The organism is Myxococcus sp. CA033 (genome assembly GCF_013336625.1).
Taxonomy (GTDB): domain Bacteria; phylum Myxococcota; class Myxococcia; order Myxococcales; family Myxococcaceae; genus Myxococcus; species Myxococcus llanfairpwllgwyngyllgogerychwyrndrobwllllantysiliogogogochensis.
The window spans coordinates 1-57,671 of sequence record NZ_JABUMU010000013.1 but is presented as its reverse complement, the minus strand read 5'-3'; the positions used below and the strand labels follow the sequence as shown (position 1 = coordinate 57,671).

The window sequence follows — 57,671 nt, the reverse complement described above, 5'->3', positions numbered from 1 at the left end:
CGGCCGCGCCTCCTGCTGGTAGCTGTAGGGCTTGATGTCGCCCCTGGCGCGCTTGCGCGAGAACGCATCGTTCTCGATGCGCTTCTTCACCGCCTCGATGTCCACCCCGGCGTAGCGCGCGTAGTTGTCGCAGAGAATCATCCGCTTCACCTCTGGCGTCACCTGCATGCCCGCCATCTGCACCAGTTCCTCGGGCAGTTGGAAGTCGTGCCAGAACTTGTGCAGCGCCGGCTGCGGGTGGCTGAACACCGTCCCGGAGCCCCACATGATTTTCGACGGGCCCGCCCACTTGAGCAGCGCGGCCAGCGACTCCGCGAACCAGCGCTCCCGCTTCACCAGCAACGCGCCCGTCACCTCCAGATTGACGTACACGTTGGGGAACAGCGACAGCTGCATGCCCGTCTCGTCCAGGAACGCCATGCCGCCGTGGACGATTTCGAAGTTCAGGTCCGGGAACGCATCCGCCGCGCCGCCGATGTCGTCGACCTTGTACGGCTCCAGCGGCACCGCCCCCATCGGCAGGCCCTTGTGCACCGCGATGTTCTTGATGCCCAGCTTGCGCGCCCGCTCGAACAGGGGGAACGCGATGCTCGGGTCATCCATCCGCCAGCCGGTGTGCTTGAACGAGTCTCCCAGCCACGCGGCCGGATAGAGCTTCAGGCCCGTGGGCTTGAGCTCCTCCGCCTGCCGCTCCAGGTCCTCCAGCGCCGCCGTGCCCCGCAGCGGGTCCACGCCCGCGTAGACGAGGAATCGGTCCGGGAAGCGCCGCTTGATGTCCACCGTCTTCTCGTACGAACACAGCCCATCCGTGTAGAGCGTCTGGAGCGGCAGCACGTGGTGCACCGCCAGGTCGATGTCGCTCTCCACGAAGAGGATGTGCGCCAGCTCGTCCACGGACCAGTCCTTCATGAACTGGTCGGCCTGCGGGACGCGGTGCGAGTCGTTGGACAACCCGCTGTGCAGTCCGAAGATGAGCTGTGCCAGGGACTCGGCGTACTTCCCCGCGCGCCAGTTGGACGGGTGCAGGTTGTACGCATGCGTAACCGCATCGATGACGAAACCGCCGCCAATCACCAGGAACTCCCTTCGGATGCGCACCGGGAAATCCGGCGCGGTGAAGTCTCACTCATTCGTGGCAAGCCCGGCGACGTCAGGCGTCGACCGCCAGCACTTCTCCGACGATTTGTTGAATCATCTGCGCATCGAAGGGCTTCTCGATGCGCGGGTTCGGAATGCGCTCCAGGAACTGGCGCGCCCGGGTGGTGTACGAGCCACCGGTGATGAAGATGAAGCGCAGGCTCAGCCCGGGCTCCCGCTCCCGCACCCGCTCGTAGACATCCATGCCGGTGATGCCCGGCATCATCAGGTCACAGAAGATGGCGTCGAACGGGCCGCCGGAGGTCAGCTTCGTCAGCGCCTCCTCGCCACTTCCCACCACCGTCACCTGGTGCCGCTTTCCGATGATGCGCGCCAGTGAGCGGCCCACCGCGGGCTCGTCGTCAATCACCAGCAGCCGGCCGCTGCGCTCCGAGGACGGCGCGGCCACGGAAGGCACCTCGCGAGGCGTCGCGTCCGCGGGCGCGGGTGGCAGCTGCACCGTGAACGTGGTTCCCCGCCCCGGCTCGCTGCGCACGGTGATTTCACCGCCCAGCCCCTGGATGATGCCGTGGCAGATGGACAGCCCCAGCCCCGTGCCCGAGCCCACCGCCTTCGTCGTGAAGAACGGGTCGAAGATGCGCGCGAGCACGCTGGGTGGCATGCCGGAGCCGGTGTCGCTCACGTCCACCGCCACGCCGCCATTCACGCCGGGGCGAACCCAGAGCGTCACCTGCTGGTTCGCCGGGTCTCCCTCGGGGATGGCCTGCGCCGCGTTCACGACGAGGTTGAGGAAGACCTGCCCCAGCCGGGACGCATCCGCGTGGACGAGCGGCACGTCCTCGTAGCGCTTGACGATTTGGGCTCGGGGCTTCAGCTCGCTGGAGGCCAGCTTGAGGGAGAACTCCAGCGACTCCCTCACGTCCAGCAGCTCCCGCCGCTCCTCCTCCTGGCGGGAGATGTACTTCAAGTCCCGGACGATGTTGCGCACGCGCGTGGCGCCCTCGAGCGCCTCCTTGAGCAGCTCCCCGGTGTCCTTCAGGGACACGGACCAGCCCGGCGCGAGCGCCCCATCCGGCAGCATCCGCCCCAGCTCCCCACCCAGCCGCACCATGGACTCCATGGCCGACTCCAGATTGGCCATGACGTAGGTGAGCGGGTTGTTGATTTCGTGCCCCACGCCCGCCGCCAGCGTGCCGGCGAGCACCATGCGGTCCGACTGGAGGAGCTGGGCCTGCATGCGCTTGCGCTCGGTGATGTCGCGCGCCATGACGACCACCGCGCCCACGCCGTCGAAGTCGACGGGCAGGCCCGCGCTCTCCGCGTCGAACCAGGTGCCGTCGCGGCGCATGTACCGAATCTCGCGCAGCGGGGCCAGCTCACCCCGGGCCACCACGGCGTGCACGCGCTGGCGCACCACGTCCAGGTCATCCGGGTGGACGATGGTCCAGATGGGCCGGCCCATCAGCTCGCTGGCGTGGTCGTACCTCAGCGCGCGCAGCAGCGTCGGGTTGACGTAGATGAAGCGCTGGTCCCGGTGGACGAAGATGGCCTCGGGCGCCGTCTCGATGAGCTTGCGGAAGCTCTGCTCGGAGCGGTGCAATGCTTCCTCCGTGCGCTTGCGCTCGGTGACGTCCTCGAAGGCGAACAACCGGTAGCGCGACTCGTCGCCGCTGGCGCCCATGGGCGTGGAGAGCCGACGCAGCATCCGACCGTTGGCGAGCACCGCCTCGTCCCCGTGCAGCGGTGGCGGGGCGTCCGACTCCGCGGTGGTGGGGTTGAGGCGCAGGAAGGCCGCGGCCTCACCCGCGCGCAGGCAGTGGCCCAGCACGTCCTCGTGGGAGACCTGGCCCTTGCGCATCGCGCCTTCCAGCGACTCGATGCCCCACAGCTGGCAGAAGCGGTGGTTGGCGTAGAGGACGGTGCCGGAGCGGACCTCCACCACGTACAGACCCAGCGGCAGGCTGTCGCTCATCGCCCACGGTGGCACCGGGCCATTCGCCTCCGCGACGGCGCCGCGCTCCTTGTCGAGCGCGGGAGGCGACTCCAGCCTTCTCACCGTGCAGTACAGCGGCCCACCCGCCGCGGAGCAGGCCGCGCTCCACACGAGCCACGCCCACGTGCCGTCCCGACACCGCCACCGACAGGAGAAGCGCATGGTGCCCGTGGTCCGCGCCAGCGACTCCAGCCGCGCCTCCACCGCCGAGAGGTCCTCCGGGTGGATGAAGCCCCGGGAGCCTTCGAGTCGCAGCTCCGTGGGAGACCAACCCACCGTCACGTTCCAGGCCGGATTGGCTTCCAGAATCCGACCCTGCGCGCCCAGCACCACGAACAACTCGGTGGAGAGCTCGAAGAAGCGGTGAGCCCACTGCTCCATCAACATTGCGTTCCTTCAACGCCCAGGGGCGCGAGACGCCACGGCCCTGGGGGGAGGGGGCCGTACGTCGCTTGGTGCATGACGGGGATAAACGAGTCTTCACGGACATAGACACCATTTCAGGAAAAAATGCATGTCCGTAATTCGTTGGACCGGGCGCGCGGACGTGTGCCCGGGTGCTGGGCAACCACGGAGCCGAGCGGTGACGGCGCGTGCCAATTCCTGTCGCATTGTCGAAGCGCTGTTCAGGTTGCCAAGGGGGGTGCGAATCCACCGCAGGCTGGGTGCGCAGGGCTTCAGTGCGCACCACGTCTGTCTTCCAGGACGGCAACCCATATCCACCACGTCAGGGAAGGGTGGAGGTTTGGGCAGACGTCGTGGGGCGGAGGCGCGCGTCCGGATGGCAGGCTTTGATCTCCCCGCCAGCCCAGAACACACTTCCACACCCGCTTTTTGTCAGCGGTGCTGTAAAAGTGAACCTTCACCCGGGAAATTATGTCCGCTTGTACGCTGAGTGAGGTACCGGGCTTGACGTCGTTGAGAATGATCTTCAACATGCCCGCCACGTTTCCTCCCAAAGAGTGAGACGCAGCGGCGGTAATCGCCTCCCCCAAAAGCGATATCGCCGTATGAAGTCCCAGTTGAGCCCCGCGCGCCGCGTTCCCCCTCTCGGCGCGCGGTGGCCCCTGGGATTCCCGGCAAGCTCCTCGAAATCACCAGGCAGGCACGCCTCGCTCGCACCCCGCGTGGAGCGCATCTCGCTTGCGAGCCCCCAGGGCCGGGCGGAGAGTGGGCGCCTCTTTCGGAGGTCCTCTTGCCCGTCTCCACGTTCATCCTGTCTTCATCCCTCGCGCTGCAACTCGTCTCGGGGGCCGCGCCGGTTGCCACGAAGTCCGCGCCCACGAAGCCCGCCCAGACGGCGAAGGCTTTCACGCCGCCCCTGGCCGTCGCGGAGAAGCTGGTGGGGCCCGCGCTGACGGAAGGTCATTCCTATGCGCGGCTCGCGGAGCTGACGGATGGGATTGGACCGCGCCTGTCGGGCTCCGAGGGCGCGGCGGCCGCGGTGCAGTGGGCGCTGCGGAGCTTCAAGGCGGACGGCGTGAAGGCGTGGACGGAGCCCGTGAAGGTGCCGCGCTGGGTGCGAGGGGAGGAGCGCGGCGAGGTGCTCGCGTCCGAGCGCACGCGTGGCCATCCGCTGTTCCTGCTCGCGCTGGGTGGCAGTCCTCCCACCGCGCCGGAGGGGCTCACGGCGGAGGTGGTGGAGGTGACGTCGCTGGAGGCGCTCGCCGCGCTGGGCGACGGGGTGAAGGGGAAGATTGTCTTCTTCAACCACACGATGTCGGTGGCCGCGGACTACGGCCGCTTCGCCGGGCTGCGTGGCCGAGGCCCCGCGCTGGCGGCGAAGGCGGGCGCGGCCGGCGCGCTGGTGCGCTCGCTGGCGACGGCGTCCCTGCGCACGCCGCACACGGGGTCCACGCGCTTCGAGGACGAGGGCCCGCGCATCCCCGCGGCGTCCATCACGACGGAGGACGCGGATCTGCTGCACCGCCAGCTCGAGAAGGGAGCGGTGCGCGTGAAGCTGGTGCTGGGGTGCTCGGAGCTGCCGGACGCGGACTCGCACAACGTCGTCGCGGAGATTCGGGGCCGGGAGAAGCCGCAGGAAATCGTGCTCATCAGCGCGCACCTGGACTCGTGGGACGTGGGCACGGGGGCGCATGACGATGGCGCGGGGGTGGTGATGGTGATGGAGGCCGCGCGGCTCATCGCGAAGCTGCCGCAGGCGCCTCGGCGCACGGTGCGGGTGGTGCTCTACATGAACGAGGAGAACGGGCTGCGCGGTGGGCGCGCGTACGCGGAGGCTCACGCGGCGGAGCTGTCCCGGCACGTGGCGGCCATGGAGATGGACGCGGGCGGTGGGCGTCCGGTGGGCGTGAGCCTGCGCGCGGGCGCGGGTGGGCAGGAACTGCTCAAGCCCTGGCTGTCGCCGCTGGTGGCGCTGGGCGCGGCCAACTTCTCCGCGCGTGAGGCGGGGGGCGCGGACATCAGCCCTCTCTTGCCGGCGCGGGTGCCGTTCTTCGGCGTGGAGGTGGATTCGAGCCGCTACTTCGACGTGCACCACACGCATGCGGACACGCTGGACAAGGTGGACCCACAGGACCTGGCGCGCAGCACCGCCGCCACCGCGTGGGTGACGTACGCCCTGGCCGAGTCCCCGGACACGCTCGTCCGCCCGGAGGCCCCCGCCGCGCCGCCCGGCTCTGCGCCCGTGGCCGCACCCCAGAAGGCCAGCGCGGGGCACTGAGCAGGGGCCTCGCGGTTCGCTGCGGGTGGAAGCACTCAATTTTGTCGATATCGGGCGGTTTCTGACGAATCGAGTCAGATTCACCGATTGAATCTGACAATATCGACAAAATTGAATGAAGCCTGAGCGACCTCATTTCAGGGAAGAGTTCTGGGAAAACCCGCCCGCGCTTCCACGAGGCGTGGAGCTGGTCCGCCAGGAGGCGTTGGTCGTTCCCCGAACGGGGCCGGGCGGCGAGTCCACCTATGACCTCGCGGAGGTCCGGTTGCCGGAGGCCCGGGTGCCGGTGCTGTTGAGCTACCGGGCACCGCTGTTCCCCGTGGATGTGCTGGCGCAGCGGGAGAAGCTGGCGGATCTGCGCGAGCAGCTCCGGCGAAGAGAATCCGAGACTCACGGACTGCCCGCCTTCCGCTTGCCGATGCTCGTCACGGACTCGGCGTCTCCCCGTGTGCTGGATGCGTGCGCGGAAGCGGAGATGGCGCTGGTCGACTCACGGGGAACCTTCTTCCTGCGCACCGGGAGCACCTTTGTCCGAGTCCAGGGGCGAGGAGTCTCGAGTCGCGTTCCCCGGGAGCCCGTGTTCCACGGCAAGGGGAGTCGCATCGTGCGCGTCCTGCTCCAGTCGCCCGAAGAGACGTGGACGGTGCGCGCTCTCTCCGAGCGGACGCAGACGAGCTACGCGTATGCCCATGGCGTCATCAAGAAGCTCATCCAGTCCGGATATGTGGAGGGAGGCCGAGGCGTCGGCTTCAGGCTGAGAGAGCCGGCGGGATTGCTGAAGGAGTGGAAGAACAGCGGTCGGCCAACGGCCATCTCGAAGGAGGGGTTCAACGCACCGTCCACGACGCCGGACCGGCTCCACGATGGGTACTTCAAGCTGGTGTCCCAGGGCATTCGCGCCGTCTTCACGCTGGCCAGTGCATTGGAGCCGGAGGAGCGGTTCGTCTCGGGCGTACCCCATGCGCTCTATCTCTCCGGCTCACTGGATGCCGCTATCAGCGCCTTCGGCCTGCGCAGGATGACGCCGCACAACTTCTTGATTCATCGCGCGGACCCCGCCGCGGAGACAGAAGAAGGGGGCATCTACTTCGCCCAGCGACACTTGCGGCACGGCCCTGGTGTTGCATTGCCCCAACTGACGGTGGACTTCCAGCACAGTGGTGGAAGGGGACCCGAGCAGGCGGAGGAACTCCTCAAGCGCTTCGCGCGGGCGCTGCCTGTCTCCTGAGGGGAATCGTGACGGACGAAGAGCGCTTCGATGAAATCCTGGAGGAGTTGAGAGAACTGCTGCTCGACCTGGGGGACCTCTCCTTCAGTGTGATGCTCATTGGAGGGCAGGTGCTCGCGATGGAGTCTCGTCTGCGAGGTGGCACGGGAGTCATCTCTGTCGAGACGGACACCGGTACCGTGGTCGAGCGAGGTTTCTCTTTCGAGCCAGACCTGTTGTTCGACCTGGATGGGTCGGAGTTCATGGCGGGGCGGCTTCTGGAGGTCCTCAGGGAGAGGGGCTTCAAGAGGGAAGCGCGAGATTTCCGCTGGTCGAAGACCCTGCCGAGTGGACAAACCATGGACCTGGACCTCTTCGCGCCTGACGGCAGCGAGGTCTCGGAGCGCCTCACGCGGATGACGCCGCTTCCAGACGCACGTATCGCGCTGGGTCGGCGTCGGCTCGTATCGCTCAAGGTGGGTGGCAAGTCCTTGTCGATTCTATTGCCCGATGCCGCGGGCTTCCTCTCGATGAAGGAGCGCGCCAAACGCGAGCTTCGACCCGAAAAGGCCAAGGACAGCTTCGACCTGTTCGTATACGTCAAGCTGGTGGGGACCGATGCTGTCCGTGCTTCGCTCCAGGCTGCTGGAGAGGACGGGCGAGCACTTCGCGACAGGTTGCTGACGCTCTTCTGGAATGCTCACTCGAAGGGTGTCCAGGATGTCCTCACGTATGCCGCCAGCCATGAGGACGAGGAGCGCGCCTTGCTGGCCCAGGCCGTCGTCGACCTGTTCGCGGAGCTCTGACCCTGAGGCTCGTTCGCGCGGGTTCTCTCGAATGCTGTGTCACTTGCTTTTGTATCCAGGTGGCAATCATGGCCTAGGATGCCGCCCCTGCTGACTCATCCCAGAAGGGGCTCATGTCCGAGGCGTTCTACGTTCGAGTGGGGAAGGTCGAGGAGCGGAAGGTCACGTTCCAGTGTCTGACGGGGTTCGCGGGAGGTCTGACGGACTACGCCAACACCCGGTCCTTCGCGCTGATGCTGCTCCTCGACGCGAAGGAGCGCGCGGGCGACACCCTCTATCTCGTGAGGAGCGCGCCACCCGCCGTGGCTGACGCGCACCTCGCGTTGGCGGAGAAGGCCGCCAAGGCGCCCTCGTCGCTCCACAAGGACGCGGGCAACGCCAATGTCTTCGAGGCGAAGTGGCATGCCCGGCACACGCCCCGCTTCGTGGAGCGCACCTCCGTCCTGGAGCGGTACAACGACGTCGGCGAGGAGAAGCTCCGGGAGACCTTCGAGGAAATCTCTCCCCTCCAGGACCAGGGGCGGTGGCTGTTCCTGGAGGCCGCCTGGGCGCGCATGCACCGCTTCGACCTGGCCGTCGAGGTGACGGACGCGAAGTACCTGGAGCACCTCGCGGAAGGTCATCTCTTCGCGACGACCGCCTTCGACGTGTGGCTCGAATCGAGGCCCCTTCCTCCCTGAGTCCGGGATGGGGCGAGGGCGGGCACCTGGCTGCCCGCTCCCCTGGCACGTCGTTGACGCCCTGGTGACGTCATGGTTCCGTGACGCTTCTCCCGGCACGGCCCCGCCGGGGAAGTGGTGAGTGCTTCGTGACTGTGACTGCTGGAGACTCGCGGCCTCGCCGCGATACCCCTGCCGGGGAAGTGATGGACTGGCTCACCTCGGAGGCGAGGCGGCTGGCGAGTCCCGCCCCGCTGCTCGAAGGTCTGTGCGAGCGCCTGTTCGCGCTCGGCGTGCCGCTGTCCCGGGTGTCCATCGTCCTCTTCACGCTGCACCCCCTCCTCCACGCGAAGAGCTTCCGCTGGCGCCCCGGTCAACACGGCACCACGGAGGTCCACCCCCACGGCCTCCAGCACCTGCCCGCCTTCTCGCGCAGCCCCTTCAAGGCCCTGCAAGAAGGGCTGCCCATCATCGACCGTCGGCTGGAGACGCCTCTGGGCGAGGACGACTTCCCCATGTTCGCCGAGCTGCGCGCGGAGGGCCTCACCGAGTACCTCGCGCTGCCCGTCTGCTTCAGCGACGGCTCGCGCCACGCGGTCTCCTGGTCCACGTCCGCGCCCGGAGGCTTCACCGACGCACACCGCGCCATGCTCCAGGCGCTGCATCCGCTGCTCGAACTGGTGCTGGAGGTCATCGCTCGCAGGGACATGACGGGCGTGCTGCTCGACACGTACCTGGGCCGCGACACCGGCCGACGCATCCTCCAGGGACAGATTCGACGCGGTGACGGAGAGACCACGTCCGCCGTCATCTGTCTGAGTGACTTGCGCAGCTTCACCGCGCTGTCGGACGCGCTGCCTCGCGATGCGCTGCTGGAGTTGCTCAACGCCTACTTCGAGACGATGGTCAGCGCCTTCCACTCTCACGGCGCGGAGGTGCTCAAGTTCATGGGCGACGCGGTGCTGGCCATCTACCGCATCGACGAGAACTCGCCGGTGGAGGAGCGGTGCGAGGCCGCCGCGCGCACCATCCATCAGGCGGTGGCCGTCTGCGCGCGCGACAACGCCAACCGTCGCCGCGAGGGCCTGACGCCCTACGAGTTCGGCGCGTCGCTCCACGTGGGCGATGTGATGTACGGGAACATTGGCGCCTCGGACCGGCTCGACTTCACCGTCATTGGCCCCGCGGTGAACCTGGCCAGCCGCATCGCCGGCCTGTGCGCGGGGCACAACGTGCCCGTGCTGCTCTCCGAGTCCTTCGTCGCCCACTACCGCGGCGGCGTGAAGGACCTGGGCCACCACCCCGTCAAGGGCGTGCCCCACCCCGTGCACATCTACACGCTCGAATCGGAGTCCTCCGCGCGCACCTTCGCGTGAGCGCCCTTCACTTCGCCGGTGTCCGCACCCTCCCGCGTTGCAGCGGCTGCTCCGGCAGTCGCAGCGTCACCAGGAAGGCGAGCAACGCGACGAGGATGGCGCAGCGGTACACCGCCTTCACCGCGCGCGTGAAGGACTCCTTCAGCGCCCGGTCCGTCCGGTCCACGGCCTCCAGCGCACGCTTTTCCTGGGCGTCCACACCCGCCACCGCGCTGTCCGACGCCTTCACCCGCTGACGCTCGGCTTCCAGCTCCGCGCGCACCCGCTGCTTCACCTCCTCCGCGTGGAAGGCCGTTCGCGCCGCGCCCCCTTCGCCTCCCGCGCCAGGCACCTCGGACACCAGCTCCGCGCGGAGCTGGGGTGGCAGTCCCTCGGTGGCGCTGGCCACGCGGGTCCCCAGTTCATGGGACAGCGTCGTCGCGAACACCGCGCCCATCAGCGCCACGCCCAGCGTCATCCCGAGCTGTCGGAAGAACGTCGCCGCCGACGTGGCCACGCCAATCTGTTGCGGTGACACCGAGTTCTGGATGGCCAGGGTGTAGAGCGGAATCGACGGCCCCAGGCCCACGCCCACGAGGACCATCTTCACCGTGACTTCCGCCTGCGTGGAGTCCGGCGTCAGCGTGAAGCCCATCACCGTGAAGCCCACCATCAGCAACACGAGCGAGCCGAGCATCAGCCCCTTGTAACGGCCGAGGCGCGACACGAGCTGTCCACTCAGCACGTTGCCCGCCACCACGCCCAACGTCAGCGGCGTCAGCGTCAGCCCCGAGTGTGTCGCCGACAGCCCCACCACGTTCACCATGAACAGCGGAAGGAACACGACGCCCGAGAGGAACACCGCGCCGATGATGAACACCGCCGCGTTCCCCAGGCCGAACGTCCTCTGCCGGAACAGCTTCAAGTCCAACAGGGGTTCCCGCGCGCGTCGCTCCTCGCGGATGAAGAGCGCCGTGCCCGCCGCCGCCAGCGCGAACATCCCCAGCACCTGCCATGAGCCCCACGCCCAGCCGCCCCCATGGGCCACCTGGTCCGAGCCCCGTCCCAGGCTGAGCGCGAGCAGCAGCGGCACCACCGCCAGCGCGAGCAGCACCGCGCCTGTCACGTCGAGCTTCCCCCGGGACACGCCCTCCGGCCGCAGCTTCGGCATGCGCAGCAGCACGAGCGCGAGCGCCACCGTGCCCACCGGCAGGTTGATGAAGAACACCCAGTGCCAGCCCAGCCGGTCCGTGATGAAGCCACCGGCGAGCGGGCCCACCACGCTCGACAGGCCGAACATCGCGCCGAACAGGCCCTGGTACTTGCCGCGCTCGCGGGGCGGGAAGAGGTCGGCGACGACCGACAGTGCGCCGGTGAACAGCGCCGCGCTGCCCAGCCCCTGCACCGCGCGGAACAGGACGAGCGACACCGTGGAGCGCGACACGCCACACAGGAAGCTGCCGAGCAGGAAGACGACGATGCCCGCGGCCAGCACCGCGCGGCGGCCGAGCAGGTCAGACAGCTTCCCCCACACGGGCACCATCATCGTCGAGGCGACGAGGTACGACGTGGTGAGCCACGGGTAGAGCGCCGGAGAAATCCCCAGGTCCGCCTGGATGGCCGGGCCCGCGGTGGCGACAATCGTCTGGTCCAGCGCCGCGAGCAGCAGCCCGAGCAGCGCGCCCAGCATCGTGAAGACCTTCTGTGCGCGGGTGAACGCGGGGAACGCGGCAGGCGCTGCATCCGGAGACGTGGGCGCGGCGGACGGAGCCATGTTCGCGAGAAGGCCCTTCGGTGCGAAGGGTTCGCGCGAACTTGGGCGCTGTCCGCGTGATGTGCCAGCGCTCCCACAGGTCGCGTTGGCGAGATGACAGACGCCTGGCGCGTGGAGAGATGCTGGTCATGGGACAAGCATCTGGCAGCAGTCGCGGGGCCGCGGGAATAGCCTTGGGCCCCTCTACCCCCCGGCGCTCGAGAGGAACGCCCGCGATGCGTCTGCCTTCAATCCTGTTCCTGGTCACAGAGGAGTCGCTCATGCGTGTGTCCTCGAGGTCGCTGGTCGTCGTGTGCCTGCTGTCGTCGCTGGTGGGTTGCAAGGACGAGGAGCCGCCTCCTGTGCCGAAGCCCACGCTCTCCGAGACGCCGCTGTGGCAGGTGAAGGCGGACCCAAGCTTCCCCGACGAGTGCTTCGGCAGCTCCGTGGCCCTCGCGGACTTCGATGGAGATGGTCGCAAGGATCTGGCGGTGAGCTCGCAGGCTTGTCAGGAGCTGCTCGTCAGCTCACGCAACCCGGGACGCCTGTCCATCTTCGTGGGGCAGGAGAAGTTCTTCTCCACGCAGGCCGTGTCCGCCGCGCTGAGCTGGCAGAACACGCACCCGAACGCCTCCGGACAACAGCTCCGCGTGGAGTCCGGCGAAGTGAATGGAGATGCCTACGCGGACCTGCTCGTGTATGGCCGCTACGGCGTCTCCGTCTTCCTGGGCCAGGCGGACCTGGCGGCGATGCTGTCCGCGCCGTCCTTTCGCGTGCCAGGCAATGGCACCTTCCAGAACAGCTTGTTCGTGGACCTGAATGGCGACGGGCTCGACGACCTCGTCGCCAATCACAGCGCCTCGCAGCGCTTCTACCTGTCCACGCCAGGGGCGGGAGGAGAGGGCGGTCTGTTCACTCTCGCTCGCACGCGCACGGGGTACTTGAGGGCCTCGTTCGTGGGAGACCTGAACAAAGACGGGGCCGAGGACGTGTCGCTGGGGTTTGGCGGTGGCAACCTGGGCTACTTCCTGGGCTGCAAGCCCGGGAGCGCCTTCGCGTGCGACGGCCCCATCTCCGCCGAACCCTGGCGAATCGAGACCCTGGTCGGACGCGGCAACCTCCACCCGGACCTGAATGGCGACGGACATCCGGAGACCTTCGCGTTCTCGGAGTCGGGCCCGTTCCAGTTCCACTTCTCCCAGCCGGACGGCACCTTCTCCCCCACGCCCGCCTGGTCCACCCAGGGCGACCCCGCGTTCCCCTACGTCAGCAGCTTCGCCGGTCTGGCCTCCGTGGGGGACATGGATGGGGACGGCGTGCGCAACGACTTCGTGCTGCACTCCTCGGGACGGCTGTACCTCTTCTCACCGAAGGACGGCATCTCCCAGTCGATGCACCCCGTCTGGGCCTGGCCGCGCGCGGACGCGGTCCCCAGCGGCTATGGGACCTACCGGCGCTACTCCATCGCGGTGCCCGGGGACCTGAACGGCGACGGTTACGATGACCTGGTGGTGGCCACCACCGAGTTCGGGGACATCCTCGACGTGCCCATGGGAGAGGTGTCCATCCATGCCGGAGGGCAGGTGCCCGCGACGCCCGCCACGCCACCGCACCTGCCGTCGCCCCAGGCCTGTGGACTCCAGGTGGACGAGGTGAACGGCAAGCCGGACCTCACCGTGGACCAGGACGTGCTCGAGCGCACGGTGCATGTGGTGTGGAGGAACTTCGAGGAGGAGGATTGCGAGGTGAAGGAGCAGTGCGTGCTCGCGCCGGGTCGCCGCAAGCTCCTGCGCTTCAGCACCTCCATCCAGAACCTGGGCAACAAGGCCGCGGTCCTCCCGCCCATCGAGGAGAACCCGGACCTTTACGTCTTCGACGAGTGCCACGGGCATGACCACCTCACCAACTTCGCCGCGTACGAGCTGCGCGACTCGGCGGGCAACGCGGTGATGACGGGGCGCAAGCAGGGTTACTATCTGGTGGACGTCCAGAGCTACTGCTCGGACGCGGCGGCCTCGACCTTCCACGAGCCCATGGGCATCTCCGCGGGCTGGTCGGACATCTACACGCTCGACACCCCGTGCCAGTGGGTGGACATCACCGACGTGGCGGACGGCACGTACTCGTTCCAGGTCAGCGTGGACACCCGGGACATCGTCGAGGAGGGAACGGTCCACCCCAACACCGTGGCCTTCCCGGTGCGGTTGGAGGGAGACACCGTCACGGTGCTGCCGTAATCCTGCGGGGCCATGAGCCCCGAGCGCCCGCTGTACCTGGACCACAACGCCACCACCCCCGTGGACCCGGAGGTGGTGGACGCCATGCTGCCGTACCTCCGCGAGCACTTCGGCAACCCGTCCAGCGCGCACCCGTACGGACGCCGCGCCCATGAGGCACTGGAGATGGCGCGCGCGCAGGTGGCCGCGCTCATCGGCGCGAAGCCCTCCGAAATCCTCTTCACCTCCGGCGGCACGGAGGCCAACAACCTGGCCATCCGGGGCACCGCCGAGGCTCGCGCGGAGCGGCGCCACCTGCTCACCTCCACCATCGAACACCCCGCCACGACGCTGCCCTGCGACGCGCTGGAGTGGCGCGGCTGGCGCGTGACGTGGCTGCCGGTGGACGCCGAGGGCCGCGTGCGCGTGGAGGACGCCGAGCGCGCGCTGGACGCGGAGGGCGCGGAAACCGCACTCGTGTCACTGATGCATGCCAATAACGAAACGGGTGTGTTGCAGCCGGTGGCGGAGCTCGCCGCGCGGGCCCACCGTCACGGCGCCACCGTACACACGGACGCGGCGCAGTCGGTGGGGAAGGTGCTGGTGGACGTGAATGTGCTCGGCGTGGACCTGCTCACGCTGGTGGGGCACAAGCTGCGAGCCCCCAAGGGCGTGGGCGCGCTGTACGTGCGCGAGGGCACGCCGCTGCGCGCGGTGACGCTCGGCGGAGGCCAGGAGCGCGGGCTGCGGCCGGGGACCCAGAATGTGCCGTACGCGGTGGGGCTGGGCGTCGCATGTGAGCTGGCGGGCAGGCGGCTGGCGCGGGGTGGGAGCGCGGCGCTCGGGGCCCTGAGGGAGCGGTTGTGGGCGGGGCTTCGCGAGGCGGTGCCGGGCGTCACCTTGAGCGGGCAGGGGGCCGAGCGGCTGCCCAACACGCTCCATGTGCGCTTCCCAGGGGTGCGGGGTGGAGCGGTGCTGGCGGCGACGCCGGAGGTGGCCGCGTCGACGGGGTCGGCGTGTCACGATGGGGGTGAGTCCGCCTCGCCCGTCCTGCGGGCGATGGGAATCCCGGAAGCGGACGCCCTGGGCGCGGTGCGCCTTTCCCTGGGGCCCGACACTTCCCCGGAAGAAGTGGATCAGGCGGTGGTTGTACTGGCGCGCGGGTGGAGACAGGTGGCGGGCTGAAATCTCCGTGCAATCATCGCCCCGCTTCCGGCGTAGGGCGTGGTACCGGAGCGTGCCGCCGGTGCGGCGCCACCGCCGACGCGAGAGGGTGTTTCACGTGAGCATCAGGGTCGACGTGTGGGAGGGCGGGCGCATCGCGCTGTTTTCGCTGCGAGCCAACCGCCTGCGAACGGTGCTGACGACGGTGGGGATTGGCGTGGGTGTCTGCACGCTGCTGGCCATCGTCGGCATCATCCAGGGCATCAACCAGTCCTTCGCGGACCAGCTCGCGCAAATCGGCGCCAACACCATCCAGGTGTCCAAGTTCCCCTGGGCCATGGGCGGTGACTGGTGGGAGTACCGCAACCGGAAGAACCTGACCGTGGACATGATACCCGCCATCCTCCAGTCCTCGGAGCACGTGGTGGCGGCGGCGCCCATCTTCTACGACAGGGCGGAGGTGCGCTTCCTGGACCGGCGCATGACGGGCGTGCTGGCCGCGGGCACCACGGCGGACTACTCCATCATCTCCTCCTACACCGTGGACAAGGGGCGCTTCCTCACCGACGCGGATGTGAACACGCGCTCGCCGGTGGTCGTCATCGGCGCGGAGCTGACGCGCACGCTGTTCCCCGGGCTGGACCCCGTGGGCCACCGCATCCTCCTGGCGGGCAGGCCCTACCGCGTGGTGGGCACGCTGGAGCCCAAGGGCACCGTGCTCGGTGAGAATCAGGACATGACGGTGCTGATTCCGTACCGCACCTTCCAGGAGCACTTCGGCAAGCGCAACTCGCCCAACATCATGGTGTCGGTGGACTCGCCCGAAAACACGCTCGACGTGGTGGACCATATGACCGCTGCGCTGCGCCGCGCACGCGGGACGCCGCCCGGGGTGAAGGACGACTTCGCCATCAACCGGCCCGAGCAGCTCGCCAACATGTACGCCAAGCTCACCGGTGCGCTGTACGGCGCGGCGACGGGCGTGGGGCTCATCACGCTGCTGGTGGGTGGCATCGGCATCATGAACATCATGCTGGTGTCGGTGCGCGAGCGGACGCGGGAGATTGGCGTGCGCCGCGCGCTGGGGGCGAAGAAGCGCACCATCATCATCCAGTTCCTGCTGGAGGCCTCCAGCGTGTCCGCCGTGGGCGGCACCCTGGGGACGCTGGTGGGGCTGGGGCTGGCGAAGACGGTGTCGTTCATCACGCCGCTGGCGGCGGCGGTGGAGCCGCTGACGGTGGTGGCGGGCGTGGGCTTCGCCGCCACGGTGGGCCTGCTGTTCGGCATCTGGCCCGCGGCGCGCGCGGCGAACCTGGACCCCGTGGAAGCGCTCCGCCATGACTGAGGAGACACCGCGATGATGGCGTTGCTGGACACGTTGCGGCTGGCGTTCGGGACGTTCGTCTCCAACCCGCTGCGCTCCTTCCTGACGCTCTTGGGCATCGTCATCGGCGCCACCACGGTGGTGGCGATGATGGGGCTCATCGAGGGCCTGCGGAACCAGGTGAACGAGAACCTGTCCGAGCTGGGCGCCAACTGCTTCCAGGTGCAGCGGCTGCCCTTCGGCGCGGGCAACCTGTCCCTGGCGGAGCTGTCGCGCCGGCCCCGGTTCACCTTCGAGGACCTGGACGCCATCCGCGAGCTGCCCTCGGTGCTGACGGCGGCGGGGGAGGACTCCAAGGGTGGACAGAAGCTGTCCACGCAGCAGCGCGAGACGCGCGCCAACATCGGCGTGTGGTCCGGGACGCCGGAGTACTTCCAGACGAACTCCGTGGTGGTGGCCACCGGCCGCGCCTTCACGGACACCGAGTACCTGGATGGCCGGCGCGTCGCGGTCATCGGGCCGGATTTGGCGGACACGCTGTGGCCGGGGATGGAGCCGTTGGGGCAGACGTTCCGCCTGCAGGGCCGCAACTTCACGGTGGTGGGGACGACGAAGCGCAAGGGCAGCTTCCTGGGCGGTGGCGGCCAGGACAACACGGTGATGATGCCGCTGACGGCGTTCCGTCCGCTGTACGGCCTGAACAACTTCCGGGTGAGTGTGCAGGCGCACTCGGCGGAGGTGCTGAAGCGGGCGCAGGATGAGGTGACGGTGCTGATGCGGCGGCGTCACGGGCTGAAGCCGCTGGAGGCGGACGACTTCTTCGTGTTCTCCAACGAGAGCTCCACGGAGATGTTCAACAACATCTCCCAGGTGATTTCCGTGGCCAGCTTCGGCGTGTGCCTGCTGTCGCTCCTGGTGGGCGGCATTGGCATCCTGAACATCATGTTGGTGGCGGTGACGGAGCGGACCCGGGAGATTGGAATCCGCAAGGCGCTGGGCGCGAAGAAGCGGCGCATCCTCGCGCAGTTCGCCACGGAGGCGGTGGTGCTGTCGCTGACCGGCGGAGTGCTGGGAGTCGCCCTGGGTGTGGGGCTGGCGCACCTGGCGCGCTGGGTGCTCGGCCTGCCCACCGAGGTGCCGGGTTGGGCGGTGGGCGTGGCCCTGGCGATGAGCAGCGGCGTGGGGCTGGGGTTCGGAATCTATCCGGCCGCTCGCGCCGCGAAGCTGGACCCCGTGGAGGCGATGCGCACGGAGTAATGCGCCACCCGCAGTCCCGCCGTGTCCCACGAAAAGGGGCCCCGCCCGCGTACAGCGGACAGGGCCCCTTTGAACGTCTAGACCCCGGGAATTACGGGCAGGGGCCGGTGCAGATGAGCTGGCCGGTGATGGGGTGCTTGTAACAGAACGGAGCGCACTCGGACTTGGGGGCCTCGGTCGTGAAACCGGTGGTCACACCAAAGACAGCGACGAGCGCGGTGAGGGCGGCAGCAACACGGAGGTTCTTGAGAGCCGACATGGGGGTGTGTCTCCAGACTGCGTGTCTGTACGGCCCGGCAAGCATGGTATTGAACGCAATTGATAACAACTAAGAAATCAAGAATAGCTCTGGGCGTGTGGCTTTGCCGGAAAGACTCGCACGCAGCGAGCCGGTGAGACATCGCTGCTCAAAGCGGTGGTGTGGCGCGCTTGTAACTATCGAGTGTGTTGGTTGGAGCGAGGCCCACCGCCGGCCCATTGGTAGCCGAGGGTCGCACCCGCGCCGATGAGGGCGAGGCCGATGAGGGCGCGTGCGCTCTTGAGGCGGGTGCTGGGCTCGGCCAGCTTGGACAGCAGGCCGTCGACAGCGGCGGCGAGCAGGGTGCCCGCGGCCGCTCCGCCGAGTGCTCCGAGGTAGGCGTCGGTCTGGTCCTGGCTGCGTCCGAAGGCGAGCTCGCCCATTCCCCAGGTGCCGAGCGCGGCGAGGGGCGGGGTGAACAGGAGTCCTCCGCCGAATGCGGCGACTTCCAGGTCCGCCCAGCGTCCTCCGCCCGGCGTGGTGGGTCGGAGGAAGAGCAGGCGTGAGGGCAGGTAGCCCGCGAGCATTCCAGCGGCGGTCTCCGACGCGGTGGCGCCCAGGCGCGTGTCACCGCCGACGCGCGTCGCGCCCCACACGCCACTGAGTGGCAGCAGGGCCAGTCCTCCGTGGGCGACCCATGCGCCCGTGGACAGCGGGAGGTCTTCCGGGGCCGAGGGGACGGGGACACCGCTCATGCCGGGCAGGCGCGTTCCGTCGGGGCTTGCCGCGGAGGTGGTGTCATCGCGGAGGGAGAGGGCGCTTCGTGGGTCGCGCGGCGCGCGTGGCCCCTCGGCGTTCGTATCGCGCGGATCCGTTCGTCGCAGCGGTGCGTCCGCGGCGAAGTGGCCTGGTGACGCGGACGCGGAGGGGGTTCCGAGCAGGAGCGCGAGGAGCCAGGTGCTCAGGAGGAAAGGTGCTCTCGGAGGCGGTCTTGGCATGGGGCTCGCGGGCCGGGTGCGGACGAGGAGGGTGCTCACTCGCGGGCCCTGGCTCCACCGGGCACATGGCCCGAGTGCCCTGCGTCGCACACTGTGCTCGTCCCGAGGTGTTGGCGGCTGGACGGCCCGGGGTGTGTCCGGTGGCAGGTGCCGACCGGGCGGGGAGCCACTAGCTTCGGACGGTGAAGCTGGCCTGCTCCGTGCTCGTCGCGTTGCTCGTCGCCGGGTGCCCTGCTCCGAACCATCGGCATGACCTCCGGCTGCGCTCTCTGCCCACCGGAGCGGGAGAGACGCGCTCGCTCGCGTTCTTCCAGTCGCTCGGTGTTCCGCTGGCCCCCGGGCATGGCGTGGAGCTGGTGGAGAACGGGCACGTGTTCGACGTGCTCGAGGCGGAGATTCGCGCCGCGCGCTCCAGCATCCACATCGCCAGCTACATCTGGCGTCCGGGAGAGCCGTCGGAGCAGTTGGTGCGCGCGATTCGCGAGCGGCATCCCGGCGTGGCGTGTCGCGTGCTGGTGGACCCGCTGGGCAGCGTCAACTTCGAGCCCGTGGGGATGGAGCTGTCGAACGCGGGCTGCGAGGTGCGCGTCTTCCGGCCGATGCAGGGGGCACTGCCGTCACTCGATGCGGCGCGCATCAAGACGCGCATGCACCGCAAGCTGGTGGTGCGTGATGGCGAGGTGGGTATCACCGGGGGCTTTGGCATCTGGAAGAGCTGGCTCGGTGATGCGGAGGGGGAGGAGTTCTGGCGGGACATGAGCGTGCGTGTCGAAGGGCCTGTCGTGCGGGACATGCAGGTGGCCTTCGCCCAGAACTGGCAGGAGGCGGGTGGGGACTTCCTTCCGGTGGAGGCGTTTCCGGAGCTCGCCGTGCGCGGTGGGGCTCGCGCGGGCTTCGTCGCGAGCACGCAGAACCGGTTCCTCTCCGACGCGCGGCGGATGACGTTGCTCACCATCGCGGCGGCGCGGCGGCGGCTGTGGATCGCCAACTCGTACTTCATCCCGTCCGAGGCCATCAGCGACATGCTGCTGGAGAAGGTGAAGCAGGGCGTGGACGTGCGCGTGGTGGTTCCCGGGCGTCATCACGACATCGCGCCCGTGCACGCGGCGCAGCGCGCGACGTATGCGCGGCTCCTGGAGGGCGGCGTGCGCATCTGGGAGTACGAGCTGTCGATGATGCACTCGAAGACGATGCTCGTGGACGAGGACCTGTCCGTGGTGGGCTCGACGAACCTGGACCCGCTGGCGCTGAGTACGTCGGACGAGTGCTCGCTGGTGGTGGAGGACGAGGCGCTGGCTGCACGGCTCGCCGCCGCGTTCGAGAAGGACCTGCGTCACTCGCGGGAGATTCACTGGGATGGGTGGCGCCGCCGCGGCCTGCTGCAGCGCCTGGGCGAACAGCTCCCTGGCTTCATCGGCGACTATCTCTGACGAACCCAGGGTGAGCGGTTTGCCCCGGTCAGAAGCGGAAGGTGGCCGCCATCTGGACGAGGGGCTCCACTGCTTCCTGCTCCTCGACCTTCTCCATCACGTCCGTGGTCTCGCAGATCATGAGGAAGCAGCGGGTGACCTCGCGCGTGGTCTCCGTCCGGGTATGCGTGGTCTGGGCTCCCGCGCTGACCGACAAGTGCCACCGGTCCCCGAATGGATGGGCGTAGCCCACGAGTCCACTCAGCGAGGTGCGAGTCCCCTCCGTGTTTTCGTCCAGGTCGAAGAGGGTGTGGCTCGCCTGCGCCGACACGAAGGCGCCCAGGAAGGACTGCTGACTGAAGTAGATGCGGCTGCCGAGCTGAAGGCCCACGGCGTTGATGTCGAGCCCCAAGTGCGTGCCGCCGAACACCGTCAAGGCCGGCTGCAACTGCTGCTCCATGTTCACCATGAACACGGGCGTCCGCGTGGGGCCCTCATCCATTTCGAAGGAGTGGCCGTGAAACCCGAAGTGGAGCGCCGTGCCCCACGACGCGGTGTCCTGTCTCGTGTCTTCGATGAGCAGGGGCTGACCGGGGGTGTCGTTCTCCTGGGCGAAGGTCGAGCCCGGCATGACGAAGAGCACCGTGAGGATGACGAGTCGACGGGTGTGGAAAATCATGGCGCCGCCCCAAGGCAAGCGGTGTGCCGGATGCAACCGCGCGAGATGACAACACCGGGGGTGCGCGGATTGCGCAGCGCTCTGCACAAGCGCGAAAGCCACCTCGCCCTGCCGCGCTGGCCCGGTGGCAGGCACGGCCCCACCCGAGTCTTCGCTCAGCGTGAAGCCGCGTCGTCGGTGTCGCATGACTCGCTCACGTGCGCTTCAACCTCCGCTTAAGGGGCGGACTGGAGCGGGACGCGGGACGGAGGCGCGTCACACGTGCGCGTGGTAATGGCTGCGCGCATGAGCATCCGGGACTTGGTGGGTAGGGCCGTCATCCGCGAGGCACGGCCCGAGGATGACGTGGCGGTGGGTGACTTGTTGATTGAAGCCTTCACCTCGCAGTACGCGAAGAAGCTCCCCGACGTCGTCTACACCGACGAGCGAAAGCGGGAGCTGCGGGACGTGGCCGCCCGTCGGAAAATCGCCACGTTGCTGGTGGCCGAAGTGGAGGGCGAAATCGTGGGCACCGTGGCCCTCTTTCCCCCGGATGCTCCTGGCTCCGAAGCCTGGCTGCCTCGCGCAGTGGACCTGCGAGGACTGGCCACCGCCGTGAAGTTCCATGGCTCCGGGCTGGCGCAGCTCCTGCTCGACTCCGCCGAGGCGATGGCTCGACGCTGGGATGTCGACGCCGTGTGCCTGCATGTCCGTCGCGGCGCGACCGGGGTTGTTCGTATGTACATGGCCCGTGGCTATCTGCGTGAGCCCTCGGGCGACCTCGACCTGCCCAGCGTGTACCTGGAGGCGTATGTGATGCGCTTCAAGGAGACCACGCACTAGCGAGCGCACCTTCGGGCTCGGAGCCGCGCGCTCGCTGCTTCGCGCCCGAGGGAGCCTGCTCCTCGCTGTATCGACTCTGGGACTCGTGCCGCGCTCACTGCTGGAGCGCGTTCGCCCAAGCCCCGTTGAGTCGCCGCCCTGATGACCACGGTCATCAGCCCCCCGACGTCTGTCATCAGGCCCGCCCCTGTTTCGGGCTCGGCGTCTCGTGCTTCCTCCGTGTTTCCGGGGGCTTGGCCCATGCGGCCCTGGGTGGAGACCCTGGCACACCATGTGCTCAAGGGTCCTGCATCGGCTGACCTCACCCGGTCCCTTCGCCACCCATCCCCCGAGGAACATCGTCATGGCGCTCTCCCCCATCTCCCGCCCCGTTGGTTCCCTCTCCGCTCCTTCGCTCCCTGCCCGCACGGAGCTGTCGTCGCAGGCGATTCCCCCGCGCACGAAGGAGTCCTCGGTCCAGTCGCTCTTCCAGAAGGATGGCTTCGAGTCTTCGGGTGGCCTCAAGAGCGCCGAGGGTCTCCAGCAGCTCGTGAAGATGCTCGCCGCGCAGGTGCAGTCCCTGGGCGAGCTGGCGCAGGCGCTCGGTGGCGACAAGGGCGGCCCGGGTAAGCTCGGCGACTCCGCTCCCCTGGGCCGGGTGGGCGGAGTGCGCAACCCTGGCTCGATGGGTGAGGGCGCGCCGCGCATGGGCGGGCTGGCGGATCAGGCTGTCGCGGGCGCTCCGCCGGCCGGGCTCGATTCCTTCGGCGGCATCCCGGACCTCGGTGGTGAGGGCTCGCAGTTCGGCGGTGTGCCTGACCTCGGTGGTGAGGGCGCGCAGTTCGGCGGTGTGCCCGACCTGGGCGCGGAGACGGGCATTCCGGACAGCATGCTGCCCCCAATGCCAGGCGCGCCCGTCCCCCAGCAGAAGGCCCTCGCCAGCACGCCCACCGAGCAGCCCGCTGCGGGCGCCACGGCGGTCGACGCGAGCCAGAAGGCCGCGCAGCCCAACGGCGTGAAGAAGGACGGCAACACGCTCACGCTCAACAACGACGGCGACAAGCCGATGACCGTGAACTTCACCCCGAACGCGGGCGAGAAGGCCGTCGACTCCGTCACCCTCCAGCCCGGCGAGAGCCGCACCGTGAAGTTCCCCGAGGGCTGGTCCGGCAACTTCCGCAGCGACGCCGGTGACGGCAAGAACGCCACGCTCGGTGAGGTGAAGTTCAACGGCGGAATGGGTCAGACCTACTACGACGTCAGCTACATCGAGGGCCACAACACCTCCATGACGATGCAGCCGGAGAGTGGTGGCCGGAAGTCGGGAACCCTCGACAACCTGCTCTCCTCCGCCCCCGACGCCGTGAAGGCCAAGGGACCGGACGGCTCCGCGTACGGCATCAAGAAGACCACCACCTCGGATGTGCAGGACTCGTCGGTGGTAGACTTCTTCCGCAAGCACGTCGGCGCGGACCAGGGCTACGTCATCCCCAAGGACGACGCGAGCACGCTGGGAAGTGGTGACAGCAACCTCGTCGTCCACCTGAAGAACCTGACCTGAGCCACCTCGACGCCCCCGCGTCGGCCCCCTCGCCCTCATGAGTGTCCGCTGGCCCCAGAATGTCCCCCGACCCGGGGTCCCCGCCCGGCAGGCCAGGGAAGAGGCCGCTCGCGAGCAGTCCAAGCCCGCTGAAGCCAGGTCCTCGAACAAGCCCGCCGCGAAGGGACCCACCGGGAAGCCTGCCACCGGAGGACGCGCCGGTGCCCGCCCCACCGAGGGCGACAAGGACAGCGCGCAGGGTGGCGTCCATCGCGATGGGATGGAGTCCGGCACCCAGCGCGGCTCCGCGGAGGGACTGGCCGGGGGTTCTCCTCGAGGGACTCCGGAAGGGCTGGCACCCGGCACCACCCGAGGCACCACCCCCTCCGCGCCCAACCCCCAGTCCCTTTCGAATCCCTCACAGGCGCCGCGACTCCCGGAAGAGAAGCTCGCGCGTCAGGCCCCTGCCGTCCCCACCGAGTCCCCGCGAGAGCGCGACGTCGCGGAAGAGGGAACCCGAGAGGACGCACGCGGCGCGCTCGAAGGCCGCGCCATGCTCCGCGGCGCCGTGCTGGAACGGCTGGTCCGAGGACTCACCGAGGTCGAACAGAAGCTGGCCACGTTCCTGGAGAACCCCGGCCGCCAGGGCGTCGTCACCCTCCCGGTGGTCCTCAGCGAGAGCTCCGTCACGTACGAGTTCTGGAGGCTCGTCAGCGTCCAGTCCGATGACCGGAACTTCCTGGCCCAATCGCTCGGCTTGCCCGTCACCGCCGACGACGCGCTGCTGCTCCAGACGCTCCGCCAGGAAATCCACGCGGCCTTCGATGAGTTCCAGCGCTCACCTTCCGGCAAGCAGGCCCGCGCGCGCTACGAAGAGGTGCTGACCCGCTACGAGGCCGCGCGAATCCAGCCCGTCATCTCCGGCCACGACACCGGACCGCTCGCGGCCGAGTGCGCCCGCCTCCAGCTTCCCTGCGAGCCGGAGTTCACCCGCTCGCTCCTGCTGTCGCCGCTGCAGCTCGCCGTCGCGCTGTCTCCCGAGGAGGGCACCGCGACGCAGGTCATGGTCGCCGGCCTGACGCTGACGCAGCTCGGCGCGCTGGTGGGCCACCTGCGCCGCCTCAATCCGATGCTCGGCAACGCGCAGGTGCGGCAGTTCCTCTTGCGCGCCGCCACGGACCTCAAGAACGCGCTGCGCAAGCCGTTGGGTGACGCGGAAGTGGAGCGCGTGCAGGAGCTGGCGAAACAGCTCCTGCGCCTCCAGGCCGTGGCGATGCTCCACGTCTGAAGCGACTCCCGCGCTCAGGCGCGGAACGACGAGGGACGCAGTGCCAGGTCCGCCACCGGGTCGAACCGCGCCTCGGCCTCCGCTCGCGACTTCTCCCTCAGTCTGAAGCGACTCCCGCGCTCAGGCGCGGAACGACGAGGGACGCAGCGCCAGGTCTGCCACCGGGTCGAACCGCACGGAGGTGAACCGCGCCTCGGCCTCCGCTCGCGACTTCTCCCTCAGTCTGAAGTCGACTCCCGCGCTCAGGCGCGGAGCATCGGGGGACGCAGCGCCAGGTCCGCCACCGGATCGAACCGCACGGAGGTGAACAGCGTCTCGGCCTCCGCTCGCGACCTCTCCGTCAGGAGGATTCGCGGGCGAAGTTCGACTTGGACCGGGAGCCACCGCCCTCGGTGTTGCCGAGCGCCGCGACCTTGTGGCCACCCTGCTCCGCGCGCTGCGCTTCGGTGGTGCCCTCGGCCTTGTCGATGACGAGCATTCCGCCGCCCTGGTGCTCGCGCCAGCTGGTGCCCACCGCGTCTTCCAGCTCGCCCGCATCCAGGGAGACAGTCTTGCCGGTGCCAGGGTCCTTCACCTTGTACTTGCCCTGGTCGTCCTTGCCATCCACGGTGACCCAGTGCGCGCGGCCCTTGCCGGCGTCCTTCAGCGACGGGTCCACCTTGTTGGAGTCCACCAGCACGGCGGCCTTGCCGTCGCGCTTCAGGGCCTCGTCCATCAGCCCCCGGTCGAACGTGGAGGCGCTCTGCGTCACCTGCGCGCCCTCGTGGGCAATCATGTTCGACAGCTCGTGCGCCGTCGTCCCGTTGCCGTCGGTGAAGCGCGACTCCAGGGCGTCCATGGTCTGCTGGTCCGACGCGGCGGCCGTCGTCCCGGTGCCCTTCGCCTTGCCCAGCATCACCGCCACCGCGGAGCCGCAGTTGGCGTCCTTGGTCTGCTCCAGGACCGACGGGTCCTTGTCCTCATCCCAGCCGCCCAGCGCCGGCGCGGCCTCGGCCATGTCCTTCACGCAGCTGACAATCCGGGCCGTTGCGGGGGAGACCTCGCCCGCGGCGGCGGGAGCGGTGAAGCGCTGGGACCAGGCCTGCCGGGAGGCTTCCTGCGCGCCGTACGCGTCAGCGGGCTGCTCTTCCAGCTTCGCGACGGGGGCGGCGGGCTGTGTCTCTGTCTCCGCCGAGGGGCCGGCGACGGGCACGCGCACGACTCCGGTGCGCGACTGCTCGACGGGGGTCCTCGCCAGGTTCGGGGGCAGGGTGACACTCACGGGGGGCTCCTGGGCACAGGGAGAGCGTGGAAGGCCAACCTACCCGGAAACCGGCCGGGCGTTAAGTCTCCCGCCCCGCATCCAGCTCGTGTTTGCGCAGCAGTTTCTTCAAGTAGACACGGTCGATGTCCGCCTCGCGGGAAGCGCGGGAGATATTGCCCTCGCAGCGCTCCAGGAGGTTCTTCAGGTAGTCGCGCTCGAACCCCTCGATGAGCCGCTCCTTGGCCTCCTTGAAGGGCAGGTCCAGCTCGACCTTGGTGCTCCCCTCGCCGGAGGACTCCAAATCCGGCAGGGCCTCCTCGCCCAGGTTCATCACCTGCTCCACCACGTTGCGCAGCTCGCGCACGTTGCCGGGCCAGGGGTACTGGGCGAGCAGCGCGCGCGTCTGGTCCGACAGCGCGCTGGGCGGACGGCCCGTCGTCTGGAGCATGTGGTCGATGAGCACCGGGATGTCCTCCGGGCGCTCGCGCAGGGGCGGCAGGCTCACGCGCAGCACGGCGAGCCGGTGGAACAAGTCCCGGCGGAACTTCCCCTGCGTCACCGCCTGCTCCAGATTCACGTGCGTGGCGGCCACCACGCGCATGTTCACCGTCTGGTAGTCGTTGGCGCCCACGCGCTTCACCTGTCGGCGCTCCAACACTCGCAACAGGCGAGGCTGAAGCTCCAGCGGGAGCTCGCCCACTTCGTCCAGGAAGACGGTGCCATTCTGCGCGCGCTCGAAGGCGCCCGCGCGGTCTCCCTGCGCGCTGGTGAAGGCGCCCTTCACGTGGCCGAACAGCTCGCTCTCGATGAGCGTGGGCGGCACGCCCGCCAGGTCCACGATGACGAAGGGGCCCTTCTTGCGCGGGCTCTGCTGGTGGATGGCCTCCGCGCACAAGTCCTTGCCCGTGCCCGTCTCGCCCTGGATGAGCACGTCCGCGCCGCCGGGGGCCAGCCGCTCCAGCAGCGTGAAGGCCTCGCGCATCTTCCGGCTGTTGCCCACCAGCGCGCCGAAGCGGTCCTTCGAGGACAGCAGCACCGAGCGCTCGCGGGTGTCCTCCGGAATCAGCTTCAGCTCGGTGGTGCCCAGGGTGATGACGATGCCGGGGCGCAGCTCCAGGGACGTGAAGCGCAGCCGCTCGCAGAAGGAGCCGTTGTGCGAGTCCAGGTCCGTGGCCACCACGTGCTCGTCATGCACCTCCAGGCGGAGGTGCTGGCGCGACACGGCCTTGTCATCCAGGACGATGTCGCACGTGGGGGCCTTGCCCACGGTGTACACGCCCTGCTTGAGCGGATGCACCTTGCCGGAGTCAGGGCCCGAGAGGACCTTGAGCACCATCTTCACCTGGCCGGCCCGGCCCCGCGTCAACGTGGCCGTGGCATCCAGGTTCATCTCGTCGTCATCCGGCGGCACTGACACCCCATGGACGGTAGCACGGCCCGGAAAGGCCGCCACCCGTCAGTCGCGTGCCTCATTTCCCGCGAGGGCGAGCAGGCTTCACACGGGCGGGCTTCACACGGGCGGGCTTCACGGGTGCGGGCACGGGCAGGGCCGCGAGGAAGGTGTCCACGTCCCCCACGCGCGCGTCCAGGCCCGCTTCCGTGAACCAGCCCCGGGCGCGCGTGGCCTCGCCCCGTGCCTCCGGGGACTGGCCCGATTGGACCAGGGCCTTCGCCAGCGCGAAGCCGGACTCCGCCAGCGCATCTGGCGGCGCGGAAGCGAACGTCACCGCCAGACGCAGGGGCTCCACCGACTCACCCACGCGGCCCAGGCCCAGCAGGGCCTGCCCCACGCCGTCGTAGGACGGCTGGAGCTTCTCGTCGTCCGCGGGCAGTGTCTTGCGCTTGAGCGCGAGCGAACGCTCATACGTCTTCAGCGCGTCCTCGAAGCGGCCCATGCCGAGCTGGCACATGCCCACCTCGTCGAGCGCCTCCGCGAACTTCGGGCTGTCCGCGCCGTAGATGGCCTGGAAGATGTCCGCCACGGCCTGGGCATGTGGCAGCGCCTGGGCATCCTGCTTCAGCTCGCGCAGCGTCATGGACAAGAGGCCATGGCGCCGGGCCACGTCCGGGTGCTGGGGGCCCATGGCGGCGGTGGTCTTCTGGAGCGCGTCCTCCATCAGCGCCAGCGCGCGCGTGGAGTCTCCGAGCGAGTGCACCACGTGCGCGAGGAGGAACGTCGTCCGCGCGCGCTTGGGGTGCTCGGCGGGCAGGGACTTCTCGTAGAGGACCTGGGCCTCCTCCACGCGGGTCTTCGCCTCCTCGTACAAGTCCTGGGAGATGGCGAGGTTGGCCTGGTTGACGCGCACGTCGCCCAGCAGCACGGGGTCTCCGCCCATCCGCTCCAGCGTGGCCTCCGCGAGGGAGCCCCAGCGGGCCGCGGGCTCGTAGTGCTTCAGCCCGTCCTCCACGAAGAGCAGCTTGTTGAGGGCGGTGACTTTCAGCCGGTCCGCGTGCCCCGCCTCCGCGTCGAACACGGCGCTCGACAGGAGCTTCGCGGCCTCGGGTGATTCGCCCACCTGCTCCAGCAGCCAGCCATTCAAGAAGCGCGTCTCCGCGCGCAGCGGCAGATAGCCCGTGGCCTCCACCGGCGCGACGAGCGCCTTCACCGCCTCCAGCGCCTGCGGGTGCTTGCCGGCATCCATCCGCGCGCGGACGTGGGAGAGCTTCTCCTCCAGCAGTTCGATATCCGCGCGGCGCAGCGGGTCCGTGGGCATGCGCTGCCGCTCGGCCAGGGCCTCCGTGTCCTCGCATTCCCACAACGAGGGCAGGGCGAGCGCGGCGTCCAGGGACTTCTCCACCAGGGCCGCGTCCGCGCTCGACAACAGCTCCACCGTGGCGCTGAAGTCCTTGCGACGGCGCTCCAGACACACGAGCTGCCGGTCCAACTGCTCCTCGGGTTTGACGCCCTGCACGCGCGTGGCCTCGCACGCCTGCACGCGCTGGCGCTTCCACAGGTCCGCGTAGTCGCCGAGCGCCCGTGACACGCTCTGGGCCATGCCTTCCGCGAAGGGCCTGCCCGTGGCCAGGAACGCGGTGGAGAGCTTCGCTTGCGTCGTGGGTGACCACACGTCGTCCATCTGTGCCCCGGCATCCACGCACACGCGCGACTGCTGCCACGCCGCGCCGCCCGTCAGCGCGAGCGTCGCGCCCAGCGCGCTGGCGGCCGTCACCCACCGACGCCGCAGCGTCCGGCGATGCTCCTGCGACAGCGCCTCCAGCAGCACGGCCATGGAGGCGAAGCGCGCGTCCGGCTCCAGCGACAGTCCGCGCAGCACGGCGTCGCGCACCCATCCGGGCACCTTGGAGTCGCGCGGTGGCTCGCGCACGGCGGGGACCAGAATCGTCGCGGGCGAGGAGGGCGCCGCCGAGGGCCGCTGCGCGCCCAGCGACTCCGTGCGCTCCAACTCGGCGCTGACGCTGGTGCTGGAGAAGGCATACGCCCGCAGGCTGCCGGGCTCGAAGGGGCGCGCGCCGAAGAGGGCGCCATAGAGCGCGGCGCAGAAGCTGAACTGGTCCGTGCGCCCGTCCAACGTCGTGCCCCGGAACTGCTCCGGGGACATGTAGTTGGGCGTGCCCACCAGCAGGCCGTCCTCGGTGAGCGTCGTCTCCAACATGCGACGACCGGCCGAGGACGCCAGCGCCTCCCGCGTCTCCTCGGTCAGGGGCTCCTCGTCCTGGGGAAGGTCTCCCATCGTCCGCGCGAGGCCGAAGTCCGTCACGTAGACGCGGCCCGCGCGGCTCACCAGCACGTTGGCCGGCTTGAAGTCGCGGTGCACCAGCCCCGCGGCGTGCGCGGCCTCCAGGCCCCGGCCCGCCTCCACATAACGCGTCACGATTTCGCGCCAGGAGCGCGGCGACGCCTTCAGCCACGAGGCCAGCGTGCCGCCATCCACCAGCTCCATGGCCACGAAGACCTGGTCGCCCCACATGCCCACGTCGAAGACGGGGATGACGTTGGGGTGGGAGACGCGCGCCATGGCCTGCGCCTCGCGCAAGAGCCGGGAGCGCGCCTCCTCCGAGTGGTCATGGCGACCGTCCGGATGCAGCAGCTTGAGCGCCACCTTGCGGTCCAGGTCCGGGTCATAGGCGGCGTACACCACGCCCATGCCGCCCTGGCCCAGCCGCCGCAGCAGCAGATACCGCCCAATCTGGGAGAAGGGCGGCGCGGCGCGACGTGCCTCGTCGGGCCCCGTCCCGGAGAGGTCCTGCTTGGGGCCGGTGCCCAGGTCTTGCGTACCGGTGCCCTCCGGACCCGTGCCCGCGTCCCGTCCGCCTGTGTCTTTCCTCGTCATGTCTGGCGCACCTCGGGGCGGAGTGTAGCGAAGCTCTCGCTACAACCCGAGTTCTCCTCCGCCATGCGTCAGCGCTGCCTGGCTGCCTGAACGCTCAGGCGCGCAGCGGCAGGGTGAAGGCGAGCTGGAAGCGGGTGCCGGCGTGCTCGGGCCGGACGGTGGCGGTGACGTGGACGCCGTGGCCGTTGCCGGTGGAGACGACCTCGCCCTTGAGCTGGCCGTCCTCGGTGGCGCCCCGGAAGAGGAAGACCTCCGCGGCCTGCGAGAAGATGGAGGAGACCTCCGCGCTGCCGGAGCCGGGCGGGAGCTGGTCCCTTACCCATGTCGCGAAGCGGACGATTCGGCCGGTGAGCACCTGCGCGGGCAGGGGCACCGCGTAGCCGCCGCCGAACACCGTGGGGGCCGCGGCCAGCAGCACCGCGTCCGCGTTGCGCCCGCTGCCCAGGCCGAGCACGCCGTGCTCCTCCAGCTTCGCCTGCGCGCGGATGGGCAGGAAGACCTCGGTGGGGATGGACAGGCCCTTCTCGCGACCGGAGGGAATCTCCCACGTCGTCGGGGCGCGCACGCCTCCGGCCTGGCCGAAGATGCGCGCGAAGGCGCTGGTGTCGCGGAAGCTGGACGCGAGCATCGCCGCCACCGCGAGCGCGGGGCTGGTGAAGGCCGCGCGCTTCGCCCGGGCCTCGCTGGCCACGACGACGCGGTTGACGACGGCGCACAGCCACCGCGAGGACTCGTCCTGACGCAGCTCCGTCCACGACTCGGAGACCTGCTCCCGACCCTCCTCCAGGCCCAGGGACAGCTCGTCCGGAGACAGACCCAACAGCGACGGCGCCACGGCGACGACGATGGGCAACTGCGCGCGCTCGCCCATCGCGGCCAGCCGGGCCAGCACCGCCACGTCATCGTTCGTGTCCACCACGAAGACGGCGTCGGGCCGGTCGAAGGGCTCGCTGGAGAGCGCGTCGTCCAGGACGCCGAGCAGGTCGCCGCGGCTCACGTCCAGCACCTCCACCGCCATGCCCGCGGCCGTGGGGCACTGGTCCACCAGCCACTTGAGGCCGCGCCACGCGGACTCCAGTCGGGCCACGGGCTCCGCGATGAGCACGTCCGTCGCGCAGCGCAGCACCGTCTCGTCCAGCAAATCCCTCACGGACTTGCGCGCGGCGGTGGCGGGGGCGGACGTCGACGACGCGGAGGCCGGCGCGCGCGGGTTGAGGGCCTTCAAGAACGCATCGACGGCGCGGGACGCGGTGGCCGGCGAACCGGGCTCGGACGCGGTGAGCAGCGTCTCCATCAGGGCCACGTCATCGGGCGTGGGCGTGGGCACGGGGGCGGGAGGGGGCGGAGGCGCGGCGTCACGCAGGGCCGCGGCGACGGCTTCGGGCAGGCGGCCCGGGCCGGTGATGGCCTCCACGCGCTTCGCCGCCTCCTCGGGCGACAGGGCGGGGGTGAGCTTGTCGCGCAGCGCGTGCAAGTCACGAAGCGCGGGGATGCGGGTGAGCACGTCGGCGACGCCGAAGTCGCGCAGCCGTTCGAACGACAGCTCCAGGGCGCAGGTGTCCTCGGCGCCGAGCCGGTCCGGGACGATGAAGCGCACGTGGCTGGCGGCCTTGGCGAGCTCGCTGGCGAAGGTGTCCGAGGTCACGTGGAAGCGACGACCCGAGGGCGTGGAGGAGAAGGCCCCGGCCACCAGCCACCGCACGCGCGCACCCTCTGCACTGCTTCCGCTCTGACTCATGCACCGCCCCATCCGTGAGTAAGGCGCCGCACGTTAGCGCGAGGCAGGTGTTCTTCGCGAAGGCCCGGCGGGGCACGGGCTTATGCGAGGTCTTCGGACCCGGGGGCTGGTTGCGGGGCTTCCCTGTCATGGGGCCCGCGTCACGAGGCCGTGCCGCATCGGTCCTCGGGGCATGTGGGCTTCGCCACGACCTCCCGGGTGGGGCGCTCCCGTCGGCGACGGACCCCACCGAGTGGGCGCGCCCATACCGCTTGCGTCGCCTCCACCCAGGCCTCAGCCTTCACCTCCCATGTCCATCCGCAAGGACTACATCGAGCGCCTCGTCGAGCAGTTCGCCGCCGCCCTGGCCCGGCTCCTCAAGGCCCGTCAGGAGAAGCGTTTCGCGGACGCGGCCCAACTCATGCGCTCCACCGCGCTCGACACGCTGGGCATGGAGTACGACGCGCTGTTGATGGTGGATGCCGCCTCCACCTCGCGGATGCTCGGAGACCCCTTGCGAGTGAAGGTGCTGGCCCGGCTCGTGGCCGAGGACGGCGAGCTGCACCAGGACCAGGGCGACACGCGGACCGCCACCGCGCGCTTCCACTACGCGCTCGCGCTGTATGCCGAATCACGCGCCCTGGGACGTCCCCACGACGACGAGGACACCGCCGTCCTCACCCGGTTGCGCGCCTGGCTCGGGCCCTCGGCGCGCGCTTGAAAGACAGTCTCCCACCTGAGTCCACGCCCACCCCCATTCAATTCATGACGCGTCGCGGCCATCATGACGCCATGCATTGAAGTCAGGTGAAGCCTCGCGAGAGCCGGTCCTGTTTCCGACAGGAGAAGTGCTCGGGTGCCGGACACTCGGCCGCAGCGCTGACAGGCTTTCTGGGGGGTGGGTTGCCGATCTGTCTGCATTCCCGGATACGATGAGGTGCACGTCCTCACCTGAATTTTTTGGGGGTGCGCTTGTCGTTCGTAGAGCTTCCCGAGAGCGTCGTTCCGTGTCGAAACCTGGTGGGAGGCGAGTGGCAGCTGCCTCAAGGCTCGCCGCTGCTGGACGTACGCAGTCCGTACACCGGCACCGTCATTGGCCGAGTTCCACTCACCTCCGCCGCGGGTGTATCCCAGGTGGTGGAGGCCGCGCGGTCCGCCGCCGATTCGTGGGCCGCCACGCCGCTGCGCGAGCGCACCCAGCTGCTCTTCCGCTTCCGGCACCTGCTGGAGCAGAACCTCGCGCGGCTGGCGAACCTGGCCGCGAGCGAGGCGGGCAAGACGGTGGCGGAGGCGCGCGCCGGGCTGCTCAAGGGCATCGAGGTGTGCGAGTTCGCGCTGTCGCTGCAGAACCTGGACAGCGGCGCGCACATGGAGGTCAGCCGGGGCGTCACGTGTGAGCTGCGCCGCGAGCCGTTGGGCGTCGTCGCGGGAATCACGCCCTTCAACTTCCCGGCGATGGTGCCCATGTGGATGTTCCCCATCGCGGTGACGCTGGGCAACGTCTTCATCCACAAGCCGTCGGAGAAGGTCCCCCTCACCGCGTGCGCGCTCGGCGAATTGATGCGCGAGGCGGGTTATCCCGCCGGGGTCTTCTCCATCGTGCACGGTGGCAAGGAGGCGGTGGACGCGCTGGTGGCGCACCCGGACGTGAAGGCGCTGGCCTTCGTCGGCTCGTCCGCGGTGGCGCGGCACCTCTATGCGGAGGGCAGCAAGCGCGGCAAGCGCGTGCTCGCGCTGGGTGGCGCGAAGAACCACCTCATCGTCGCGCCGGACGCGGACCCGGAGCTCACCGCGCAGGCCGTGGTGGACTCGTTCACCGGCTGCGCGGGGCAGCGCTGCATGGCCGGCAGCGTGGTGCTCGCGGTGGGCAACGTGGAGTCGCTGCTGGCGGATATCGTCCGCCGCGCGGGCAGCATCGAGATGGGCCCGGGCATGGGCGCCATCATCGACAAGGGCGCGGTGGAGCGGCTGGAGACGGCCATCGACCAGGCCTCGTCGGAGGGCGCGAAGCTGGTGCTCGACGGGCGCGGTCGTCGTCCCAAGGGCGACGCGTGGGCCCAGGGCAACTGGCTGGGGCCGTCCATCCTGGACCACGTGCGGCCGGACATGGAGGCCGCGCGGCGCGAGCTGTTCGGCCCGGTGCTGTCCATCATCCGCGTGCCCACGCTGTCCGCGGCGCTCGCGGTGGAGAACGCGTCGTCCTACGGCAACGCGGCGTCCATCTTCACCACCAGCGGCGTGGTGGCGCAGACGGTGGTGGAGGGCGTGCGCGCGGGCATGGTGGGCGTCAACGTGGGCGTCCCCGTCCCGCGTGAGCCGTTCTCCTTCGGCGGCACCGGCGAGTCGCGCTTCGGCCACGGGGATATCACCGGGCCGTCCGGCCTCGACTTCTGGACGCAGCTCAAGAAGGTCACCCGCAAGTGGTCGGCGCGCACCGACGGCTCCTGGATGAGCTGAGCCCGCGCGCCCCTCTCGTCCGCTTCGCTCGAGCTCCAAAACGCGCCCGCAAGGAGGGCGCTCCCATGGCAGACAAGAAGCCCGTCAATCACATCCGCCTCACCTCGCATCCAGATGGGGACGCCGTCTCCATCCGTTGGGGTGACCCGGACCCGACGCGCCGCGGCCCCGTGGTGGCCACGCTCACCGAGCCCGCGCATCGCAACGTCATCGGCACGCACGCCGGCTCCTACGCCGTCTATCGCGCGCTCGCCGTGGCCGCCGGCATGTTGCCGCAGGACCACCGCGCGGACCTGAAGGACACCTCGCCGGCCGCGCGGATTGGCCCGCACCCGTCCTGGAGCAACCCGGACCGGATTGTGTCGTTGGACCCGTGGGGCGCCGTCGCGCCGCAGGCGTTCAGCGCGCAGTCCGAGCAGGGCATCGACTTCCGTCCCACCATCGCCGTCACGCGCGCGCACATCAACCTGCCGGAGCTGCGCGACGCGGTGGTGGCCGGCCGCCTCAAGCCGGACGGGGACCTGCTCACCGCCAACGGCGACATCAAGGTGGTGAAGGCCGCGGTGGACCCGGTGTGGCACCTGCCGGGCATCGCCAAGCGCTTCGGCATGACGGAGAACGCGCTGCGCCGGGGCCTCTTCGAGCAGACCGGTGGCATGTTCCCGGAGCTGATTACGCGCCCGGACCTGCACGTCTTCCTGCCGCCCATCGGCGGGCTCACGCTGTACGCCTTCGGGGACATCAACTCGGTGTCCAACAAGGACATCCCCCTGGCCGTGCGCGTGCACGACGAGTGCAACGGCTCCGACGTGTTCGGCAGCGACATCTGCACCTGTCGTCCGTACCTGGCCCACGGCATCGAGGAGTGCGTGCGCACGGCGCAGGCGGGCGGCGCGGGCGTCATCGTCTACCTGCGCAAGGAGGGCCGCGCGCTGGGCGAGGTGACGAAGTTCCTCGTCTACAACGCGCGCAAGCGGCAGGAGGGCGGCGACTCCGCGGCCACCTACTTCCAGCGCACCGAGTGCGTGGCGGGCGTGCAGGACATGCGCTTCCAGGAGCTGATGCCGGACGTGCTGCACTGGCTGGGCATCACCCGCATCCACCGCTTCGTGTCGATGAGCGACATGAAGCACGACGCGATTGTCCGCTCGGGCATTGAAATCCTGGAGCGCGTGCCCATCCCCGAGGAGCTGGTCCCCGCCGACGCGAAGGTGGAGATGGAGGCGAAGAAGGCGGCGGGCTACTTCACGAAGGGGCCCGTGGCGGACGCCGCGGCGCTGACCCAGGTGAAGGGACGGGGCCTCGATGTCTGAGCGGCCGTTGGCGAGGGCGGACGTGTCCCCGGCGGTGGCGTGGCTGCGCACGCCGGCCGCCATCCGCGAGCGCTGCCATCAACTGCTGGACCTGGGACTGGCCGGCAAGCTGTCCCACTTCCGGGTGGAGCCCTCGCGGCTGCCGACGGTGGTGGACACGGTGCTGGAGGTGACGCGCGAGGCGTACCCCACGCTGGACATCCCGCTGCACAGCCGCTGGCGCCACTTCGACGCGGGCGGCGTCCAGCGCGTGGCGGAGCTGGAGGCTCGGCTCAAGGACGTCACGCCGCAGGAGCGCGCGCGGGCGAAGCTGGACCTCGCCGTGGTGAGCGTGCTGCTGGACGCGGGCAGCGGCCCCAAGTGGAGCTACCGCGAGCAGGGCGGCACGACGTGGGCGCGCTCGGAGGGGCTGGCCGTGGCCAGCTTCCGCATGTTCATGGACGGCGTGTTCTCCTCGGACCCGGACCGGCCGCTGCGCGCGGACGCGGAGGCGCTGGGCCGGCTGTCGCGCGAGTCGCTGGCGCGCGGGCTCCAGGTCTCCGACACGAATCCCCTGGACGGGCTGGAGGGACGGCTGCACCTGATGCACGGCCTGTCGCGCGTGCTGCCCCGACCCGGCGCGATACACGACATCGTCGCCGCGCAGGGCAGGAGCGTGCGCGGCTCGGAGCTGTTGGGCGTGGTGCTGGAGTCGCTGGGCCCCATCTGGCCGGGCCGCGTCATGGTGGACGCGGTGAACCTGGGCGACGTGTGGCCGCACTCGGCGCTGGGCCCGGTGGAGAGCGTGGACGCGCTGGTGCCCTTCCACAAGCTGTCGCAGTGGCTGACGTACTCGCTGGTGGAGCCGCTGGCGGAGGCGGGACTCCGGGTGGTGGAGCTGGACGGCCTCACCGGCCTGCCCGAGTACCGCAACGGCGGCCTCTTCGTGGACCTGGGCGTGCTGGTGCCCAGGGACGCGCGGCTCACCCAGGAGGCGCTGCACCCGAGCGAGGAGCCCATCGTCGAGTGGCGCGCGCTGACGGTGGCGCTGCTGGACCGCGTGGCGGCGCTGGTGCGTGGCCGGCTGGGGATGAGCGCGGAGGAGCTGCCGCTGGCGAAGGTGCTGCAGGGCGGGACGTGGACGGCGGGGCGCAAGGTGGCCGCCGAGCGACGCCCCGGAGGCGTGCCGCCGATTCGCGTGGAGAGCGACGGAACGGTGTTCTGACAACCGCTGACCAAGAGGGAGGACGCAATGGAGTTCCCCAACTGCACCGTGGTGGACCATCCGCTGGTGAAGCACAAGCTGACGTTGATGCGCCGCGCGGAGACGAGCACCGCCTCCTTCCGGGCCCTGCTCCAGGAAATCTCCCTGCTGCTGGCCTACGAGGCGCTGCGGGACTTGAAGGTCCGTGACGAGGAAATCCAGACGCCCATGGCGCCCATGACGGCGCCGGTGCTGGAGGGCAAGAAGCTGGTGCTGGTGGCCATCATGCGCGCGGGCCAGGGCATCCTGGACGGGATGCTCCAGCTGGTGCCCTCCGCGCGCGTGGGCCACATCGGCCTGTATCGGGACCCGGAGACGCTGACGCCCGTGGAGTACTACTACCGGGTGCCGGGGCAGCTCGCGGACCGCGACGTGGTGGTGTGTGACCCGATGCTCGCCACGGGCAACTCCGCGGTGGCGGCGCTCCAGCGGGTGAAGAAGAGCAAGCCCGGCTCGCTGCGCTTCGTCTGTCTATTGGCGTGTCCGGAGGGTCTGGCCAACCTGAGGGAGCACCACCCGGACGTGCATGTCTATACCGGCGCGGTGGACGAGCGCCTCAACGAGCACGGCTACATCCTGCCTGGACTGGGTGACGCGGGGGACCGCCTCTTCGGCACCAAGTAGCCGCCCCAGGTAGTTGCCTCCGGCAACGATGACTTGGCGTTGATTCCCGTCGAGCGGCAGGATGCGCTCCTCGGGGGGGCCAGGACTTCGAGACGGAGGTAGACACGATGCGAGCGAGGACTTTCAGGCCCCGCGTTGGGGCCGCGTGGTTTGGATGGATGCTGCTGGCGGGAGTGGGTGGCTCGCTGGCGGCCCACGCCAGGAGCGAGCAGTGTGAGTGCATCACCGAGCGCCAGAGCGTGGTGTCGGAGATGCCGTGCCTCGTCATCTCCTCGCGTGCGACCTGTGGCGCGAGCACCGTCCGCAATGCCTGTGACGAGCCCGTGACGCTGAAGGGCTGGCCGCTCGTCCAGTGCGAAGGCGGGCGGTGTGACGAGGAGCTGCTGCCGGAGGAGGAGGCCTCCTTCTACTTCTCCGACGGGCGCGGGTTGTCCCTGCCCATGAAGGTGCAGCCGGAGGAGCGCTTCGAGGAGGAGACCTTCATCGTCTCCGTCGATGGAGAGGAGCGCGACCTGGTCCTCTCCGCCACCGTGTCGTGTGTGACGAAGGACGCCTCCGCGAAGGGCTGTTCCTCGTCTCCGGGAGGGATTGCGCTCGCGGGCGTGCTGGCGCTCCTGGGAGGCTGGCGCCGCTCCAGACACCGTTGACTGTTGGCGGGCCAACACTGGCTTGGACATGCGGGCTTGAACAGACGAGAGTAGGAAATCCAGGAATAGTCTGCCGCCCCACTTCGCCGGGGGAGTGAGGGCTCATGCCGAGCTCTCTCCCGCCTCGGGGATGGGGGGCTTCAATGATGCGCATGGGAAGTGGCTCTGCGTGGGTGGTGCTTTCGTGTCTGCTGTTGGGCGCGTGTGGCGTCGAGCAGGTCGCGGAGGAAGACGTCACGGGCACGGTGACGTCTTCGTTGGAGGACCCGAACTACGCGAACGCGGTGGGTGAGGGCACGACGGCGCTGGTGCTCAATCCGCAGGCGGCGGTGGGCGCGCCGGACGGCGTCTTCGCGACGCTCCCGAGCGAGGCCGGCGAAGGGTTGATGCTGGACCTGGGTGAAGGGCAGGAGTCCAGCGGCATCCTGGAAGTCTACACCCAGGGCCCCGTGGGCTCGTCCGCCCAGGCGACGGTGCAATTCCTGACGGCGGACGGGGGCTACTTCTCGAGCGGCGTGCTGTACCTGCGGAGCCGGTGGGAGGGGGTGGACATGCAGTATGTCTGGTATTCGCAGACCATTCCCTATCGCTACGTCGTCATCCGGAGCGTGGCCGGAAAGCCCTTCAACGTGGACGCCGTGGTGGCACGCCGCCGGGCCATCTGCGGTGACGGCGTGATTTACGGCACCGGGGAGCTGTGTGACGACGGCAACCAGCTCTCCGGGGATGGCTGCAACAGCATCTGCCGGGTGGAGACGGGCTACACCTGCTCGGGAGAACCGAGTGTCTGTGTGGACCGCGACGAGTGCGCGCTGGGGACTCACGCGTGCCCCGCGAACACTGTGTGTGTGAATACGCCGGGCAGCTACGTCTGCCAATAGGCCCAGGACTGGCGCGGGGCCGGATTGAAGGCCCCGCGTCGTGAGCAGCAGCAAGTCGTCAGCAGTGGTGCGATTCATTCCATGAGGGGGATGGCCCATTCCGGGTTTCATCCCATCCCTCTGGGGAGACATTTAATGAGAAGCCGTACAGGTGCGCTGTTGTCGTGGGGCTTGGGTGCGACGTTGGCGTTGTTGCTGGGCTCTTGCGGTGTGGAGTCCCTCGATGCCGGGGGAAGTGACGGTGCGTTGACGTACACGAGCGAGGAGTCCTCGCTGACGTGGGACCCGTACGCGGACGCGGTGGCATCGGGCACCACGGGGACGGTGCTCAACGCGCAGGCGGCGGTGGGTGCGCCGGACGGGCAGGCGGCGACGCTGCTGAGCCTGCTGAACACGGCGCTGGTGCTGGACTTGGGTCAGGGTGAGGAAGGCACCGGCGACCTGCGCGTCTACTACCAGGGCCTGTCGCTGGCGCTGGTGGCGCAGGTGGACTTCCTGAAGGCGGATGGGACGTTCATCGGCTCCAGTTCACTGCACCTGGTGGAGCTGGGCCTGGGGACGCATGTGGCGGTGGCGACGTACCCGGGGAGCGTGCCCTACCGCTACGTGCGCCTGCGGGGCGCGGTGCTCGCGCTCTACCTGGTGGACGCGGTGGAGACGTCGCTGCGGCCCATCTGTGGTGACGGCGTGCCGGGTGGCGTGGAGGTCTGTGACGACGGCAATCCGCTCTCCGGGGACGGCTGCAACAGCGTCTGTCAGGTGGAGACGGGCTACACCTGCGCGGGAGCGCCGAGCGTCTGCACGGACATTGACGAGTGCGCCCTGGGGACGGACACGTGCGCGCCGGAGGAGGTGTGCGTCAACACGCCCGGAGGCTTCGAGTGCGAGGAGCCCTCGTGCAATCCGCCGCGCCTCGTCTGTGGCGAGGCCTGCGTGGACCCGAACACCGACAACAACCACTGTGGCGGCTGCGGCAACGTCTGCGGCGAGGAGAAGGCATGCGCCGCGGGCGTGTGCGTGGGAACGGGCAACCTCCAGTTCACCGCGACCTGGAGCCGGGATGGGGATGCGGACATCTATGTGAAGACGCCCACCGGGCGGATGATCTACGTCGAAAACCGAGGTCCCAACGTAGGGACAGACTTCGGCGCGCTGGACGTGGATGACACAGGTGGGGATGGGCCCGAGAACGTCTTCTGGGCTCCGAACCGGACGCCGCCGAGCGGCACCTACCATGTCTGCCTGATGGCGTTCCTCTTCAGCCCGGAGCCCACTCCAGAGGCTCCCGTGCACTACAATGTCCGGGTGCGGCGCCCCGGTCAGCCGGACGTCGACTTCTCCGGCTCAATCACCCAAGCGGTGTTCATCGAGGAGTGCATCCCAGGAGACCCCACCTACGTCGGCTCGGTTGCCTATCCATGAGACCCGAGAAATGACAGACGCCGGTCCGCGAGGGAATGGTGTCCCGCGCGGGCCGGTGGTGGATGGACGGAGCATCGCTCGTCTCGCGGAGCCATTGAGCTGCTGGAGGCAGGCGCTGGCGAGAAGTCGCGCCTGCGGGCTCGCTGGCGCTGCTCGGAGGCTGGCGACGTGCCCCGCACCGCTGATGCATGAATCATGAAACACACGGGGTTGGGTTCCCGTCCATTGTCCCTTCGCACATGTCTGCTGCTGGCCGGAGGACGTTGCCAGCCAGCATGTCGCGTGTGTGAGCTGTGGGGCGCGAGCGGTCATGAGATTCATTCCGCGAGGAAGAGTGGCCCATTCCGGGTCTCATTCAGTTCCTCGGGGAGTCATCCCATGAGTATCCGTACAAGCGCGCTGTGGTCGTGGGGACTGAGCGCGACGTTGGCGTTGTTGCTGGGTTCTTGCGGCGTGGAATCTCTCGATGGAGCGGAGCGTCCCGGAGGTGATGGGGAGGTGACGCAAACGAGCCAGGAGTTGGCGTGGGACCCGTACGCGGACGCGGTGGCGTCTGGCACGACGGGGACGGTGCTCAACGCGAGCGCGGCGGTGGGAGCGCCGGACGGGCAGGCGGCGACGCTGCTGAGCCTGCTGAACACGGCGCTGGTGCTGGATTTGGGGGCGGGTGAGGAAGGTACGGGAGACTTGCGAGTGTATTACCAGGGCCTGTCGCTGGCGCTGGTGGCGCAGGTGGACTTCCTGAGGGCGAATGGGACGCTCATTGGCTCCAGCCCGGTGCACCTGGTGGAGCTGGGCGTGGGGACACATGTGGCGGTGGCGACGTACCCTGGGAGTGAGCCCTACCGGTACGTGCGCCTGAGGGGCGCGCTGCTCGCGCTCTACCTGGTGGACGCGGTGGAGACGTCCATCCGTCCCTTCTGTGGTGACGGGGTGCTGGGAGGCGTCGAAGTCTGTGATGACGGCAATCAGCTCTCCGGAGACGGCTGTAGCAGCGTCTGTCAGGTGGAGCCGGGCTACACCTGCGCGGGGCAGCCGAGCGTGTGCACGGACATCGACGAGTGCGCGCTGGGCACGGACACGTGCGCGCCGGGAGAGGTGTGCGTCAACACGCCCGGAGGCTTCGAGTGTGAGGAGCCCGTTTGCGAGCCGCCCCGTATCGTCTGCGGCGAGGTCTGCGTCGACCCGCGCACGGACAACAACAACTGCGGCGCTTGCGGCAACGTCTGTGGCGAGGGGAATGCCTGTGCCGCGGGCGTGTGCGTGGGCTCGGGCAATCTCCAGTTCACCGCGACCTGGAGCCGGGACGGAGACGCGGACATCGCCGTGAGGACGCCCACGGGCAAGGTCATCTACTATCTCAACATAGGCCCCAACGCGGGGACGGACTTTGGACGACTGGACGTGGATTCAAGAGGGAGGGGACCCGAGAACATCTTCTGGGCCACGGGCCGGACACCGCCGAGCGGCACCTACGACGTCTGCCTGCTGACGCAGTTTTTCTTCCCCGGACCCTCGCCTGCGGCCCCCCTGGGCTACGCCATCAAGGTGCGGCGCCCGGGCCAGCCGGATGTCGACTTCACTGGCACGTTCACGGCGCGCTCGTTTGAGGAAGATTGCGCGCCTGGCCTCGCCAGCTACGTCGGCTCCATTACCTATCCTTGAGACACGAGAAATGACAGACACCGGCCCGCGAGAGGGTGTCGCCCCGCGCGGGCTGGTGGAGAGTCCAACGGGAACCCTGTCTCGCAGTGCTGGGTGGAGACCGACGCATGGCTTGTCCAGGCCCCGGGGCGCTAAGGACACCCACGTACTTCGTGTCATGCTTTGGGCGGGAAGGGTGTCGCCTGGCTTGCTCCGCGCGGCCATTCTCCGTCTGGCTTGTCGAGTGGAACACGGGTAAAGCAGGTAAATTAGGGGGCGGAACTCACGGAAAAACCTTTCATGCGTTCCATACGCAAGGCGGGTGCTCGAGGTGGATGGTTTCACCGGAGCGCTTCGTCCCTTCAGCCGGATGGAATGGAGCAGAACATGAAAGTCAGTCGCGGTATGTCTATGACGCGCTGGTTGAGCGCGGCCCTGGCGTTCGTCGTTGTCGGTGCGTTCGGTGCGTGTGGCGCCAGCTCCGATGAAGAAGTGCTCTTCGATGCTGAGAGTTCGAGCGAGGTGTCCGCGTTCGCGGGCGACCCGTATGCCGATGCGGTGGTGCAGGACGGGCTGCTCGGTGTGAACAACCCCCAGAACGCGGTGGGCGCGCCGAATGGGACCACGGCCAGCTTCCTGGGGCTGCTGGGGGCCTCGCTCACGCTGGACATGGGCGCGGGTGAAGAGGGGACCGGGCCGCTGCGCATCTATTACCGGGGGCTGAACCTGGCGGTCATCGCGCAGGTGGAGTTCCTGGGGACGAACATGCAGGTCATCTCCACGGGACAGGCGCAGTTGCTGGACCTGGGGCTGGGGACGCACTCGACGGTGGTGTCCTTCAACAACCCCACGCCCTACCGCTACGTGAGGCTGCGCGCCGGGTTGCTCGCCATCTTCCAGGTGGACGCGGTGGAGGCGACGAGCATCGTGAACACGGTGGTCTGTGGTGATGGCATGGTGGGCACCGGCGAAGGATGTGACGACGGCAACCGCGGGGCGGGGGACGGCTGTAGCGCCAACTGCGCGGTGGAGCCGGGTTACACCTGTCAGGGCCAGCCCAGCGTCTGCCACGACGTGAACGAGTGCACCAACGGCACGGCGCAGTGCTCGCCGAATGCCTACTGCACGAACACGCCGGGCAGCTACACCTGCACGTGCAAGCCGGGCTACTCGGGGGATGGCTGGACGTGCAATGACATCAACGAGTGCACCAACGGGACGGCCCACTGCCCGCCGGGCCAGCAGTGCGTGAACACGCCGGGGAGCTACTACTGCCAGCCGGCGACCTGCGCGCCGCCTCGGGTCCAGTGTGGCTCGCAGTGCGTGGACGTGTGGTCGGACGAGCAAAACTGCGGCTCTTGCGGCAACGTCTGCGCGGCGGGGAAGACCTGCAACGCGGGGGTGTGCACGGGCGGTGGTGGGGGCATCGCGCTGCAGGTCACCGCGATGTGGGGCCGTGACGGGGATGCGGACCTGGTGGTCCGGACGCCGACGGGGAAGATCATCTTCTACGACAACCGCGGGCCTGGGCCGAGCACGGATGGGGGCGAGCTGGACCAGGACGCGTCGAGTGGGCGGGGGCCGGAGAACGTCGTCTGGAACCCGGGCTTCACGCCGCCGAACGGCACGTATGACATCTGCCTCAAGGCGGCGGGCTTCTCGCCGACCGCGTCGTCGGAGAACCCCGTGCCCTACTCGGTGACGGTGAAGCGCGCGGGGCAGTCGGACCAGGTCTTCACGGGCGCTGCCACCAGCGCCGACGTGGGGGCCGCGTGCTACCCGTGCCACCCGTCGTACGTCGGGTCCATCACGTACCCGTCCGGTGTCAGCGGCGGCGGCGAGCCGAACTGCCCGCTGTGAGCTGACGGTGGTTTCACGGTGGGCGCGAAGGGCAGTGCTTCGCGCCCACCGTGGTCAGTCGTACTCGAAACCCGCGGAGTCGAACGCTCGCTCGATGGATTTGAGCGGGCTCCCTTTCTCCCCAGAACTTCAGCGTCTACGGGCTGAACATGCCGGTGAGCACGCTGGCGCGGCCTCGAGGCAGCGAGCGCTTGTACGGGCTCGTCGCGAGGTCCGAGCCGGGCTGGTGCCAGCTCTGGATCTCCGCGAAGTACGTCTGGCCTGCCTGCAGCACGTCCGGGGGCAGGTACACGCTCTGGAGATCCGTGTGCAGCACCGCCACGCGCGTCGCGGTGGTGGAGCCGTTGCTCGTGCCCAGCCGGTAGATGTTCACCACGTAGTTCGTGGCCGTGCCGACCAGCGGCTTCGACCAGCGCAGCGAGGCGTCAGTCCCCACGCCCGTGAGGTTCTGGAACGCGCCGCGCGTGTTCACCAGGGGTGCCTGCACCGGCCCGACAAGGGGCTGCACGGGCGCGGCGGTGAACGCGCTCGCCTCCTGGTCCATGCGGATGTCCACGCTCATGGTGTAGGGCGTCGCGGTCCCCAGCGCGTAGCTCTTCGTGAAGCCCGCGGCGGCGAGCGCCACCTTCTGCCACGTCGCCGGGAGCGGGTTGTTGTAGGTCATGCTCCCCGTGACGATGTCGGTCCGCTGCGAGTCAGGATTGAGCTTCACGAGCACGGGCGACCCGCTGATGGACCCGAGCGCCGAGCTCAGCGCGGCCGGCCGGGCGGACATCCAGATCTCGCTGTACGTGCTGACCGCGCCCGGGTTCACCTGGGTGCGCATGGCTTCGAAGGCCGAGCGTCTCCAGTCCACCGCGAAGGTGCCTGTCGCGACGGGCTGGGTGAAGGTTCCGCTGACGGTGACGGGCTGGCCCTCCACCTGCGTCACGCTCGCGTCGAGCACCTTGTGCATCGCGCGGTAGGGCACTCCATTCGCGCTCGACTGCAACCGCATCTGCGCCAGCGAGAACACATCCCCCTGGCCGCTGTCGAGCAGCACCGGGTTGATCATGTTGGCGTAATCGAAGCTCAGCCCGGAGAGCGACGTGGCGCCCGACAGGGGGAACCCCGTGGCGTTGCCGTTGATGTGGCCGAACGCCCCCGGGTTCAACGAATACATGTCCAGGAAGTCCGCTGGCTGCCAGGGAGACAGGCCGGTGGCGGACACCATCACGGGAGTGGGCAGCGAGACGAAGGTGCCATCGCGGCCCCACTCCGTGGAGCCCAGGTCGAACGCGCGGCCGGTGCTCACCAGGTAGCGCGAGCCCAGCTTCAGGTAGATGCGGCCGGAAGGGACGTTCGGCACGGAGATGGTGCCGTCCGCGGAGCCCGTGCCCGGATAGGCCGTGAACGCCCCGGTCGTCGAGTCCCGCATGTATGCCACCACCGACGTGGCGGACTGGTTGTATGGCTTCGTCTCGTTGCCCGACATGGTGACGAAGGTGACCGGGCTGGTGCCGGTGACATGGGTGACCAGGGCATGGGTGACCTGGGAGGTCTCGTCCGTCGACACGGAGGAGTCCACCGCCTCGGCATCGTCGAGACCCGCGCAGCCGACCCCTGTCATTCCGACCAGAAGCCCGAGGGAAATCAATGACATATTCATGGCGAAGGCAATCCTTCTGGCGACGCCCTGAATGGCGCCGCGCGGGGAGATTCATACCGGGTCGGTCTGACATTTCCGGGAACGCTTCAAGTCCAATTTTCTCTCGGGGCTGTGAAGGCAAACACGCTTGTCGGCGGGTGGGCTCGGCAACGGACTCCGTGATGACTGGCGCCATCCTCACGTCCGTGGGGGTTCGTCACCTCGAGCGGGAGCAGTCGTCAGGAAGTCCACCATCCTCTTCAAGTCCGTGTCTGGGTTGTTCGTGGTGTTGTCCCTGTTCGCCACGATGGAGGCGCAAGCGCAGACCGCCCTCCTCGCGTGTCTGGGTTCGGAAGTCACCGAATTCGAGCCGGGTCTGACCAACGATGCCAGGCAGACCCATGTCTCCGCCCTCGGCACCGACGGGTGCGCGGGGTTGCCGCTGAGTCTGCCCTCCGCCATCGTCACCACGGAGGGGGATGGCATCCTCGGCTGTGGGTTCGGCCAGGGAACTTCCACGATTCACACCCAGTGGAGTGATGACACCGTGAGCGTCGCGTCGGGCACCACCGCGATGAACGTGAAGCCGGCGGGTGAGGTCGTTGTCGTCCTCACCGGGACGGTGGTGAGCGGTCGGTTCGTGGCGCGACGGTGGTGCGCACGCTGACGCTGCTCAACACGGACGTGTTGGGGTGTTTCACGGCGGAGGGCGTCACGGACGTCGCGGGCGTCGTCTCGCTGGTGCTCTGACCGACGGGGTGCGTGCCGGGGCGGGTGGTGAGGCTTGCCTCGCCTTGGTGCGCGGTCCTGTCCTATACTCGCGCCCGGTCGAAAAACGGCGGACCGGTTCGGTGAGCCCCGGTCACTCCCATGGTGGGAGCGCTTGTTCCTCCTTCACGGATGAGAACCCCCGGCCTTGTGGGCATCGCCATGCCCCGAGGGTCTCACCATGAAGCTGAACCACATCGACCTGCAGGTCCCCGACGTCCAGTGCACCGCGACGTTCTTCGAGCACTTCTTCGACTTCGAGCACACCAGCAACCGCGCCTCCCCGGCCATCGCCATCCTCACGGACCGCGAGGGCCTGGTGCTCGTGCTCCAGCGCCTCAAGTCGCCCACGGAGAAGTACCCGGAGGGCTTCCACATCGGCTTCCTCGTCGACGACGAGGCCACCGTGCTCGGGTTCCAGGAGCGGGCTCGCGCCGAGGGGCTCGAGGTCAGTGACGTCATCCGCAACAACCGGGGCACGATGGTCTACTGCAAGGCGCCCGGTGAGCTGCTCGTCGAGGTGAACGCCAGCCCACGAGCACGCTGACCGGAGGATGGCGCCGTGCGCGAAGGCACGGCGCTTCCCCTGGATGGGGCGCGCTGCATGCGACGAGCGCGAGACGCGGTGCGTGGCGGTGTCGAGACGTCACCGTGCCGGAGCGGCGTCCACGGGGCGGGGCCTGTAGCACCCGGGTCAACGGCCAGGGATTCCGCGTCCGTGGAGAGGGTGGACTAAGGTGGCGGGCGTGCCTTCGCCCGCGCTGTTGCTCATCCCGCTGCTGTTCGCCGCCGCGCCCGCCACTCATGTCGAGCTCGTGTTCGGCGGGGATGTGATTCCGCACGGCGAAGTGAAGACGGTGGCGAAGCTGCACGCGCGCACCGGGCCGGTGCCACCGACGGGCGGCGTGGCGCCGTCGCTCAACAATGAAGGCTGGGACCATGTCTTCGGTCCCATCGCGGACGTGCTGCGCACCGCGGACGTGGGCGTCATCAATCTGGAGACGCCCGTCACGGACAACAAGAAGGCGGTGACGCGGGAGCTGCTCTTCAACGCGCCGTCGGCCATGGCGCGAGCGCTCGCCGCCTCGGGCGTGAAGCTCGTCTCCACCGGCAACAACCACGCGAGGGACCAGCTCCCCACGGGGCTGGTGGAGACGCTGCGGCACCTGGATGCGACAGGGCTGCGCCACACGGGCACGGGCGCGACGAAGGCCGCGGCCTGGGAGCCTGTCTTCATGGATGTGCGTGGGATGAAGGTGGGCTTCCTGTCCTTCACGCGCCTGCTCAATGGCTTCAGCAATCCCAAGGACGCGCAGGCTCCGCACGTGGCCTTCGTGCCGTATCCCATTCACCGCCTGCACCGGGGGCTCACCACCGACGAGGCGGTGGAGCAGGTCCGAGCCGTGGCCGCGCGCTGTGACGCGCTCGTGGTCCTGGTGCACTGGGGAACCGAGTACGCCGACACTCCGAACCCCCAGGACCGCGAGCTGGGCCGCGCGCTGCTGGACGCCGGGGCGCTGGCCGTCATCGGTCACCATCCGCACGTGCTCCAGCCGTTGGAGGGCTACACGACGGCGGACGGGCGGCGAGGGCTCATCGCCTTCTCCCTGGGCAACCTGGTGGCGAACCAGGACCGCTTCTACCGCCACGCGCCGGGGAAGAAGGGCGAGGCGGGGGACAAGCGGGACTCCATGCTGCTGCGAGTCTCACTGGCGCGCTCCGCGCCCGGAGCGCCCGTGGTGCTGGGAGACGTGGCGGTGCTGCCGGTGTGGATTGAGAACAACGCGGTGGGGCGCAAGGCCCGGGAGCGCCGCAACATCCAGCCGGTGCTCATCGACCGGGAGCTGGAGGCGGTGAGGGAGCGACTCGCGGCGCTGGCGGCGCGGCCCGCGCCGTTGGACAAGGCGACGCTCGCGGAGAAGGCACTTCTGGAGAAGCGTCTCGTCGGCTCCCAGCACCGGCGGGAGCGAATCCTCCGCATGCTGCCCGAGGGCTTTGCCGTGGCCTCCTCCGAGCTGCGCCAGCGCACGGCCTTCGTACCGCCCGCTCCCGGGACTCGGAGCCTGGCGACCCAGACGCCGCCGTAGCCGCCAGACTTCGCGACGCGGTGCAGCACCGTTGCGTCAGTCACGGCATGGCGACGTCCGGCTTGAACTTGGGGTGTGGGCTGGCGCTAAGTGGGGGTTTCCACTTGCAGGGAGTCCCCCATGTCCCTTTCGCGTCGTCTTCGATGGTGTTCCACCTGGGTACTGGCCATGGCGTTGTCGTGCGTGCCGGTGGAGGAGGAGGGACAAGCGCCCGCCGAGCCCGTGGGCGCCCAGCAGCAGGAGCTGGGCGTACCGGGCTTCGCGGAGCTGCATCACCACATGTTCGCGGAGGAGGCGTTTGGCGGGGGCTGGTTCCACGGCACCGTCACGGACGCGCTCACGCGGTGTGACGGCGGGTGGCCGGAGAGCGACCACGCTCGGGTGCGGATGGACCTGAGCCATCTGCTCAACCTGTGTCCGAATTCGAGCAACATCGACCTGCGCGGGGTGCCGGTGTTGTCGCAGCTGTTCGGCGTCGCGGGGGCGGTGGGCTCGGAGTTCCTGGGGAAGATTGAAGGCACGCAGGGCGACACGGGCCTGCACGACGGGCGGCGCAACCCGAACACGGAGTGGCCGCGCTGGGACACGATTGCGCACCAGCAGTCGTGGGAAGGGTGGCTGCGGCAGGCGCACCAGGGTGGCATGTCGCTGGTGGTGGTGTCGGCGGTGAGCAACGGCTTTTTGTGCGAGGCGCTGCCGCCGCAGAACCGCACGCGGCCGTGTGACGAGATGATGGACGTGGAGGTGCAGTTGCAGAAGGCGCGCGAGTTCGCGGCGACTCGCGACTGGGTGGACCTGGCGCTGACGCCGGCGGACGCGCGGCGCATCATCTCCGAGGGGAAGCTGGCGATGGTGCTCTCCATCGAGACGAGCAAGCTCTTTGGCGCGAAGGACTGGCGCGCGGAGCTGGAGCGCTTCCACGGGCTGGGCGTGCGCACGTTGCAGCCGGTGCACCAGTTGGACAACCGGTTTGGTGGCGCGGCGCCGCACAACGCCATCTTCCAGGCGGCGCAGTTCCTCGAGAACTGTCACATCGACACGGACTGTGGGCTGACGGTGGGTGGAATGACGCTGGGCTTCGACGTGGACGGCAGCTGCCGCAACGTGAAGGGCCTGACGGCGGAGGGGCAGTCGCTGATGCAGGCGATGATGGACAAGGGGATGCTCATCGACCTGGCGCACCTGTCGGAGAAGAGCGTGCGGGATGCGTACTCGGTGGCGGAGCGCAACAAGTACTACCCGCTCTATGTGAGCCACGGGCACTTCCGCGAGGTGATGAACGGGAAGCTGGCGGAGAACGAGAAGACGACGCCGGCGTGGGTGGTGCAGATGTTGCGGCGCACGGGCGGCATGTTCGGTCTGCGCACGGCGCATGACGAGACGCGGACGTATACGAAGTCCGGCGTGGCGAACAACTGCCAGGGGTCCACGCGTTCGTTCGCGCAGGCGTACGAGTTCGGTCGTCAGGGCCTCAAGGTTCCGATGGCGTTTGGCGCGGACTTCAACGGGTTCATCCAGCAGACGCGGCCGCGGTTTGGAGATGACGGGGCGTGCTCGGCGGGGTTCCAGGCGGAGGCGGACGCGCAGGCGCGGCAACAGACCTTGCAGGGGCCGGGGCGGTTGGGGACGGCGTTCGACGAGCAGGGCCTGGCGCACGTGGGCCTGTTGCCGGACATGGTGAAGGATTTGCGCAACCTGGGGGTGAACACGGCGGGGCTGACGGGCTCGGCGGAGACGTTCATCCGGATGTGGGAGCGCACGGCGGTGACGCGCACGGGGATGGCGGACGCGGCGCTGGATATCGACACGACGGGTGTGGCGGCGTGGGTGAAGCCGGAGGACCGGGAGGCGGCGTACCCGACGGTGTGTGGGAAGGCCTATTCGCCGGACAGCAAGGAGATGAACCAGGAGTGCCGGTTCGACGACGAGTGCTTGAGCGAGCAGTGCACGTCGGTGTTGTGCAGCACGTTCGATGGCCGGTGCGTGTGCAACGGGGACGAGGATTGCGGCGGGGTGGGGTACTGCCAGAAGGACACGCCGGGGAATCCGGCGGACAACGACTGCGTGCCGAAGAAGACGGACTGGACGTCGTGCAGTCGGGATGGGCAGTGCCAGTCGGGGTCGTGTGGTGGGTGCGCGGACGCGGTGGGGTGGTGCTTCACGCCGAGGTCGAAGGCGTACGGGCAGACGTGCAAGTCGGACAACGAGTGCACGACGGACCGGTGCAGCGCGGACTGCTATCTGAATCCGACGGGGAGTTGCCTGTGTGACAGCGACTCGCACTGTGGTGCGAGCCAGTACTGTGGCTGGGGGTTGAACTCGGGCAAGTGCCAGAACAAGAAGGGCCGAGGGGCGGCGTGCGGCTCCGGGCGCGAGTGCCAGTCGGGGACGTGTCGCTGGTCCTTCACGTGTAAGTAGGCGTCAGCCTTGGGGATGCCGGGGGCGGAGGAGCCCCTGGCGTCCCGGGTGCGGGTGGGTGGGCTCGGAATCTTGGAATGCTGGGAGAGGGGGGCGGGGGCCTGTGTGCCTGGACGGCCGGGCCGGAGTTTTCCGAGAGGGGTGAGGGCGAGGGGGCGGGAAGCAAGAGGGGAGCGCGAGCGGGGGGGAGGCTGCGGTAGAGTGCGCCCCATGCGTCGCCTTGCCTTGTGCCTGCTCCCTTTGCTGGTCCTCGCGTGCTCCAAGTCGAAGGAGCAGGCGGCGGTCCGAATCCGTGTCCAGTACACCTCTGGATTTCAGAAGGGGTGTTTCAAAGTCGTCGTCCAGGATGATGCGAACCCGGACTTGAAGCTGGAGGAGGTCGTTGCTCCGAAGCAGCGGGCGACGGCCACTTCGGAAGTTCCGTCCCCCATCTTGACGGTGGCCGTGGTCAAGAAGGACGGCTGGAGTAACAAGTTCAAGGTGACAGTCACCGCGTACGAGAGACCGTGCGCCGGGTCCGGCGAGACGTTGGCCGTCGCTGGCCAGCAGGTCGATAGCGCTGAGAACGTGTTCGAATTCCCCAGCGAAGACGTCAAGGACGTGGCTGCGTTGACGCTTGTGACCGTCGACGCGGACGACGACGGTTTCGTTTCCATGGCCGGCGACAAGAAGGGAACGGACTGCGACGACACCAACTCCATGAGGAACCCCGGGCAGGCGGAGCTCTGCGACGACAAGGACAACAACTGCGTCGGTCTGGTTGAGGGTCGAGAGGCTGACGAGGGGCTCCCCAAAGTGCCCATGTTCCTTGATGGGGACAAAGATGGGGTTGGTCGCGAGGCCACCACGCACTGCGTGCCGGAAGCCGGTGTCACCGGTTATGCGGATGTTGGCGGGGACTGCAAGGACGATGATGCGAACATCGCCCCGAACAAGCCGGAAGTTTGCGACAACTTCGACAACAACTGCGACGGCAACACTGACGAGGGCCACGACAAGAACTGGTACAAAGACGTCGACCAGGATGGCGTGGTGGGTGCGAACTCGGTCGTGACCCAGTGTGATCGGCCTGACGACTCCTATCGCAACCGGCTTCAGAACGAGGTATTCGATTGCAACGACGCTGATGGCAACAACACGCCGGGCAAGGTGGAGTTGTGCGACAACGCCGATAACAACTGCGACCAGAACGTGGATGAGCTGTTCCCGACGAAGAACACGGTGTGCAACATCTCCGGTGTGAGCTGCACTGGGACGTGGGTCTGCAATGCGGCCCAGTCGGCGGTGGAGTGCAACGCGAGGGCGCCGAGGTTGTTCTACCCCGACCGTGACGGAGACGGAGACGGAGACCAGAACGCGACGGTGGACGAAGTCTGCGCGAACGAGACGCCCCAACTGGGCCACGTGGAGAACCTCCACGGAGACTGCGATGACGTGGACCCCGCGGCCAACTCGGGCCTCGCGGAGGTGTGTGACGCCATCGACAACAACTGCAGCGGGAGTGTGAGCGACGAGCCGCTGTCGTGTGGTGGCACGCTGAGGGATGTGGTCAGCTATCACCTGACTTCAGACAGCCAGGACTGGAGGACGGTGGCGGTGGGGCAGACTGGATATCCTGTCTGGGTCGCGGGCCGAGGTGGCAAGCTGGCGGTGCGCAAGGCGGCCAACCAGAAGTTCGAGAGCTTCAGCTTTGGAGACCCCGCAAATCCGTCCCCTCCTGATGGGAGCCCTCCGCTCAACGCGAACAACTGTGGGGACCATAACTGGACGGTCTCCTGGGTGGACTCTCAAGGCCGTGTGATTTTGGGCGGCGAGGGAGGATGGGTGGCGGAGCATGCAGGGACGAGTGCCCCGTGTGGGCCGGGGACTTTGCCCACCTCACAGAACATCACGGGAATGGTGGGCTTCGAGTCTGGAGGGGTGAGAACCGTCTACCTGTCCGACACGAATGGGCGTCTGTACAGGTGGGTGGTGGGTGGTGCTGGTAATCCATTCATGGAGCTGAATGACAACATCAACAACCTCTACGGCCTGCATGCCCTGCGAGAGGACTTCATGCTCGCGGTGGGAGCCAGCTCGGGCGGGGGGGATAAGCAGCGGTTCGTGTCCTACGCCGTGACGACTGGGACGACCCCGACCGGGACACCAACGGGGCACACGTCCACCCCCCCCAACGTGAATGGCAAGGCCACTGCGGTGTGGATGGGTGACGCGGACAAGGCCTGCGCCGTGGGAGAAGGCGGGGCTGTGTGGCGTTGGGACGGCGTGACGACGTGGGACAAGACAGACGCTCCATCGGCCTTCGACTTCACCAGCGTGGTGATGCGTTATGACACGTCGAACGCACAGAACCCGCTGAACGAGCAGTGCTACATGGTGGACAAGCGCACGGGTGGAACTGGCGGCAAGCTGCACCGGTTGACGCCGTATGGCTGGGCCAAGGGGCCGGACCTGACCGGGAGCCTGGCGAACGTGCCGTTGAACGACATCGCCATCACCGCGACCGGAGACCTGTGGATCGTCGGTGAGGACGGCCGGGTGTTCCACTACCCGGAGCCGTCGCCGTAGCTGTTGCTGTCGGCCTCCGCCACGCTTCGGGCCTGAATGGCCGGAGCGTGGTGACCCGGACAGGAAAGTCCTGTTTGGATTTTCCGCTGTTTCCTGGTTGGGCCTAGAGTCCAGGCATGTCCAAGTCATGCCTGTGGGGGGAATGCCTTGCGGTCTTCGTTTGCGTGTCAGTGGCGATGCCGCTGAGCGCGCACGGGGCCGAAGGTGAGGTCCAACGTCAAATCACCGAGGCCATCCGTCTCTACGAGGACCTCGAATACGAGCGAGCGCTGGAGCGACTGAAGCACGCCAGTCGCCTGCCGCATGGCCCTGACGAAGCGGTCTCCCTCTCCCTGCTGCGAGGCATTGTCCAAGCGGACATGGGAAGGTGGGAGGCGGCGCGCAAGGACTTCCGCGAGGCGCTCCAACGCCAGCTCGATATCCAGCTTCCCTTGCACGTCTCGCCCAAGGTGAGTCGCGAGTTCGAGACGCAGCGCACCAAGGTCCGCGCGTCAGTGGCTGGTCGACGCGCGGATTCGCCGACAGCGCCCACGGCGGCGGCGGTGGAGGTCGCGCCAGTGGACGCGAAGCCCCCGACCAAGGAGACCGAGGTCGCCGTGACTCACCTGATGCCTCCCAGCAAGGAGGACGGAGTCCCGGAAGCGTGGGCACCAGGCGGCGTGGAAGAGGAGTCGGCGCGAGCCTCCCAGGGTGTGCGCGTCGCAGGGCGACGGGTGCCAGTGGTGAGCTGGGCGTTGTTGGGCGCGGGAGTCGCGGCGGGTGGAGTGGGCACGGTGTTCGGCCTGTCATCGCGCAGTCAGATCGACGATGCGCGGTCTGCTCAACTCCAGGAGGACCTTGAGTCCCACCATTCACGGGCACAGAGCAGTGCTCAGACCGCGAACATCCTCTTTGGCGCCGCGACGGCTGCCGCGGTGGGAGCGCTGGCGACGTGGCTCTTGATGGACTCCTCCGAAGCGACCGTGGCCGAGGGAGGTGCGCGATGAGCCGCATGGGAAGCCTGGTCGTCGTGAGCCTGCTGGTGCTCGGAGGCTGTTCCGTGCCGAGCCTCGAGGACCTCGAGGCCGAGAGGGGCGTTCGCATCACGGTCGACTACTCGCCGAGCTTCAAGACCGGGTGCATCGTGATGCGAACCCAGGATGAAGCGAATCCGGCGAACTTCACGGAGCAGACCGTCGAGGGCAGCGCTCTCTCTCGTCAGACGCCGCCATTGGAGCTGAGGGCATTCCGCAGGGGGGATTGGAGCAAGAAGGTGCGGGTGATCCTCACCGCGCACGAGCAGACCTGCGCGGGCAAGGCAGTGGACCGGGTGGAACTGGTGGGGGAGGTCGGTAGGTCACTCGCGGCGGTGCTCGCCACTCCTGATGCGGACGGTGACGGGTACGTTGCCATACTGGGGGGGAGTAGAGGGGGGACGGATTGTGACGACGGCGACGTCAGGACGAACCCCTCACTGCCGGAGATCTGCGACGACAAGGATAACAACTGCGTCGGTGGGGCTGATGAGGGCCTGACCCGAATTGCCATGTTCCGTGATGCAGACGACGACGGGGTTGGTGGGGAGGCCATTCAACACTGCGTGCCGACGAGCGGTGTGTGGGGGTACGCGACCACTGGCGGGGACTGCAGGGACGATGATCCGGCCGTAACCCCAGGCAAGACGGACGTTTGCGACGACATCGACAACAACTGCGACGGGAGCGTGGACGAGGGCAGCGACAAGAACTGGTACCAAGACAGGGACGCGGATGGGGCGGTTGATGGGGCTTCGCTCCTTATCCAGTGTGCCCAGCCTGCCTTCTATGTCCGCCTGCCGCAGGGCCTGCCGTTCGATTGCAACGACAGTGACAGTAATAACACGCCGGGCAGTATTGAGCGTTGCGACAACCGCGACAACAACTGCGACGGGAACGCGGATGAGCTGTTTCCGACGAAGAACACGCTATGCAGCAACCTGAGCTGCACGGGGATACGGGTCTGCAAGGCGGACCAGACGGATGTGGAGTGCGATGCGAGGCCGCCGAGGTTGTTCTATCCCGACCGTGACCAAGACGGGGATGGGGACCAGAACGCGGCGGTGGATGAAGTCTGTGTAGGCGAGACGCCCCAACAAGGCCACGTGGAGAATGTCCACACGGATTGCGATGACGCGGACCCCGCGGCGAGGTCGGGCCTCACGGAGGTGTGTGACGCCATCGACAACAACTGCAGTGGGGGCGTGAGCGACGAGCCAGCGTCCTGTGGAGGCACGTTGAAGGATGTGGCCAGCTATCACCTGACTTCAGGCAGCCAGGACTGGAGGACGGTGGCGGTGGGGCAGGGGGGATATCCGGTCTGGGTCGCGGGCCATGGCGGCAAGCTGGCGGTGCGCAAGGCGGCCCACCAGAAATTCGAGAGCTACAGCTTCGGAGACACCGCGAATCCGTCGCCTCCTGACGGGAGCCCTCCGCTCAACACGAACAACTGCGGGGACCACAACTGGACGGTCTCCTGGGTGGACTCCAGTGGCGCTGTGATTTTGGGCGGTGAGGGAGGATGGGTGGCCAGGCATACTGGGACGAGTGCCCCCTGTGGGCCGGGGACTTTGCCCACCTTACAGAACATCACAGGAATGGTGGGCTTCGAGTCCGGCGGGGTGACGACCGTCTACCTGTCCGACACGAATGGGCGTCTGTTCAGGTGGGTGGTGGGTGCTGCTGGCAATCCATTCACGGAGCTGAACGACAACATCAACAACCTCTACGGCCTGCATGCCCTGCGAGAGGACTTCATTCTCGCGGTGGGAAACAGCACGGGCGGGGGGGATAGGCAGCGGTTCGTGTCCTACGCGGTGACGACTGGGGCGACCCCGACCGGGACACCGACAGGGCACACGTCCAACCCCACCAACGTGAATGGCAAGGCCACCGCGGTGTGGATGGGGGACGCGGACAAAGCCTGCGCGGTGGGAGAAGGCGGGGTCGTGTGGCGTTGGGACGGCGCGACGACGTGGGACAAGACAGACGCTCCATCGGCGTTCGACTTCACCAGCGTGGTGATGCGGTACGACGCGCAGAACCCACAGAACCCGCTGAACGAGCAGTGCTACATGGTGGACAAGCGCTCGGGCGGAGTTGGCGGCAGGCTGCACCGGCTGACGCCGTATGGCTGGGCCAGAGGGCCGGACCTGACCGGGAGCCTGGCGAACGTGCCGTTGAACGACATTGCCATCACAGCAGCCGGAGACCTGTGGATCGTCGGTGAGGACGGCCGCGTGTTCCACTACCCGGAGCCGTGACCTCCCGGTCCTGAATCCCCGGGCCCATGTGGCCCGGGGGCCTCCAGCTCCCGCAGCGGCACCCACCGCTCCAGCAGCGGCCCGCCGTGCTTCCTCCGTCCAATCCGCTGCGACGGATAAATCCCCCGGTGGCCCGTCAGCAGATACGCCACCGTCGACACAATCATCACGTGCGGCAGCACCCCCGCGCCCACCAGCTCCACCGCCATGATGGACAACGCCAGCGGTGTATTCGCCGCCGCCGCGAACAGCGCCGCCATCCCCACCGCGGCCCCCAGGTCCACTGGCAATCCCAGCACCCGCGCCAGCACGTTCCCCAGGCTCGCGCCAATGAAGAACAGCGGCGTCACCTCTCCGCCCAGGAACCCCGAGCCCAGCGTCACCACCGTGAACGCAAGCTTCCACGCGAACGCGGACACCGGCAGCGCCGGGTCCTCGAACGCTCGGATGATTCCCGGCACCCCCAACCCCAGATACTCATCCGTCCCCACCCACAACCAAAGCAACACCACCGCCGTCCCACCCATCGCCATCCGCAAAGGCAACCACCGCACCCGCCGCTCCAACAACGCCTTCAGCCGGTGCAGCCCCTCCACGAACACCACCGCCACCAGCGCCACCCCCACCGCGAACACCAACCACTTCCCCAACACCTGCGCCGTCAGCGGCAACACCCCCGGCACCGGATACACCGTGTGGTGGATGCCCAGCCCCCGCGTCACCAAATCCCCCACCACCGAAGCCACCAGCGCCGGCAGCAGCGCCTCGTAGCCGAGCCGCCCCACCACCACGACCTCCAACCCGAACACCGCCCCCGCCACCGGCGTCCCGAACACCGAACCAAATCCCCCCGCGATTCCCGCCGCCAAGAGCTCCCGCCGCAAATCCACCCCCGCACGGAACCGGTGCGCCACCCAGTCCGCCAGGCTCCCGCCCATCTGCACCGCGGTGCCCTCGCGCCCCGCACTGCCGCCAAACAGGTGCGTCAGCACCGTCCCCACCAACACCATCGGCGCCATCCGCAGCGGCACCTGCGCATCCCCCGTGTGCACCGTGTCGAGCACCAGGTTGTTCCCCCCGCGCACCGGCCCGCCCCACTTCGCGTACACCGCCCC

General features: G+C 68.6%; 42 protein-coding genes (1 of these 42 running past the window's edge). 30 read left to right on the top strand and 12 right to left on the bottom strand.

Features of this window, described 5'->3' with window-relative positions; genetic code table 11:
• Positions 1 to 1,098 carry the 5' portion of an amidohydrolase family protein gene (locus HUA78_RS26855; RefSeq protein WP_371745667.1) on the bottom strand. It extends 3 nt beyond the left edge of the window, so 1,098 of the gene's 1,101 nt are visible here — the first part of the coding sequence; the start codon lies at positions 1,096 to 1,098; its stop codon lies off the left edge, out of view.
• A 52-nt stretch (positions 1,099 to 1,150) separates the two neighbouring features.
• Positions 1,151 to 3,472 carry a PAS domain S-box protein gene (locus tag HUA78_RS26850; RefSeq protein WP_254623920.1) on the bottom strand — a complete coding sequence of 774 codons (2,322 nt, stop codon included), beginning with the start codon at positions 3,470 to 3,472 and terminating at the stop codon, positions 1,151 to 1,153.
• Positions 3,473 to 4,286: 814 nt separating this feature from the next.
• Between HUA78_RS26850 and HUA78_RS26845 the strand changes: the two genes are divergently transcribed.
• From HUA78_RS26845 to HUA78_RS26825, 5 genes are all read left to right on the top strand, one after another.
• Positions 4,287 to 5,774, top strand: a complete 1,488-nt coding sequence (locus HUA78_RS26845; RefSeq protein ID WP_174477427.1) for a M20/M25/M40 family metallo-hydrolase — start codon at positions 4,287 to 4,289, stop codon at positions 5,772 to 5,774.
• Positions 5,775 to 5,889: 115 nt separating this feature from the next.
• Positions 5,890 to 7,002 carry an Rrf2 family transcriptional regulator gene (locus HUA78_RS26840; RefSeq protein WP_174465087.1) on the top strand — a complete coding sequence of 371 codons (1,113 nt, stop codon included), beginning with the start codon at positions 5,890 to 5,892 and terminating at the stop codon, positions 7,000 to 7,002.
• A gap of 8 nt (positions 7,003 to 7,010) precedes the next feature.
• Positions 7,011 to 7,787 (top strand): hypothetical protein, encoded by a 777-nt coding sequence (locus HUA78_RS26835; protein WP_174465088.1) that lies wholly within the window; start codon positions 7,011 to 7,013, stop codon positions 7,785 to 7,787.
• Positions 7,788 to 7,900: 113 nt separating this feature from the next.
• Positions 7,901 to 8,467, top strand: a complete 567-nt coding sequence (locus HUA78_RS26830; protein ID WP_174465089.1) for a hypothetical protein — start codon at positions 7,901 to 7,903, stop codon at positions 8,465 to 8,467.
• A gap of 185 nt (positions 8,468 to 8,652) precedes the next feature.
• A complete protein-coding gene (locus tag HUA78_RS26825) occupies positions 8,653 to 9,822 on the top strand; it encodes an adenylate/guanylate cyclase domain-containing protein (protein WP_174477426.1) in 1,170 nt (389 codons plus the stop codon).
• A gap of 7 nt (positions 9,823 to 9,829) precedes the next feature.
• On the opposite strand, the gene HUA78_RS26820 is transcribed toward HUA78_RS26825, so the two are convergent.
• Positions 9,830 to 11,575: a DHA2 family efflux MFS transporter permease subunit gene (locus HUA78_RS26820; protein ID WP_174477425.1), complete on the bottom strand. Its 1,746-nt coding sequence runs from the start codon at positions 11,573 to 11,575 to the stop codon at positions 9,830 to 9,832.
• A gap of 260 nt (positions 11,576 to 11,835) precedes the next feature.
• Here HUA78_RS26820 and HUA78_RS26815 point away from each other — a divergent pair, with 260 nt between their 5' ends.
• The 4 genes from HUA78_RS26815 to HUA78_RS26800 all read left to right on the top strand — a co-directional run bounded on the left by HUA78_RS26815 (position 11,836) and on the right by HUA78_RS26800 (position 17,515).
• A complete protein-coding gene (locus tag HUA78_RS26815) occupies positions 11,836 to 13,791 on the top strand; it encodes a lysyl oxidase family protein (protein WP_174460290.1) in 1,956 nt (651 codons plus the stop codon).
• Positions 13,792 to 13,803: 12 nt separating this feature from the next.
• A complete protein-coding gene (locus HUA78_RS26810; RefSeq protein ID WP_174477424.1) occupies positions 13,804 to 14,955 on the top strand; it encodes a cysteine desulfurase family protein in 1,152 nt (383 codons plus the stop codon).
• 97 nt (positions 14,956 to 15,052) lie between these two features.
• Positions 15,053 to 16,279, top strand: coding sequence for an ABC transporter permease (locus HUA78_RS26805; protein ID WP_141643963.1), 1,227 nt, complete (start codon positions 15,053 to 15,055; stop codon positions 16,277 to 16,279).
• A 12-nt stretch (positions 16,280 to 16,291) separates the two neighbouring features.
• Positions 16,292 to 17,515 carry an ABC transporter permease gene (locus HUA78_RS26800; protein WP_141643964.1) on the top strand — a complete coding sequence of 408 codons (1,224 nt, stop codon included), beginning with the start codon at positions 16,292 to 16,294 and terminating at the stop codon, positions 17,513 to 17,515.
• 91 nt (positions 17,516 to 17,606) lie between these two features.
• Here HUA78_RS26800 and HUA78_RS26795 read toward each other — a convergent pair whose 3' ends face one another.
• Positions 17,607 to 17,774, bottom strand: a complete 168-nt coding sequence (locus tag HUA78_RS26795) for a hypothetical protein (protein WP_174456011.1) — start codon at positions 17,772 to 17,774, stop codon at positions 17,607 to 17,609.
• A gap of 176 nt (positions 17,775 to 17,950) precedes the next feature.
• A complete protein-coding gene (locus HUA78_RS26790) occupies positions 17,951 to 18,508 on the bottom strand; it encodes a hypothetical protein (protein ID WP_254613997.1) in 558 nt (185 codons plus the stop codon).
• Positions 18,509 to 18,933: 425 nt separating this feature from the next.
• Here HUA78_RS26790 and HUA78_RS26785 point away from each other — a divergent pair, with 425 nt between their 5' ends.
• Positions 18,934 to 20,181: a phospholipase D-like domain-containing protein gene (locus HUA78_RS26785; protein ID WP_174460289.1), complete on the top strand. Its 1,248-nt coding sequence runs from the start codon at positions 18,934 to 18,936 to the stop codon at positions 20,179 to 20,181.
• A gap of 28 nt (positions 20,182 to 20,209) precedes the next feature.
• On the opposite strand, the gene HUA78_RS26780 is transcribed toward HUA78_RS26785, so the two are convergent.
• Entirely contained in the window at positions 20,210 to 20,839 is a 630-nt protein-coding gene (locus HUA78_RS26780) for a DUF3575 domain-containing protein (RefSeq protein ID WP_174460288.1), read from the bottom strand.
• Between the two features lie 285 nt (positions 20,840 to 21,124).
• Here HUA78_RS26780 and HUA78_RS26775 point away from each other — a divergent pair, with 285 nt between their 5' ends.
• The 3 genes from HUA78_RS26775 to HUA78_RS26765 all read left to right on the top strand — a co-directional run bounded on the left by HUA78_RS26775 (position 21,125) and on the right by HUA78_RS26765 (position 24,468).
• Complete coding sequence (locus HUA78_RS26775; protein WP_141643967.1) at positions 21,125 to 21,661, top strand: GNAT family N-acetyltransferase; 537 nt, start codon at positions 21,125 to 21,127, stop codon at positions 21,659 to 21,661.
• 343 nt (positions 21,662 to 22,004) lie between these two features.
• Complete coding sequence (locus HUA78_RS46660; RefSeq protein WP_254623919.1) at positions 22,005 to 23,201, top strand: hypothetical protein; 1,197 nt, start codon at positions 22,005 to 22,007, stop codon at positions 23,199 to 23,201.
• Between the two features lie 37 nt (positions 23,202 to 23,238).
• Complete coding sequence (locus HUA78_RS26765) at positions 23,239 to 24,468, top strand: hypothetical protein (RefSeq protein ID WP_174477423.1); 1,230 nt, start codon at positions 23,239 to 23,241, stop codon at positions 24,466 to 24,468.
• Between the two features lie 340 nt (positions 24,469 to 24,808).
• On the opposite strand, the gene HUA78_RS26760 is transcribed toward HUA78_RS26765, so the two are convergent.
• From HUA78_RS26760 to HUA78_RS26745, 4 genes are all read right to left on the bottom strand, one after another.
• Entirely contained in the window at positions 24,809 to 25,729 is a 921-nt protein-coding gene (locus HUA78_RS26760) for a hypothetical protein (RefSeq protein ID WP_174456008.1), read from the bottom strand.
• Positions 25,730 to 25,790: 61 nt separating this feature from the next.
• Positions 25,791 to 27,101 carry a sigma 54-interacting transcriptional regulator gene (locus HUA78_RS26755; RefSeq protein ID WP_174456007.1) on the bottom strand — a complete coding sequence of 437 codons (1,311 nt, stop codon included), beginning with the start codon at positions 27,099 to 27,101 and terminating at the stop codon, positions 25,791 to 25,793.
• A gap of 79 nt (positions 27,102 to 27,180) precedes the next feature.
• Positions 27,181 to 30,003: a serine/threonine-protein kinase gene (locus HUA78_RS26750; RefSeq protein WP_174468484.1), complete on the bottom strand. Its 2,823-nt coding sequence runs from the start codon at positions 30,001 to 30,003 to the stop codon at positions 27,181 to 27,183.
• 94 nt (positions 30,004 to 30,097) lie between these two features.
• Positions 30,098 to 31,741: a type VI secretion system contractile sheath domain-containing protein gene (locus HUA78_RS26745; protein WP_174477422.1), complete on the bottom strand. Its 1,644-nt coding sequence runs from the start codon at positions 31,739 to 31,741 to the stop codon at positions 30,098 to 30,100.
• A gap of 289 nt (positions 31,742 to 32,030) precedes the next feature.
• Between HUA78_RS26745 and HUA78_RS26740 the strand changes: the two genes are divergently transcribed.
• The 10 genes from HUA78_RS26740 (at position 32,031) to HUA78_RS26695 (ending at position 43,811) form a co-directional block, all read left to right on the top strand.
• Positions 32,031 to 32,441, top strand: coding sequence for a hypothetical protein (locus tag HUA78_RS26740; RefSeq protein WP_141646703.1), 411 nt, complete (start codon positions 32,031 to 32,033; stop codon positions 32,439 to 32,441).
• A 251-nt stretch (positions 32,442 to 32,692) separates the two neighbouring features.
• Positions 32,693 to 34,177, top strand: coding sequence for a CoA-acylating methylmalonate-semialdehyde dehydrogenase (locus HUA78_RS26735; RefSeq protein ID WP_174460283.1), 1,485 nt, complete (start codon positions 32,693 to 32,695; stop codon positions 34,175 to 34,177).
• 65 nt (positions 34,178 to 34,242) lie between these two features.
• Entirely contained in the window at positions 34,243 to 35,490 is a 1,248-nt protein-coding gene (locus HUA78_RS26730; protein ID WP_141646701.1) for a GTP cyclohydrolase II, read from the top strand.
• The gene (locus tag HUA78_RS26725) at positions 35,483 to 36,694 is read left to right on the top strand and encodes a URC4/urg3 family protein (RefSeq protein ID WP_141646700.1); all 1,212 of its coding nucleotides are present in this window, start codon (positions 35,483 to 35,485) and stop codon (positions 36,692 to 36,694) included. Before HUA78_RS26730 ends, HUA78_RS26725 begins: the two co-directional genes overlap by 8 nt.
• A gap of 27 nt (positions 36,695 to 36,721) precedes the next feature.
• Positions 36,722 to 37,357: a uracil phosphoribosyltransferase gene (upp, locus tag HUA78_RS26720; RefSeq protein ID WP_141646699.1), complete on the top strand. Its 636-nt coding sequence runs from the start codon at positions 36,722 to 36,724 to the stop codon at positions 37,355 to 37,357.
• A gap of 107 nt (positions 37,358 to 37,464) precedes the next feature.
• Entirely contained in the window at positions 37,465 to 38,004 is a 540-nt protein-coding gene (locus HUA78_RS26715) for an MXAN_0125 family MYXO-CTERM protein (protein WP_305798538.1), read from the top strand.
• Positions 38,005 to 38,156: 152 nt separating this feature from the next.
• Complete coding sequence (locus HUA78_RS26710) at positions 38,157 to 38,885, top strand: DUF4215 domain-containing protein (RefSeq protein ID WP_254613995.1); 729 nt, start codon at positions 38,157 to 38,159, stop codon at positions 38,883 to 38,885.
• A gap of 135 nt (positions 38,886 to 39,020) precedes the next feature.
• Positions 39,021 to 40,307: a DUF4215 domain-containing protein gene (locus HUA78_RS47560; protein ID WP_305794100.1), complete on the top strand. Its 1,287-nt coding sequence runs from the start codon at positions 39,021 to 39,023 to the stop codon at positions 40,305 to 40,307.
• Between the two features lie 378 nt (positions 40,308 to 40,685).
• Positions 40,686 to 41,972: a DUF4215 domain-containing protein gene (locus HUA78_RS47765; protein WP_174477420.1), complete on the top strand. Its 1,287-nt coding sequence runs from the start codon at positions 40,686 to 40,688 to the stop codon at positions 41,970 to 41,972.
• A gap of 384 nt (positions 41,973 to 42,356) precedes the next feature.
• Positions 42,357 to 43,811 carry an EGF domain-containing protein gene (locus HUA78_RS26695; protein ID WP_254623918.1) on the top strand — a complete coding sequence of 485 codons (1,455 nt, stop codon included), beginning with the start codon at positions 42,357 to 42,359 and terminating at the stop codon, positions 43,809 to 43,811.
• Positions 43,812 to 43,947: 136 nt separating this feature from the next.
• On the opposite strand, the gene HUA78_RS26690 is transcribed toward HUA78_RS26695, so the two are convergent.
• Positions 43,948 to 45,459 carry an ABC transporter substrate-binding protein gene (locus tag HUA78_RS26690; RefSeq protein ID WP_174455998.1) on the bottom strand — a complete coding sequence of 504 codons (1,512 nt, stop codon included), beginning with the start codon at positions 45,457 to 45,459 and terminating at the stop codon, positions 43,948 to 43,950.
• 247 nt (positions 45,460 to 45,706) lie between these two features.
• On the opposite strand from HUA78_RS26690, the gene HUA78_RS26685 reads away from it, so the two are divergent.
• The 7 genes from HUA78_RS26685 (at position 45,707) to HUA78_RS26655 (ending at position 56,556) form a co-directional block, all read left to right on the top strand.
• The gene (locus HUA78_RS26685; protein WP_174455997.1) at positions 45,707 to 46,105 is read left to right on the top strand and encodes a hypothetical protein; all 399 of its coding nucleotides are present in this window, start codon (positions 45,707 to 45,709) and stop codon (positions 46,103 to 46,105) included.
• A 282-nt stretch (positions 46,106 to 46,387) separates the two neighbouring features.
• A complete protein-coding gene (locus tag HUA78_RS26680) occupies positions 46,388 to 46,753 on the top strand; it encodes a VOC family protein (RefSeq protein ID WP_174455996.1) in 366 nt (121 codons plus the stop codon).
• 199 nt (positions 46,754 to 46,952) lie between these two features.
• Positions 46,953 to 48,293, top strand: coding sequence for a CapA family protein (locus HUA78_RS26675; protein WP_141646689.1), 1,341 nt, complete (start codon positions 46,953 to 46,955; stop codon positions 48,291 to 48,293).
• Positions 48,294 to 48,413: 120 nt separating this feature from the next.
• Positions 48,414 to 50,711: a membrane dipeptidase gene (locus tag HUA78_RS26670; protein ID WP_174460277.1), complete on the top strand. Its 2,298-nt coding sequence runs from the start codon at positions 48,414 to 48,416 to the stop codon at positions 50,709 to 50,711.
• Between the two features lie 210 nt (positions 50,712 to 50,921).
• Positions 50,922 to 53,279 carry a putative metal-binding motif-containing protein gene (locus HUA78_RS26665; RefSeq protein ID WP_174477419.1) on the top strand — a complete coding sequence of 786 codons (2,358 nt, stop codon included), beginning with the start codon at positions 50,922 to 50,924 and terminating at the stop codon, positions 53,277 to 53,279.
• 176 nt (positions 53,280 to 53,455) lie between these two features.
• The gene (locus tag HUA78_RS26660) at positions 53,456 to 54,265 is read left to right on the top strand and encodes a hypothetical protein (protein ID WP_254623917.1); all 810 of its coding nucleotides are present in this window, start codon (positions 53,456 to 53,458) and stop codon (positions 54,263 to 54,265) included.
• Positions 54,262 to 56,556, top strand: coding sequence for a putative metal-binding motif-containing protein (locus HUA78_RS26655; protein WP_174477417.1), 2,295 nt, complete (start codon positions 54,262 to 54,264; stop codon positions 56,554 to 56,556). The genes HUA78_RS26660 and HUA78_RS26655 overlap by 4 nt, the downstream gene beginning before the upstream one ends.
• Here HUA78_RS26655 and HUA78_RS26650 read toward each other — a convergent pair.
• On the bottom strand, positions 56,541 to 57,671 hold a 1,131-nt coding region (locus tag HUA78_RS26650), incomplete at its 5' end, for a chloride channel protein (protein ID WP_174477416.1). The two genes, HUA78_RS26655 and HUA78_RS26650, sit on opposite strands and share 16 nt — an antisense overlap.

What these genes read in the sequence shown, in the direction of transcription:
- HUA78_RS26780 (WP_174460288.1), bottom strand. Translation starts at nt 20,839, where the DNA reads ATGATTTTCCACACCCGTCGACTCGTCATCCTCACGGTGCTCTTCGTC.
- HUA78_RS26660 (WP_254623917.1), top strand. Translation starts at nt 53,456, where the DNA reads ATGCCGCTGAGCGCGCACGGGGCCGAAGGTGAGGTCCAACGTCAAATC.
- HUA78_RS26790 (WP_254613997.1), bottom strand. Translation starts at nt 18,508, where the DNA reads ATGAGCGGTGTCCCCGTCCCCTCGGCCCCGGAAGACCTCCCGCTGTCC.
- HUA78_RS47765 (WP_174477420.1), top strand. Translation starts at nt 40,686, where the DNA reads ATGAGTATCCGTACAAGCGCGCTGTGGTCGTGGGGACTGAGCGCGACG.
- HUA78_RS26655 (WP_174477417.1), top strand. Translation starts at nt 54,262, where the DNA reads ATGAGCCGCATGGGAAGCCTGGTCGTCGTGAGCCTGCTGGTGCTCGGA.
- HUA78_RS26765 (WP_174477423.1), top strand. Translation starts at nt 23,239, where the DNA reads ATGAGTGTCCGCTGGCCCCAGAATGTCCCCCGACCCGGGGTCCCCGCC.
- HUA78_RS26730 (WP_141646701.1), top strand. Translation starts at nt 34,243, where the DNA reads ATGGCAGACAAGAAGCCCGTCAATCACATCCGCCTCACCTCGCATCCA.
- HUA78_RS26680 (WP_174455996.1), top strand. Translation starts at nt 46,388, where the DNA reads ATGAAGCTGAACCACATCGACCTGCAGGTCCCCGACGTCCAGTGCACC.
- HUA78_RS26725 (WP_141646700.1), top strand. Translation starts at nt 35,483, where the DNA reads ATGTCTGAGCGGCCGTTGGCGAGGGCGGACGTGTCCCCGGCGGTGGCG.
- HUA78_RS26665 (WP_174477419.1), top strand. Translation starts at nt 50,922, where the DNA reads ATGCGTCGCCTTGCCTTGTGCCTGCTCCCTTTGCTGGTCCTCGCGTGC.
- HUA78_RS26670 (WP_174460277.1), top strand. Translation starts at nt 48,414, where the DNA reads ATGTCCCTTTCGCGTCGTCTTCGATGGTGTTCCACCTGGGTACTGGCC.
- HUA78_RS26710 (WP_254613995.1), top strand. Translation starts at nt 38,157, where the DNA reads ATGGGAAGTGGCTCTGCGTGGGTGGTGCTTTCGTGTCTGCTGTTGGGC.
- HUA78_RS26815 (WP_174460290.1), top strand. Translation starts at nt 11,836, where the DNA reads ATGCGTGTGTCCTCGAGGTCGCTGGTCGTCGTGTGCCTGCTGTCGTCG.
- HUA78_RS26695 (WP_254623918.1), top strand. Translation starts at nt 42,357, where the DNA reads ATGTCTATGACGCGCTGGTTGAGCGCGGCCCTGGCGTTCGTCGTTGTC.
- HUA78_RS26715 (WP_305798538.1), top strand. Translation starts at nt 37,465, where the DNA reads ATGCGAGCGAGGACTTTCAGGCCCCGCGTTGGGGCCGCGTGGTTTGGA.
- HUA78_RS26795 (WP_174456011.1), bottom strand. Translation starts at nt 17,774, where the DNA reads ATGTCGGCTCTCAAGAACCTCCGTGTTGCTGCCGCCCTCACCGCGCTC.
- HUA78_RS26740 (WP_141646703.1), top strand. Translation starts at nt 32,031, where the DNA reads ATGTCCATCCGCAAGGACTACATCGAGCGCCTCGTCGAGCAGTTCGCC.
- HUA78_RS26825 (WP_174477426.1), top strand. Translation starts at nt 8,653, where the DNA reads ATGGACTGGCTCACCTCGGAGGCGAGGCGGCTGGCGAGTCCCGCCCCG.
- HUA78_RS26755 (WP_174456007.1), bottom strand. Translation starts at nt 27,101, where the DNA reads ATGAACCTGGATGCCACGGCCACGTTGACGCGGGGCCGGGCCGGCCAG.
- HUA78_RS26745 (WP_174477422.1), bottom strand. Translation starts at nt 31,741, where the DNA reads ATGAGTCAGAGCGGAAGCAGTGCAGAGGGTGCGCGCGTGCGGTGGCTG.
- HUA78_RS26840 (WP_174465087.1), top strand. Translation starts at nt 5,890, where the DNA reads ATGAAGCCTGAGCGACCTCATTTCAGGGAAGAGTTCTGGGAAAACCCG.
- HUA78_RS26810 (WP_174477424.1), top strand. Translation starts at nt 13,804, where the DNA reads ATGAGCCCCGAGCGCCCGCTGTACCTGGACCACAACGCCACCACCCCC.
- HUA78_RS26800 (WP_141643964.1), top strand. Translation starts at nt 16,292, where the DNA reads ATGATGGCGTTGCTGGACACGTTGCGGCTGGCGTTCGGGACGTTCGTC.
- HUA78_RS26690 (WP_174455998.1), bottom strand. Translation starts at nt 45,459, where the DNA reads ATGAATATGTCATTGATTTCCCTCGGGCTTCTGGTCGGAATGACAGGG.
- HUA78_RS47560 (WP_305794100.1), top strand. Translation starts at nt 39,021, where the DNA reads ATGAGAAGCCGTACAGGTGCGCTGTTGTCGTGGGGCTTGGGTGCGACG.
- HUA78_RS26850 (WP_254623920.1), bottom strand. Translation starts at nt 3,472, where the DNA reads ATGGAGCAGTGGGCTCACCGCTTCTTCGAGCTCTCCACCGAGTTGTTC.
- HUA78_RS26830 (WP_174465089.1), top strand. Translation starts at nt 7,901, where the DNA reads ATGTCCGAGGCGTTCTACGTTCGAGTGGGGAAGGTCGAGGAGCGGAAG.
- upp (WP_141646699.1), top strand. Translation starts at nt 36,722, where the DNA reads ATGGAGTTCCCCAACTGCACCGTGGTGGACCATCCGCTGGTGAAGCAC.
- HUA78_RS26775 (WP_141643967.1), top strand. Translation starts at nt 21,125, where the DNA reads ATGAGCATCCGGGACTTGGTGGGTAGGGCCGTCATCCGCGAGGCACGG.
- HUA78_RS46660 (WP_254623919.1), top strand. Translation starts at nt 22,005, where the DNA reads ATGGCGCTCTCCCCCATCTCCCGCCCCGTTGGTTCCCTCTCCGCTCCT.
- HUA78_RS26820 (WP_174477425.1), bottom strand. Translation starts at nt 11,575, where the DNA reads ATGGCTCCGTCCGCCGCGCCCACGTCTCCGGATGCAGCGCCTGCCGCG.
- HUA78_RS26750 (WP_174468484.1), bottom strand. Translation starts at nt 30,003, where the DNA reads ATGACGAGGAAAGACACAGGCGGACGGGACGCGGGCACGGGTCCGGAG.